The 50450-nt window shown below is 72.1% G+C and carries 36 protein-coding genes; 11 read left to right on the top strand and 25 right to left on the bottom strand.

Going from position 1 to position 50450, the window contains the following annotated elements; genetic code table 11:
• Positions 1-140: 140 nt before the first annotated feature.
• Both FNX44_RS01245 and FNX44_RS01240 read left to right on the top strand, forming a co-directional pair.
• A complete protein-coding gene (locus FNX44_RS01245; RefSeq protein ID WP_143646014.1) occupies positions 141-851 on the top strand; it encodes a hypothetical protein in 711 nt (236 codons plus the stop codon).
• A gap of 69 nt (positions 852-920) precedes the next feature.
• Positions 921-1733, top strand: coding sequence for a thioredoxin domain-containing protein (locus tag FNX44_RS01240; RefSeq protein ID WP_143646009.1), 813 nt, complete (start codon positions 921-923; stop codon positions 1731-1733).
• A gap of 99 nt (positions 1734-1832) precedes the next feature.
• Here FNX44_RS01240 and FNX44_RS01235 read toward each other — a convergent pair whose 3' ends face one another.
• From FNX44_RS01235 to FNX44_RS29410, 4 genes are all read right to left on the bottom strand, one after another.
• Positions 1833-2396 carry a Uma2 family endonuclease gene (locus tag FNX44_RS01235; RefSeq protein WP_143646008.1) on the bottom strand — a complete coding sequence of 188 codons (564 nt, stop codon included), beginning with the start codon at positions 2394-2396 and terminating at the stop codon, positions 1833-1835.
• 150 nt (positions 2397-2546) lie between these two features.
• On the bottom strand, positions 2547-3230 hold the full coding sequence (locus tag FNX44_RS01230) for a hypothetical protein (protein ID WP_143646007.1): 684 nt from the start codon (positions 3228-3230) through the stop codon (positions 2547-2549).
• A complete protein-coding gene (locus FNX44_RS01225) occupies positions 3220-3876 on the bottom strand; it encodes a hypothetical protein (RefSeq protein ID WP_143646006.1) in 657 nt (218 codons plus the stop codon). The genes FNX44_RS01230 and FNX44_RS01225 overlap by 11 nt, the downstream gene beginning before the upstream one ends.
• 83 nt (positions 3877-3959) lie before the next feature.
• Complete coding sequence (locus FNX44_RS29410; RefSeq protein ID WP_143646005.1) at positions 3960-11069, bottom strand: RHS repeat-associated core domain-containing protein; 7110 nt, start codon at positions 11067-11069, stop codon at positions 3960-3962.
• Positions 11070-11223: 154 nt separating this feature from the next.
• Between FNX44_RS29410 and FNX44_RS01215 the strand changes: the two genes are divergently transcribed.
• Both FNX44_RS01215 and FNX44_RS01210 read left to right on the top strand, forming a co-directional pair.
• Entirely contained in the window at positions 11224-14271 is a 3048-nt protein-coding gene (locus FNX44_RS01215) for a DNRLRE domain-containing protein (protein ID WP_143646004.1), read from the top strand.
• A gap of 199 nt (positions 14272-14470) precedes the next feature.
• Positions 14471-16156 (top strand): alkaline phosphatase D family protein, encoded by a 1686-nt coding sequence (locus FNX44_RS01210; RefSeq protein WP_143646003.1) that lies wholly within the window; start codon positions 14471-14473, stop codon positions 16154-16156.
• Positions 16157-16213: 57 nt separating this feature from the next.
• On the opposite strand, the gene FNX44_RS01205 is transcribed toward FNX44_RS01210, so the two are convergent.
• A complete protein-coding gene (locus FNX44_RS01205; RefSeq protein ID WP_143646002.1) occupies positions 16214-17275 on the bottom strand; it encodes a CopD family protein in 1062 nt (353 codons plus the stop codon).
• 115 nt (positions 17276-17390) lie between these two features.
• On the opposite strand from FNX44_RS01205, the gene FNX44_RS01200 reads away from it, so the two are divergent.
• Complete coding sequence (locus FNX44_RS01200; RefSeq protein WP_143646001.1) at positions 17391-19037, top strand: serine/threonine-protein kinase; 1647 nt, start codon at positions 17391-17393, stop codon at positions 19035-19037.
• A gap of 45 nt (positions 19038-19082) precedes the next feature.
• Here FNX44_RS01200 and FNX44_RS01195 read toward each other — a convergent pair whose 3' ends face one another.
• Entirely contained in the window at positions 19083-19658 is a 576-nt protein-coding gene (locus tag FNX44_RS01195) for a dienelactone hydrolase family protein (RefSeq protein WP_143646000.1), read from the bottom strand.
• A gap of 109 nt (positions 19659-19767) precedes the next feature.
• Between FNX44_RS01195 and FNX44_RS01190 the strand changes: the two genes are divergently transcribed.
• Positions 19768-20820 carry a mechanosensitive ion channel family protein gene (locus FNX44_RS01190; protein WP_143645999.1) on the top strand — a complete coding sequence of 351 codons (1053 nt, stop codon included), beginning with the start codon at positions 19768-19770 and terminating at the stop codon, positions 20818-20820.
• A 93-nt stretch (positions 20821-20913) separates the two neighbouring features.
• Here the strand turns inward: FNX44_RS01190 and FNX44_RS01185 are convergent, their stop codons facing one another.
• Genes FNX44_RS01185 through FNX44_RS01175 form a run of 3 tightly spaced genes read right to left on the bottom strand, consistent with a single transcriptional unit; the run spans position 20914 to position 23372 of the window.
• Positions 20914-21864 (bottom strand): RluA family pseudouridine synthase, encoded by a 951-nt coding sequence (locus FNX44_RS01185; RefSeq protein ID WP_143646013.1) that lies wholly within the window; start codon positions 21862-21864, stop codon positions 20914-20916.
• 55 nt (positions 21865-21919) lie between these two features.
• A complete protein-coding gene (gene lspA, locus FNX44_RS01180) occupies positions 21920-22507 on the bottom strand; it encodes a signal peptidase II (RefSeq protein ID WP_323368996.1) in 588 nt (195 codons plus the stop codon).
• A 34-nt stretch (positions 22508-22541) separates the two neighbouring features.
• Positions 22542-23372: a TraR/DksA family transcriptional regulator gene (locus tag FNX44_RS01175; protein ID WP_143645998.1), complete on the bottom strand. Its 831-nt coding sequence runs from the start codon at positions 23370-23372 to the stop codon at positions 22542-22544.
• A 484-nt stretch (positions 23373-23856) separates the two neighbouring features.
• Between FNX44_RS01175 and ileS the strand changes: the two genes are divergently transcribed.
• A complete protein-coding gene (ileS, locus tag FNX44_RS01170; protein ID WP_143645997.1) occupies positions 23857-27003 on the top strand; it encodes an isoleucine--tRNA ligase in 3147 nt (1048 codons plus the stop codon).
• Positions 27004-27212: 209 nt separating this feature from the next.
• Here the strand turns inward: ileS and FNX44_RS01165 are convergent, their stop codons facing one another.
• The 16 genes from FNX44_RS01165 to rsmH form a co-directional block, all read right to left on the bottom strand.
• Entirely contained in the window at positions 27213-28289 is a 1077-nt protein-coding gene (locus FNX44_RS01165) for a DivIVA domain-containing protein (protein ID WP_143645996.1), read from the bottom strand.
• A gap of 49 nt (positions 28290-28338) precedes the next feature.
• Positions 28339-28623, bottom strand: coding sequence for a YggT family protein (locus tag FNX44_RS01160; RefSeq protein WP_143645995.1), 285 nt, complete (start codon positions 28621-28623; stop codon positions 28339-28341).
• Between the two features lie 66 nt (positions 28624-28689).
• Positions 28690-29310: a cell division protein SepF gene (locus FNX44_RS01155; protein WP_143645994.1), complete on the bottom strand. Its 621-nt coding sequence runs from the start codon at positions 29308-29310 to the stop codon at positions 28690-28692.
• Between the two features lie 122 nt (positions 29311-29432).
• Positions 29433-30179: a YggS family pyridoxal phosphate-dependent enzyme gene (locus FNX44_RS01150; RefSeq protein WP_143645993.1), complete on the bottom strand. Its 747-nt coding sequence runs from the start codon at positions 30177-30179 to the stop codon at positions 29433-29435.
• Positions 30176-30850: a peptidoglycan editing factor PgeF gene (pgeF, locus tag FNX44_RS01145; protein ID WP_323368995.1), complete on the bottom strand. Its 675-nt coding sequence runs from the start codon at positions 30848-30850 to the stop codon at positions 30176-30178. The genes FNX44_RS01150 and pgeF overlap by 4 nt, the downstream gene beginning before the upstream one ends.
• A 76-nt stretch (positions 30851-30926) precedes the next feature.
• A complete protein-coding gene (gene ftsZ, locus FNX44_RS01140) occupies positions 30927-32177 on the bottom strand; it encodes a cell division protein FtsZ (protein WP_143645992.1) in 1251 nt (416 codons plus the stop codon).
• A gap of 271 nt (positions 32178-32448) precedes the next feature.
• The gene (locus FNX44_RS01135) at positions 32449-33165 is read right to left on the bottom strand and encodes a cell division protein FtsQ/DivIB (RefSeq protein WP_143645991.1); all 717 of its coding nucleotides are present in this window, start codon (positions 33163-33165) and stop codon (positions 32449-32451) included.
• A 240-nt stretch (positions 33166-33405) separates the two neighbouring features.
• Entirely contained in the window at positions 33406-34494 is a 1089-nt protein-coding gene (gene murG, locus FNX44_RS01130) for an undecaprenyldiphospho-muramoylpentapeptide beta-N-acetylglucosaminyltransferase (RefSeq protein ID WP_143645990.1), read from the bottom strand.
• Positions 34495-34500: 6 nt separating this feature from the next.
• Entirely contained in the window at positions 34501-36084 is a 1584-nt protein-coding gene (ftsW, locus tag FNX44_RS01125; RefSeq protein WP_143645989.1) for a putative lipid II flippase FtsW, read from the bottom strand.
• A 51-nt stretch (positions 36085-36135) separates the two neighbouring features.
• Positions 36136-37554: a UDP-N-acetylmuramoyl-L-alanine--D-glutamate ligase gene (gene murD / locus FNX44_RS01120; protein WP_407699164.1), complete on the bottom strand. Its 1419-nt coding sequence runs from the start codon at positions 37552-37554 to the stop codon at positions 36136-36138.
• Between the two features lie 77 nt (positions 37555-37631).
• Entirely contained in the window at positions 37632-38690 is a 1059-nt protein-coding gene (mraY, locus tag FNX44_RS01115; protein ID WP_143645987.1) for a phospho-N-acetylmuramoyl-pentapeptide-transferase, read from the bottom strand.
• The gene (locus FNX44_RS01110) at positions 38687-40117 is read right to left on the bottom strand and encodes a UDP-N-acetylmuramoyl-tripeptide--D-alanyl-D-alanine ligase (protein ID WP_143645986.1); all 1431 of its coding nucleotides are present in this window, start codon (positions 40115-40117) and stop codon (positions 38687-38689) included. Before FNX44_RS01110 ends, mraY begins: the two co-directional genes overlap by 4 nt.
• Positions 40114-41850, bottom strand: a complete 1737-nt coding sequence (locus FNX44_RS01105; RefSeq protein WP_181353966.1) for a UDP-N-acetylmuramoyl-L-alanyl-D-glutamate--2,6-diaminopimelate ligase — start codon at positions 41848-41850, stop codon at positions 40114-40116. Before FNX44_RS01105 ends, FNX44_RS01110 begins: the two co-directional genes overlap by 4 nt.
• Positions 41851-41880: 30 nt before the next feature.
• Positions 41881-43821 (bottom strand): peptidoglycan D,D-transpeptidase FtsI family protein, encoded by a 1941-nt coding sequence (locus FNX44_RS01100; RefSeq protein ID WP_143645985.1) that lies wholly within the window; start codon positions 43819-43821, stop codon positions 41881-41883.
• Positions 43822-43825: 4 nt separating this feature from the next.
• Entirely contained in the window at positions 43826-44203 is a 378-nt protein-coding gene (ftsL, locus tag FNX44_RS01095; RefSeq protein ID WP_143645984.1) for a cell division protein FtsL, read from the bottom strand.
• On the bottom strand, positions 44200-45135 hold the full coding sequence (gene rsmH / locus FNX44_RS01090) for a 16S rRNA (cytosine(1402)-N(4))-methyltransferase RsmH (RefSeq protein ID WP_407699163.1): 936 nt from the start codon (positions 45133-45135) through the stop codon (positions 44200-44202). The genes ftsL and rsmH overlap by 4 nt, the downstream gene beginning before the upstream one ends.
• Before the next feature lie 511 nt (positions 45136-45646).
• On the opposite strand from rsmH, the gene FNX44_RS01085 reads away from it, so the two are divergent.
• From FNX44_RS01085 to FNX44_RS01070, 4 genes are all read left to right on the top strand, one after another.
• On the top strand, positions 45647-46162 hold the full coding sequence (locus FNX44_RS01085) for a beta-class carbonic anhydrase (RefSeq protein ID WP_143645982.1): 516 nt from the start codon (positions 45647-45649) through the stop codon (positions 46160-46162).
• 216 nt (positions 46163-46378) lie between these two features.
• A complete protein-coding gene (locus FNX44_RS01080; RefSeq protein ID WP_143645981.1) occupies positions 46379-47404 on the top strand; it encodes an AAA family ATPase in 1026 nt (341 codons plus the stop codon).
• Entirely contained in the window at positions 47401-48729 is a 1329-nt protein-coding gene (locus FNX44_RS01075) for a DUF58 domain-containing protein (protein ID WP_323368999.1), read from the top strand. The genes FNX44_RS01080 and FNX44_RS01075 overlap by 4 nt, the downstream gene beginning before the upstream one ends.
• Positions 48729-50450, top strand: a 1722-nt coding sequence (locus tag FNX44_RS01070; RefSeq protein ID WP_143645979.1) for a transglutaminase TgpA family protein, incomplete at its 3' end; no start/stop codon positions are given. The genes FNX44_RS01075 and FNX44_RS01070, both read left to right, overlap by 1 nt.

Raw genomic sequence — 50450 nt, 5'->3', positions numbered from 1 at the left:
CCGCGATCTCTCCGCGACCCACCTGTGACCAGGCGGCCGTGGGCCGCCTGGTCACAGGTGGGTCGCGGAGAGATCGCGGAAGCGGCGCCCTCACCCTGTCCTTATCCACCCCCATGGCACACTCTTTTTCGATGGGCGACATGACAGGCGGGCCGGGCGGCGGCCCGCAGCCGGCGATACGAGCGGCGCGCGCGGCGGTCTTCACCGCGCTGTGCGTCACGCTCTCCGCCGGCACGCACGTCCTCCTCTCCGGTGCGCCCGTGCCGCTCACCCCGCTGCTGCTGGTCAGCGCGGTCGTCTTCGCCGCCGCCTACGCCCTCGGCGGGCGACTCCGCGGCTACTGGTCCATCGCGGCCCTGCTGCTGCCGCTGCAGCTCGCCGCCGACACCGTCTTCACCACCGGCCAGCAGGCCTGCTACGGCGCGAACGGCGGACCGGTGATCGGCCCGCTGCGCTCGATGGGCGTGAACCTGATCTGCACCGGCGGAGACTTCGGCACACCGCTGGCCCGCCTCGCCGGCGACGCCCCGACCGTGCCGCTCAGCCACCCGGCCGCGCCCTGGCTGCTGCTGGGCGCGCACGTGGCGGTGGGCCTGGGCGCGGCGGCCTGGCTGTGGCGCGGCGACGCCGCGCTCACGCGGCTGCTGCGCGCCGCCGTCATGGAGGCCGCCGAGCTGGCCCGCCCGCTGCTGCGCCGCCTGACCGCGCTCACCGCGCGTACCGCGACGACCGGCGCCCCGCGCCGCCGCGCGCCGCGCACGGCCTACCGCCGCCCCTCTCCCGCCCTGCCGCTGCTCGTACACACCGTTGTGCGCCGGGGTCCGCCACGCCAGGCTGCTGCCCGCGGCTGATCCCGCCGCGTGGCCGAACCCCGCACATACTGTCGAGTCAACACCCCTCACGACGGAGTACCCACAGCCATGAGCAAGCGCAACAGCCAGGAAGCCAAGAGAGTCGCCCGTGAGCGGCTGCGCGCCGAGCGGGAGAAGGAGGCGAAGAAGGCCAAGATGCGCCGCCAGCTCGGCGTCGCCGGCGCCGTCGTCGCCGCCCTCGCCGTGATGGGCGGCATCGGCTTCGCGGTGACGAAGATGCTGGAGGACGAGTACTGGGACGCGGCCGCGAAGAAGGACCTCGTCGCCCCGGCGAACACCTCCGGCAAGGACGGCCTGACCGTCCTGCTCGGCGACAAGGACGCGCCCAAGACGCTCGAGCTCTACGAGGACCCGCGGTGCCCGGGCTGCGCCGGCTTCGAGCAGAACGCGGGCGCCGAGCTGAAGAAGGGCATGACCGAGGGCAAGTACAACGTCGAGTTCTACGGCGCGAACTTCCTCGACAACCGCATCGGCGGCGACGGCTCGAAGAACGCGATGAGCGCGCTCGGCGCCGCCCTCAACGTCAGCCCCGACGCGTTCATGGCCTTCAAGGCGGCCATGTACTCGGACGAGTTCCACCCCGACGAGGGCGGCGACCCGTTCGGTGACGACGACTACCTGATCAAGATCGGCGACTCCGTCCCGGAGCTGAAGGGCAACAAGCAGTTCGCCAAGGACGTCCGCGACGGCACCTTCGACCGCTGGGGCCTGGAGCAGGCGAAGATCTTCAACGAGCGCAACATCGGCTCCACCCCCACCCTGCGCTACGACGGCAAGCCGATCATCGACGAGTCCACGCAGAGCATCCCGAGCAACCCGGAGGCCCTGAAGACCGCCATCGACAAGGCGATCAAGGACTGACCCGGCGCGCGTGCCCCGCGGCCCGCGCCCCGCACGACACTAGGCCGGGTGCCTTCCGAAGGCACCCGGCCTAGTTGGCCCGGAGCTACCAGCAAAGCTCTACTGCCGGGCGAGCCCAGCAGGGTCCATGGCGATCGGGAACGGAGCGTCCAAGTGGGTGGTCGCGCCTGCGAGTGCCGTGGCCCGCTCTGTGTAGCGGCCGCTCTCCAGCTCGTAGGCGACGATCATGGGGGCGGGCTCCAACTCAAGGCGCCAGAAGTGCGGGATGGCGGCTTCCGCGTACAGCAGCGGCTTGACCTTGCGGTCCATGGTGCTGTTGCCGGGCGAGACGAGTTCGACGACAAGCTGGACGGCGTCGATGTCGACGGCGACGGGGTCGTCGGCGGTCGCGCCGGCGTCGACCACGACCAGGTCGGGCACGACCAGCCCGGACGGCAGGACGACGTTGACGCCCTCCAGGATCTCCACCGGCGCGCCGACGGCTCGGGCGGCCGCGTCCAGGGCCACGTGGAGGCGGAACGAGGCCCGCTGATGGCGGACGCCGGGGGCGGGGGACATTACGAGAGACTCCCCCAGCAGTTCGTAACGCATGGTGCGGTCTTCAGGAAGGGCCAGGACGTCGGCAACGGTCCAGGGCCCGGTGTGGTCGGTGGCAACACTCATTCCCTTCACCTCCTCCATCCGATCGGCGGCCTCTGTCGGGCCCCACCGGACGGTACACGGCCAGCATACGAGCGCTCCCGCCCGCAGCCACGCGGCTCCGCCACGATGGGGCGATACATCGAACAAGCGCACCACCAAGCAGGCGGGACCTCACAATCGGGCGGCTCTCATCGCGCGCAGAGTGGCCCGAGCCTCCTCATCTCGCACCCATACCCGCCACAGCACGAGTTCCGGGCTGTCGAAGACATGCGAGAACGTCCGCCACAGGTGGGCACGCACTCCGTCGGCCTCCCACCAGCCCTCGGTCCAGCCGGACGCGTCGCCCAGTGGCCGCATACCTTGGAGAAGCGCCTCCAGCCCGGGCACGCCGTCGGGTCCGCCCCGCTCCACCTCCGTCCAGCGCGCGCACTCCGCGTGAACCGCGTCGGATGCGATCAGGTGCGAGACCGTCGGAAAGACCGCCACGTACTCACCGCCCGCCTCACTGCCGGCCATGAAGCGCACGACGCCCTCCTCGTCCAGCCAGACGCCGAACGGGTGCGCCGCCGAGTGCTCGATGAGCGAGACGGCCGGAAACCCGTCGTCCGGATCGATGTCGAGTTCCGGCCAGAAGGTGACCGTCTCCTCCAACGACCACGAGAGACTGTCGTACCGCAGCCCACCAAGCACCCGCACGTCTCGCAGCACGTCACGGCAACGACTCACCCGCTCCTCGCCGTACACCTCGGCCGCCTCCGCCCACTCACCCTCACCCGGCCAGGGACACTCGTCGTCGTACGACGACGTCCACCGCCCCACCGACCGGACGAACCTCCCGGCGCGATCAGCCAGCATCCGACCGAGGGGAGTCTCGACGCTGGATCGACTCGTCCTCCGAGCTGACCGTCCGTACCCAGCGTTCGGCCCAGTCACGTTGGGCGGCTTCGACGAACGGGAACGAGGTCAGGCGCTTAGCATGATCACGGAATGACAGCACTCGCCCCGGATCAGTGATCACCGCGAACCCGACGCCGATCTGCCAGTAGCCGGCTGCCAGGAGCACACGACCGTCCAACGAGGCCATCACAAAGGACGGGTTGTTTCTCCCAACCCCGAGAACGCCGTTCTCGCAACCGACACCGGCGATGTCGCAGTACTCGTGAGCTGAGACGCGAACCCAGCGGTGGCGTTCGAACTCCGGCTCGTCGGGCACGTCCACCGCCAGGTCCAGTCCGACAAGCAGTTCGCTGGCTCCGCGACGGCTCGTGGAGAGCAGGCCGGACTCCCTCGCCAACCGCCCCCATGTCTTGTTGAGTACGGAGGTCAGGTCTGGCTTGTCGTGACTGATGACAACGTCTCGCCTGCCCTCATCGGGAAGGAGCTGTGTCAGGTAACGCGCCACGAGCACCGGAACCAGATCACTGTTCATCGGCAGCGTCTCCAGGTACCGGTAGCCCGCCGCCGAGAGCCTCTCGACGAGCGACGGATGCGGTTCGCTCATTTTCTCCCTTCACTCCTGCAGCCGTATGAACAGCGGTGACGGCGCGCGGCCGCTCGGGGCGCGCCGTCACCACTTCCAACCCGCTATCGACCGCGTCGGCCGTACTTGTAGTACCTCGGGTTGTTGTAGTCGTGCTCCCCCGACTTCTTGAGCGGGAACCAGGCTATCTCTCCCGTCCTGTGGTGCACCATGACTCGGATCTGGTTGTGCTGGCCCAGTCCGGTCATGTCGAAGATGGGTGAGTTCTTCCAGTCGGACCAGCCTCGAGCGTTACCACTGTTCCTGAAGAAGTCCAATGCTCCACCCGAGATGCGCTGGGGGTAGGACGGGTTGGAGGCAACTTCACGAGCAAGTTGATCGTGCTTCTTGGTGAGACCAGCCTGGCGAGACCACTCCTCGCTCCGCGAGGCGATCGCCTCAGGTGAGTAGTTCTCGTCTGGTGTCCACGTACTGCCGTTGCAGTTGTGGACGAGAGCCGTGGTAGGGCCAGCGCCCACGTAGTACGTGTGGATGCCTTCGACCGTGAGGTTGTGGACGCGTTGCTTCGCGGTCCACTGCTCGACGGCGGTGATCTGGACCCAGGTGCCGGAGGAGGTCTGGAGCCACTGGCCGGGGGCGAGTTCGTCGGCCTTCAGCCACTCACCGAGCTGCGGCACCCAGAACGGGTGACCGTCGGTGGCGACCACCGAGGCGGTGCCCCGGTCTGACGGGTTCCGGTCGTCGGCCGCGACGGACAATGCGCGGCTCGTGCCGTCGCCACCGGTCACCGCGGCGCCGGCCGACACCGCGGCGGCGGCGAGCTCCGCGGTGCGGACGGTGACCTTGACCAGTTGCTTCCTGCCCTCGCCGAGGATGGTGGCGGTGACCGTCTTCGTCTCGGTCCTACCCGTCCTCGGGTCGGTGGCCAGAACCTTGTCGCCGACCTTGATCTTGTCGATCGGCTTCTTGGAGCCGTCGGCCATCAGGACGTAGGTACCGGGGGCAAAGCTGTTGCAGCCGGGGTTGCCACCGCCGTTGGTGGCGGTGTCGATGGCGTTGTCGCGGGCTTCCTCCTTCAGCTCCCGCTTGACGTTCTCCACCTTCCGCTGCGTGGGCTTCTTCTGCTGGGAGGGCTTGGGCTTCGGCTTGGGTTGGCTCCTGGGCTGCGGGCGCGGTTTGGGCTTGGCGCGGCGCTGGGCGGCGCGCTGGGCCTGGGCGCGGCGTTGCGCGGCGCGGGCCGCGCGTTGGCGGGCCTGGGCCGCGGCGCGGCGCTGGGCGGCGCGGCGGGCTGCCGCACGGGCCGCCGCGCGGCGGGCTGCCGCGCGGGCGGCGGCGCGCTGGGCGGCGCGGCGCGCTGCCGCACGGCGGGCCGCGGCGCGGGCGGCGGCGCGGCGGGCGGCGGCACGGGCCGCGGCGCGACGGGCTGCCGCCTGGGCGGCGCGACGGGCGGCGGCCTGCGCGGCACGGCGCGCGGCGTAGCGGGCGGCGGCGCGGATGGCGGCCTGGAGCGCGATCCGGGCGGCGATGCCGACCAGGATCGGGAAGAACAGGCCGTCGGGGTCGGAGAAGGTCGCCGGCGCGTTGTTGGCGTAGGCGTAGGGGTTGATGGTGGCCGGTTCGGTGTAGTCGACCATCGGGTCGACGGAGATGAAGCGGCCGGTCGCCGGGTCGTAGTCGCGGGCGCCGAGGCGGGTGAGGCCGGTGGCGCGGTCGATCGTGCCGCCGACGAAGCCGCGTTCGCCGGGCCAGGAGGTGGGCGCGGCGCCGCGCTCCTCGCCGAACGGCATGGTCTGCCGGCGGACGACGCCCATTGCCGGGTCGACGAGGTCGACCGTGGTGTTGGACGTGCCGTGGTGGTCGCTCAGCATGAGTTCGCGACCGCCGCCGGTGCTGCGCACGGTGGTGGAGCCGTCGGGGTGCTCGTAGAAGCGCTGGGCGGTCCGCTCGCCGTTGCGGTCGTCGACGGTGAGTTCTGCTTCGCCGAGGTAGAGGGTCTTCTTGCCGTCGGGGGCGGTGCGGATGAGGCGTTCGCCGTCGGGGCCGTAGAGGTAGGAGGTCTCGGAGGTGCCGCCCTCCTCCAACGGTTCGCTGACCTTGGTCAGTTGGCCCTCGATGTCCCAGGTGAGGGTCTGGGTGGTGCCACCGCGCTGGCGCTTGGTGGTGTTGCCGGCCTTGTCGTAGGCGAAGGTGTTGAGGCGGTCGCCGCCGGGGCCGGTGGACAGCACCTCGGCGAGCGCGTTGGGGCCGCCGACGCCGGCCTTGCCGTAGCGGTAGGTGCGGGTGACGTCCTTGCCGGCGTCGCCGTCGGTGTCGTGCTCGACGAGCTTGGTGCGGTTGCCGGCCTCGTCGAACTCGTAGCTGTGCCAGTAGGCGTCGGGGCCGCCGACGGTCGCCTTGCCGGGGGTGCCCGCGCAGTCGGTCTTGGCCGTCCAGGCGGAGGTCATGCGGCGCAGCTGGTCGTAGGCGAAGCACTGGGTGTCCGGCTTGGCGTCGGCGGCGACGGCCTGGCCGGGCGTGGAGGTGATGCTGGTGACGTTGCCGGCCTCGTCGTAGCGGTAGCGGACGTCGTCGATGCGGCCGGGGTTGACCGAGCGGTCGAAGGTGGCCTTGGTCAGGCGCTTGGTGAACTCGTCGAACTCGTACGAGCTCCAGACCTTCCGTCCGGTGGCTCCGGACTCGACGCGCAGTGTCTCGCCGAAGGCGGAGTACTGGACGTCGGTGACGTAGTTGGCCGTACCGCCGATGGAGATCGGGAGGCCGTCGGCGTTGTAGCGGAAGACGATCCGCTCGGTGGTGAGGCCGCCGACGCCGGGTACCTCGACCCAGGAGAGGTTGCCGGTGGAGGTGTAGGAGTAGCGGTAGTTGTGGGTGCCGCCGACGAGGCCTTCGGAGGCCGGGATGACGGTCCGGGTGCCGGTGGGGCGGTAGGCCTTGTCGTAGCCGGTGACCTCCTCCCGGTACTGCTCGCCGTTGTGGTGGCGGATGGCCGCGACGGGCAGGCCCTTGCCGAGGGTGTCGTAGGTCCACTCCAGGCGCTTGGGGCCGTTCGGTCCGTCCTCGTGCAGGGAGACGGGTCGGCCGCCGACGTCGTACTTCGTGTACAGGGTGTTGCCGCGCGGGTCGGTGGTGGTGACGACGCGGTCGGAGTTGTCGTAGGTGTAGCGGGTGGTGCCGCCGTCGGGGTCGGTGGAGCTGGTCTGCCGGCCCCGGCCGTCGTACGTGAAGGTGGTCTCCGCGCCGCCGGGCGCGGTGATCCTCACGAGCTGGTCGAGCGCGTCGTAGTGGTAGGTGGTGTCACGCCACTTGGTGCGGGCCGTGTTGCTGTACTCGCGCAGCTTGGCGACGCGGCCCTCGTCGTCGGTGAAGGTGGTGGTGACGATGTCGCCGCCGGGCGGGACGGTGGTGGTGGAGTTGCCGGTCCGCTCGATGACCGTGCGGTGCTTCTCCTCGCCCCGGAAGTAGGCGATCTCGGCGGTGGGTTCGCCGAGCCCGTTGTAGGTGACGCGGCTCTGCGCGGGGACCTGGTGGTCGCCGACGAGCAGCAGGGTGCGGGAGGGCGCGGACTCGTTGAAGTAGCCGTCGTTGGACTTGAAGTCGCGGCCGGCGCTGTCGTGGAAGGTGTCGCTGATCAGGCGTCCGCCGCCGACGGCCTGGTCCTGGACCTGGCGGGTGCGCAGGAGGCCGTCGAGGATCTCGTAGGAGACCGAGTAGCTGCCGTTGTCGCGTACCGCGCGGGTGGTGACGACGGTGGGGGCGGTCTTGGTGATCGAGTACTCGTACGTCGCGGACGGGGTCTGGGTTGCCTTGTCGCGGTCGATGTCCCAGACCTTCAGCAGCCGGCCCAGCGGGTCGTACTCGAGGTCGACGCGCTTGCCGTTGGCGTCGATCTCGGCGAGCGGCAGGCCGCGCAGCGGGTCGAACTCGACGGTTTCGGTGTGTCCGAGCGGGTCGGTGGTGACGGTCTTGGTGGGAATCGCTCCGGTGGCCGGGGTGTAGGCGACGGTGGTGCGGCCGCCCTCGGTGTCGAAGGTCGCGGTCTCGCGGCCGTGCACGTCGTACTCGGTGCGGTCGGTGGTGACGTAGCCGTCGCCTTCGGCGTTGCGCTCCTGGACCTGGGTGACCAGGCCGGTGGTGGGGGCCTTGCCGTAGGTCTGGCCGTCGTAGAGCGTGCGGGTGTCGTCGAGGACGGTCGCGCCGGTCTCGGCGCACGCTCCGGCGGTGGTGACCTCGCGGACCTCCGCGTCGAGGATGTGCTTGGCGGTGTTGCGGGCGTAGGTGGTCGTGGTGCAGCGCTTGGTGCCGCCGGTGGTGACCTCGTCGACCTTGGTCGGCATGCCGTAGCTGTCGTAGGTCGTGGTCTCGGTGGCGCGCAGCCAGGTGTCGCCGTCGCCGCGTTCCCGGCTGCGGTTGGTGGCCGGGCGGACCATGTAGGCGTCGAGCGGCGTGGTGCCGGCGCGCTTGCGGCTGGCGGTCTTCTGCGCCCAGCTGGTGAACGTCGTGGCGTTCTCGACCGGTCCGCCGTCTGAGGCGTAGGTGATCTCCTCGCGGAGCTGGCCCTGGAAGTGGCCGTGGTCGGTGACGGCGTTGCCCTCGGAGTCGCTGACCGAGGCGGTGCGGGTACCGCTCGGCAGTCTGTCCCCGTGCATGCCGCGGAAGTAGCGGTGCTCGCTGAGCTGCTTGACGTCGTCGCCGGCGCCGAGGCGGGTGCGGACCCGTTCGTAGCCGCGGTACTGGCTCCAGGTGCGGTGCTTGTCGTCGGCGAACTCGCTGTCGTCGAAGGCCCAGGCGGCGCCGCCGAGGTACTCGTAGCTGGTCACCTTGGGCGGCGCGTCGGTGACGTTGTCCTCTTCGCGTACCTGGGTGACGACGTACTTGTGGAACCAGTCCTGGACCGGCTCCCAGGCGCCTTCGGGCGTCCAGTACTGCGGGTAGCAGCGGTAGGTGTTGGTGTGCGGATCGGCCGGCATCCGCTTGGGCGCGAGTGCCCGGCAGTCGCGGTCGGAGTAGGTGACGGCGATGCTGCCGCCGGTCTCGGTGCGGATGGCGTTGACGCGCCACCGGGAGAAGGGCGGCAGGCCTTCAAGCCCGTCGACGCGGTTGTCGAGTTGGATGCCCTCGAAGGTGACCGGCGGCATGGAAGCGGTGGTGCCGTCGGCGGCGTGGCCGGTGCGGGTGAGGGACTTCAGCCAGAGGGCGGGCGAGGTGCCGTCGCCGGTGGCGGGGAAGGACTGGTCGAGCGTCCAGCTGTCGACGGTGCGCAGGGCGGTGCCGACGAGGACCGAGGTGCTGATCTTCGTGAGGCGTTTGGTGGTCCAGAAGGTCGGACTGTTCTTGCCCTTGCAGCTCGCGCCGGACTTGCACTCCTGGTCCAGCGGCACGTCGGGCCAGTGGGTGGCGTTCGCGGGGGTGCGGTTGGCCACCGCGCAGTCGAAGTTCGCGGTGGGCACGCAGCGTTCGGCGACGGTGAAGCCGACCCGGCCGGCGGGCTGGCCCGTGAAGAGCGACGTGGCGCGCTGGCCGTAGTCGATGCGGCGGAGGTAGGTGGCGCGGGTGTACGCGACGCCGGTGTCCTTTCCGGCGGCGCCGTACCGGTTGGTCTCCTTGGTCCACCACAGCGTCATCGCGTCGCCGTGGGTGTCCACGACGTAGTCCAGGTTCCAACGCCAGCCCTGGGTGCAGGAGGAGGCGGCGAAGGTGGAGGCGTGGCAGGGCTCGCCTGGGTGGTTGCCGTAGACGGGCGCGGTGGCGACGGAGTTGGTGACGGTGTCGTCGGGCGCGCCGGGCAGCTTGTTCAGGCCGAAGTGGTACCGGGTGCCGTCGGTGGTGGTGACGACCCAGTGTTCGCCGTCCTTGGTGCCGTTGGCGGCGCCGGTCCTGCGCTCGACGCGGGAGCCGTCGTCGTCGGCGGGGCGCCAGTCGCCGGTGGTGTCGTCCTTGACGAGTTCGGTGGAGCTGCCGCCGAGGGACATGATCACCTGGTCGGAGCCCCAGCACAGGTCGCCGGTCTTGGTGGTGTTGTTGGCGCCGTTGCCCTGGTCGTCGGCGCAGGAGCGGTAGCGGCGCTCGATGAAGCCGGGCTCGTAGTCCCAGCCCTCGGCGACCCAGGAGGACTGGCCGTTGGTGGAGGCGGTGCGGCCGTCGACGGACTGGGAGGAGTAGCCGAGCGCGATCTCGGGCTGGGGTCCGCCGGGGACCTCGGGGGTCTCCACGGGGTAGGTCCAGGAGAAGCCGCCGGAGGAGCTGCCGGCCATCCAGGAGCCGGACGGCGAGAGCGGGGTGGCGGAGTAGGAGCCGGAGGAGCCGGAGGAGCCGGCGGCGGCCGCGAAGACCACGGGCTGGGCGGCGAACGAACGGGCGCCGACGGCCGATGACTTGGCGGTGGTCGGGGCCAGGTCGACGTCGGCGGTGACGGTCTGCTCGGCTGGGTCGTTCTCGCTGGGAAGCGGGGTGGCGGTGCGGCAGGCGGCCTTGTCGGGGGTGGTCAGCGCGCAGGCGGGGAGCTGGACGATGCGCAGGCGGCTCGCCCAGTCGCCGCCGTAGAGCTCGTCGAAGCCGGAGTAGTCGACGCGGACGCCGACCTCGCCGCGGGCGGGGCTGTCGTCGCCGCTCGGGGTGAGGCCGCCGCCGGTGGTCGGCGCAAGAGTGAAAAGCAGGCCTTCGACGCCGGCCCGGCGGGCGGCGGCACGGTTCAGGACCTCGACGCGGGCGGTCTCGCCGGGGCGGGCGGCACGCCTCCGCTCGGAGCCACGCTTCCGCTTCGAAGCGTCCTTGGAGTCCGAGGCACCGGGAGTGGTGAGGGCGACGGGCAGGCCCGCCCCGGTCCCGCCCTTGCCGCCGTCGCGCAGCAGCGGAGTGGGCCGGTCACCCGGGCGGGGACGGGCTGTTGAGGCGGCGCGGCCGTCGACCTGGTCACGGGCGGACCCGTCGACGGCAAGGACGCGGCTGCCGGTCGGCCAGCCGTTCTTGCCCGGCCGCCACGCCGGCGCGCCCTTCCCGGCGGGGTTCTTGCGCGGCTTGTGGTCCTGCCCCGAGACGGAACGTTCGCGCTCGACTTCCGGAAGTTCCCGGCCGGCCGCCGCCGCGATGTCCGCCTGCGGCAGCAGCGTGACGAGCATGGCGAGGAAGGCGACCAGTGTCACCGAACGTCGCCAGTGCCAGAGGTACTTCAGATGCCAGAGAAGCTGCTGCACGGTCTCCCCGCCCCAAAAGATCATGTAACCGACCGCACACTAAGAGATGATGATCGGTAAAGCAACCGCATCGATCAGTCGATGATCGAGCAAAGCTGAGTAAAGATCACCTCTTCGCGAAACCTGTACTGTTCGCGCCGACTATTGGACATATGAAGGGACCAGGGGAACAACAGACATGTCCGACACACGATTCAGGCAGCTCACCAGAGGACGCTCACCGGGTGGCAGAGCACTGGCCGCCGTGCTCGCCCTCGCCACCGTGAGCGCGATAGCCCCGACCGCGGCCCAGGCGAAAGCCCAGGTCGGCGCAGCCAGTGACAGCGCACCGACCGCCGAGGAACGCGCCCTGGAAGCCGCAGCCGAGAGCGGCAAGGCCGTCGAGGTGCGCGAGTTGCGCAGCGAGACGTCGGAGGTGCACGCGACGCCGGACGGCACCTTCCGGCTCACCCAGCACGCCCAGCCGGTCCGGGTCCGCAAGAACGGCCGCTGGGCGCCGGTGGACACCACGCTCGCGCAGGTCGACGGCCGTGTGGCGGCCAGGGCGGCGGCCGGCGACGTGACCTTCTCGCCCGGCGGCACGGGCCCGCTGGTCACGTTCAAGGAGAACGGCCGAGAACTTTCGCTCAGTTGGCCGAAACCACTACCCCGCCCGGTGCTCGAGGGCAATGTGGCGCGCTACCCCGAGGTGCTGCCGGACGTCGATCTGGCGGTCGCCGCGGACGTGGACGGCTTCTCCCAGGTACTGGTCGTCAAGACCGCGGAGGCGGCGCGCCACCCGCAGCTGGCCAAGATCGACTTCGGGCTGCGCACCAAGGGCCTGTCCCTGTCGGCCGACCCGGACTCCGGCGCGCTCAGCGCGAAGGACCCCTCCGGCAAGGCCCTGTTCACCACCTCGACCGCCCGGATGTGGGACAGCTCCCGTCCCACCGACACCACGCCGAAGAGCCCGGCGGCGCGTACCAGTCCGGCCCTCACGGGCTCTCCGGCCGCCGCCGGTCGCCCGGAGGCCACTCCGGGCGACCTCGAGGCCGGTTCGCGCGGCGCCCCGGTGAAGGTGGAGGTGTCGCGGGACTCCCTGGCCCTCAGCCCGGACCGCGCGCTGCTCGGCGACAGGCGGACGACCTTCCCGGTCTTCATCGACCCCCGGTTCAGCGGCTCCCGCGAGGCCTGGACCACCGCCTACAAGCCGTACCCGAACAACTCGTACTGGAACGGCACGGGTTGGGGCAGCAGCGCCAAGGACGCCCGGGTCGGCTACGAGTCCGCCACTCGCGGCACCGCCCGCTCGTTCTTCCGGATGAACGCCAAGGGGCTGGCCGGAGTGCAGGTGTTGGACGCGCAGTTCAACATCAAGCTCACCCACTCCTGGTCGTGCAGTGCGCGGCCGGTCGAGTTGTGGCTGACCGGCGCCATCAGCTCCGCCACCACGTGGAACAAGCAGCCCTCCTGGTCCACCAAGCTGGACACCCTCAACGTGGCGGGCGGGAACGAGTCCGTCGGCTGCGCCGACCGGGGCGTGGACTTCAAGGCCACCGAGGCCGCCAGGCGCGCCGCCGCGAACAAGTGGAGCAACGTCACGTTCGGTCTGCGGGCGAGCAACGAGAGCGACACCTTCGGCTGGAAGCGCTTCGCGCCCAACCCCACGCTCATCGTGGAGTACAACCGGACGCCCAAGGACCCGTGGAACCTGGACACCGTGCCCAGCACCCACAACGGGACAGACTGCGGCTACAGCTCCCAGGTCTGGGTGGGCAACACGGACGTGAAGCTGAGCGCGTACGTCTCCGACCCGGACGGTGGCAACGTCCGCGTGCAGTTCCACCTGTGGGCCACCGGCAAGCGCTACGACCCGCCGGGCCTGCTGTTCGACAAGTCCGTGACGGTCTCCTCCAAGTCGACCGGCACCTACGCGCAGATCACGGTGCCCAAGACGCTCCTCCAGCAGCATCTGGCCGCCTCGGGAGGCAGGTACTCCTGGAAGGCCCGGGCGCACGACGCCCACTCGTCCTCCGACTGGACACCCACGCTTGGCGCGCCCGGCTGCCAGTTCGGCTTCGACCCGAACCGGCCCAGCAAGCCCCCGACGGTGACCTCGGTCCAGTACCCGGACGGGTCGGACGGCACGATGGGCGCCCCCGCCCGCACCCCCGGCACGTTCACGATCGGCAGCGGCGGCATCTCGGACGTCGTCGAGTACCGCTACGAACTCGACCGCTACCCGCCGACCCGCAAGGCGGTGCCGGGCAGCCCGGGCGGCTCGGTGCAGGTGTCGCTGACACCCGCCAGCGCCGGCCCGCACACCCTGTACGTGCAGTCGGTGGACCGGGCGGGCAACGTTTCCGACACCCAGCGGTACACGTTCCTGGCCGAGTCGATCGGTATCCGGGACAAGCCCGGTGACCTCAACGGCGACGGCACACCCGATTTCTACTCCGTCGACCCGGGCGGCGAACTGCGCCTGCACCGGGGGGAGTCGGCGGGCCGCATGGCACCGCCGGTGAACGTCGGGCCCGGCTGGTCGGGTGCGCTGATCACCCAGCGCGGCGACTGGACCGGCAGCGGCTACTCCGACCTTGTCGCGCGGCGCCCGGACGGCAAGCTGTGGCTCTATCCCAACGACGGCCTCGGCATGGTCAAGGAGGCCACCCGGCGTGAGGTGTCGCAGTTCGTCGACGAGGACGGCGACGCCTATTTCGACCCCGCGTCCATCCGGGACCTGGTCGCCGTCGGTGACCTGAGCGCGCGGACCGAGAGCGCGGTCGTGGACCTGCTCGCGGTGATCGGCGACCAGTTGTGGTTCCTGCCCGGCTACACCGACGGCTACGTCGACGAACCGGTGCTGATCGGGGACGGCGGTTGGCGCGACCGCACGCTGGTCTCCCCCGGCGACCTCGACGGTGACGGCGCCACCGATCTGCTGGTGCGCGAACCGGGCGGCGACCTGTGGCTGTACCGGGGGCAGGCCGACCCGGAGAACGCCGGCGCCACCCTGCCCGCGTCGCTGGCCGATCCGGCCAACCGCGTGCGGTACGCGACCGGTTGGACCCCGGCGGCCCGGCCGCTGATCACCGCGCCCGGTGACGGGACGGGTGACGGGATCACCGATCTGTGGGCGACCGACGGTGGCGGGCGTCTGCTGCACGTGCCCGGCACCGCCTCGGCGGCGGGCACCCCCGTGGAGGTGGAGACCTCCGGCTGGCAGGGCGTACGGGCCGTGTCGTAGCCGGGAAGGAACGACTGGTGGCCGCGCCGCCGAGCGGCGGTGCGGCCACCAGCGGTTTGATGCTCGACGACTTGATGAGACCCAGGGGTTGACGGGGCGGAGAGTGCTCACGAACGCGCATCGGCCCGGGGATGAAGTGTGGGGAAGCACGCATCGGGATGAGTTCCCGGGCGTCAGGACCGTCTTTATGCTGGCGCGCATGACGCCACCTCCCACGCATCAGGTCGACGCCACCCCACCCCTCAGACCCACTCCGCGCCGGCGGGCGGTGATAGCCGCCGCCGGCGGTGCCGCGCTGGTCCCGCTGGTCGCCTCCTCCGCCGTCGCGAGCCGCGCCGCCGGTACGACCACCACCTCGGCGCCCGCGTTCCTGCACGGCGTCGCCTCCGGCGATCCGCTGCCGGACGGCGTGCTGCTGTGGACCCGGATCACCCCCGAGCCGGGCGCGACGCCCGGCTCGGGACGCGGCGGCCGCGTCGAGGTCGGCTGGGAGGTCTCCCGGCACCGGGACTTCGGGACGCCGGCCGCCCGCGGCCAGGTCACCACGGACGCCGCGAGCGACCACACCGTCAAGGCGGACGTGCGCGGCCTGGCGCCCGCGACCGAGTACTACTACCGCTTCACCGTCGACGGCGTGACCTCACCGGTCGGCCGCACCCGCACCACTCCCGCCGACACCACCAGCCCCGACCGGCTGCGACTGGGCGTCGTCTCCTGCTCCAACTGGGAGGCCGGCCACTTCGCCGCCTACCGCCATCTGGCCGACCGCACCGACCTGGACGCCGTACTGCACCTCGGCGACTACCTCTACGAGTACGGCACCGGCGAGTACGGCACCCGGGGTCGGAGCGTGCGCCCGCACGAGCCGGCGCACGAGATGGTCACCCTCGCCGACTACCGCACCCGGCACGGCCAGTACAAGACCGACCCGCATCTCAAGGCGATGCACGCCGCGCATCCGGTCATCGCCGTCTGGGACGACCACGAGCTGGCCAACGACGCCTGGTCGGGCGGCGCGGAGAACCACCAGCCGGACACCGAGGGCCGCTGGGCGGACCGGGTCGCGGCCGCGAAGCAGGCGTACTTCGAGTGGATGCCGGTCCGCACCTCGCTCGCCGGCACCACCTACCGAGGTCTGCGGTTCGGTTCGCTGGCCGATCTGCACCTGCTCGACCTGCGTTCGTTCCGCGACCAGCAGGCCAAGCCCGGCAGCGGCGAGGTCGACTCCCCGAACCGGACGATGACCGGCCGCGCGCAGCTCGACTGGCTCAAGTCGGGTCTGGCCGCGCCCGGCGCGCACTGGCGGCTCGTCGGCACCTCGGTGATGATCTCGCCCATGGCGTTCGGCTCGCTCCCCGCCTATCTGCTGCGGCCGCTGGCCAAGCTGCTCGGCGTGCCGGCCGGCGGGCTCGCCGTCAACACCGACCAGTGGGACGGCTACGCCCACGACCGCGCCGAGTTGCTGGAGCACCTGCGCCGCAACGGGGTCTCCAACACCGTCTTCCTCGCCGGCGACCTGCACATGAACTGGGCGAACGAGGTGCCGAGCAACGCGGCCACCTACCCGCTCTCCAAGAGCGTCGCCACCGAGTTTGTCGTGACCTCGGTGACCTCGGACAACCTCGACGACTACCTGAGGGTCAGGGAGGGCACCATCACGCCTGTGGTGTCGCCGGCGCTGCGGGCCGCGAACCGGCACGCCAAGTGGGTCGACGTCGACCGGCACGGCTACGGCGTGCTGCACCTGGACCGGGGCAAGGCGCAGATGGACTTCTTCGCGGTCTCCGACAAGACGGACGCCGCCGCCTCCTCCCGTCATCTGCGGTCCTACCGCACGGCCAGCGGCAGCAACCGGCTGGAGCGGGTGAGCGAACCGCAGCGCTGACCACCGTGGCCGTCCCGGCCGCGCCGCCCCCGCGGCACGGCCGGGACGGCGCCGCGTTCAGAACCAGTCCCACCAGAAGGCCGGTTGGTAGAAGACCGGGATCGGCACGGCGGTCAGCAGCGCGGAGAGCGCGACGGCCAGGACGAGGACCAGCAGTTCGGCGCGGGCCGGCGCGAGGACGGCAGGGGTGTGCGGGCTGAGCCGCAGCCGCCGTCGGGCGGTGAAGGCCAGGGCCACGGCCGCGGCCACCAGCAGCAGTTTGGCGACCAGCACCCGCCCGTACGCGGTGCCCAGGACGTTCTCCGGCGGCAGCCGTCGTGCCGTGCTCACCAGGCCGGTCGCGGTGATCAGCACGAACAGCAGCAGGGCGAGGCGCGAGTACCGGCCGAGCAGCGCGGCGGCGGCCGTCGGCCGGTCGTGCCAGCGGCGCGCCGTGCGCAGCACGTGCAGCAGCCCGCCGGTCCACAGCGCGGCGCAGGTCAGGTGCACCAGCGTCAGCGCACTGCCGAAGAGCGGGCTGTGCACCTCCGGGTGGGCCCGCAGCGCCTCCGCGACGATCACCGCGCCGAGCGGCAGTGCGGCGAGCGCCCGGTGCCGGGTGAGCGCGAGGAGACCGGCCAGCAGGAAGGCGTTGACCTCGACGAGCGCGAGGGTGCCGTCACGGCTGCCGTACAGCCCGCCGAGGTCCATGTCCGCGAGGCGCGAGGGCAGCATGTTGCCGGTCGAGACGATCAGCGCGAGGCCGAACGCGGAGAGGAAGCCGACGGTTGCCGCCGCGGGCGACCAGCTGCTCGGCTCGGGCGGCTCGGGCACGTCCGCGCCTGCCGGTAGGCGGTGGGTGAGGGCGCGGGCGAACAGTTCGCCGACGTGGACGGCGAGTGCGAGGAAGAGCAGGGTGCGCAGCCAGGTCACCGGTCCGGCGCCGGGCCCGGTTCCCTCCCCGGTGCCGTCCAGCGCCAGTTCCGGTCCGAGCAGCGGTACCGCGAGCCCGGCGAGCAGCAGCACCGCCGCCACGACCACCCGTGCCAGCGCCCCCCGGTGCCCGGCGGACGGACGGGAGCCGGGAGGTACGGGGACGGACCCCTGGTCAGCGGGCGGTGTCGGCGGTATCGGACTCATCGCCGGAATCCTCACCTCCCGCGCCGCACTTCGGCAAGCCGGGCGCCGGACAGGCCCTGGGCGGGAGCACCCGGTGGTACGGGCTGCGGCGCGGAACCCCTTAGGCTGTGGGGCCATGGCCGGGGGTAGTGCGGGAGAACGGATCGACGGACGCTTCGAACTCGTCGAGCGTCTGGGCAGCGGCGGAATGGGCACCGTGTGGCGGGCCCACGACATGATGCTGAGGCGGGACGTCGCGCTCAAGGAGGTGCGACCCCCGGATCCGGCGATGACGCCCGAGGACTCGGCCGAGTCCCGTCGGCTGCGCGAGCGGGTGCTGCGGGAGGCACGGGCGCTCGCCCGGATCGACCATCCCGGCGTGGTGACGATCCATCATGTCGTGGACGCCGGGCCGCATCCGTGGCTGGTGATGGAACTGGTCCGGGGCGAGAACCTGCAGGACCGGCTGGCCCGGGGCCCGCTGCCGCCGACGGAGGCCGCGCGGATCGGCCGTGAGGTGCTGGCCGCGCTGCGCGCCGCGCACGCGGTCGGTATCCACCACCGGGACGTCAAACCGGCCAACGTGCTGCTGCGGACGGACGGTTCGGCGGTGCTGACGGACTTCGGCATCGCCGCGCACCAGGGCTCGACGTCGCTCACCGCCACCGGCGAGCTGGTCGGCTCGCCCGAGTACATCGCGCCCGAGCGGATCAGGGGCGTTGCCGACGGCCCGCCCGCCGACCTGTGGTCGCTGGGCATGACGCTCTACGTCGCCGTCGAGGGGCACAGCCCGCTGCGCCGGGGCACCTCGCTGGCCACGCTGGCCGCCGTGCTGGACGAGCCGGTGCCCCCGCCGACCCGTTCGGGGCCGCTGAAGCCGGTGCTCGACGCGCTGCTGGTGCGCGATCCGGACGCCCGGCCGGACGCGGCGGCGCTGGACGGCATGCTGGCCGCCGTCGTCGAGGGACGGCCACTGCCGGGCGGCGCGCCACCGCTCCCGCCGCCGCCCCCGCACTCCCCGCACGCGGCGGCGGTCGCCCACTCCCCCACCGAGTTGGCCGCGCCGAGGCCGGGCCCGGCGGGCGACGCGCCGACGCAGACCGCCGTGGCGCCGACAAGGCGGCGCGGCCGGGCGGCGGTGGTCGCCGCCGTGGTCGTCGGCGTACTGGCGCTCGCCGGCGGGGTGGGGGCCGGTGTGCTGCTCGCCCGTGGCGACACGAAGAACCAGGGCGGTTCCGTCTCCCCGACGCCCGACCGCTCGCCCACCGACCAGGAGTCGCCCACCGGCGATCCCACGCCGGACGACGGCGACGGCCCGGACCCCACCGGTGGGGGCACCCCCGGCGAGGAGACCGGCACCCACGACGACCGCCCGGGCGACAAGGGCGACGGCAACCAGACGGAGGACCCGCCGTCGCGGACGGACGATCCCGGCGGCGACTCGCCCGGCGGGCCGGGCCCCGGCTGGATCGCGCAGCTCTTCTCCGAGCCGGTGTCGACGGGCGCGGCCGCCCGGGACCGCCGGCTGGCGGCGGTGCGGGCGTCCGTGCCGGAGGCGCGGATGCTGCGCAGCGACGACTACGCGTCGCTGAACCCGGGCTACTGGGTGTTCTACGCCCCGGGTCCGTTCGCGGACGGCCGGGCGGCGGTCCGGTGGTGCGCCGACCGGGGCCGCACCACCGCCAACGAGTGCGTGGGGCGCTACCTGAGCGACCGCGCGGCCGACAAGGAGCTGGTCTGCCATCCGCAGGGCGGCGGCTCCGGACGCTGCACCCGCCCCTGAGCCCGCTTCGGCGGCAGGGGCCGCCCGGGGCCCCGCGAGGAGGCCTCAGTCCAGTTCGGCCAGGAACGCCTCGGCGGTGCGCCAGGTGGCCTCGGCGGCCTGGGCGTCCCAGTCCGGCAGCGAGCTGTCCGTGTAGAGGTGGCCGGCCCCCGCGTAGCGGTGGACCTCGACCTCGGCGCCGGCCCGGCGCATCCGCAGGTACCAGGCGTTCAGCCAGTCGTGCGGCTCGAACGGGTCGGGGTCGGCGACGTGCAGCTGCACGGGGAGCTCGTCCACCGAGGCCGCCTCGTGGATGTCCGAGGTGCCGTGCAGCAGGAGCAGTCCCCGCGCGTGCTCGTCGGCCAGCGCGAGGTTCTGCGCGATGGAGCCGCCGAGGGAGAACCCGGCGTAGACCAGGCCCTGTCGGGACCGGGAGGCGGTGGCGGTTACCGCCCGCTTGAGGAGTTCGTCGCGCCCGATCTCCTCCTTGACGGCGAGCCCGTCCTCGACGGTCTCGGTGGTCCGCCCGTCGTAGAGGTCCGGGGTCAGCACGTCGTGCCCGGCCGCCCGCAGCCGTTCGGCGGCCTCCAGCACGGCCGGCCGCAGGCCGTAGGCGGAATGGAACAGTACGACGTCGGCCACGGTGTCACTTCCTTCACAGCTTGGGCGATCGGCCGGCTCACGGCGCGTTCACCCCCATCCTGCCAGGTACGGTCTCTGGTGCCGGTTTCCCAGTGAGGAGTTCGATCAGATGGAATACGTGCTGCGGCCGACGCTGGTGTTCGGCGGCGCGCTTGTCCTCTCCTGGCTCATCGCCTGGGCCGTCGACCTGGTGCTGGTGCGGGTGAACGCCAGACATCCGGAGACCCCGATGTGGGGGCTGCTGCGCCGGGTGCGCGTGCCGCTCCAGGCGCTGCTCTTCGTCGCGCTGGTGCGTGGGTTCTTCGAGAGCACCAAGCTGGTGAAGGAGCATCAGGAGGTCGTCCGGCTCTGGCTTTCGCTGATCCTGATCGCCGCTTCCGCGTGGCTGGCGCTGCGGGTGCTCGCCGCGGTCGTGGAGACCGTCACCGTCCGGTACTCCGGGGTCGCGCAGGACCCCGCCCGGATACGGCGGGTGCGGACCCAGCTGACGCTCATCCAGCGGCTGGCGACGGCCGTCGTCACGGTGGTCGCGGCGGCGGCGATGATGCTGCAGTTCGACGCGATGAAGACGGTCGGCACCTCGATGCTCGCCTCGGCCGGTGTGCTGGGCATCGTGGCCGGTATCGCCGCCCAGTCCACGCTCGGCAACCTCTTCGCCGGGCTGTCGATCGCCTTCGGCGACATGGTCCGCATCGGGGACGTCGTCGTGGTGGACGGTGAGTGGGGCACGGTCGACGAGATCACCGTCTCCTACCTCGTGGTGCTCACCTGGGACGAGCGGCGCATCACCATGCCGGTGTCGTACTTCACCAGCAAGCCGTTCGAGAACTGGTCGCGCGGCGGTCCGCAGATGACCGGCACGGTCTTCCTCCACCTCGACCACACCACGCCGATCGCCGAGCTGCGCGCCAGGACCGAGGAGGTCATCCGGGCCAGCGACCACTGGGACGGGCGGAACTGGGGTCTGGTCGTCACCGACTCCACGCCCTCCACGATCGAGGTCCGGGCGTCGATGACGGCCCGCACCGCCGACGACATCTGGGCGCTGCGCTGCCAGGTGCGGGAGGCGCTGGTGACCTGGCTCCAGGAGAAGCACCCGCACGCCCTGCCGAGGGTCCGGGTGGCCCGGGAGGACGCGTCGCCGGAGGAGAAGCGGATCTGACGACGCCACCCCGGCAGGACGACGCCGGCCCCGCCTCGGCGGCGGGGCCGGCGTCGTGCTCGGCGGCCGGTCGTGCTCAGTGGCTGGTCGTGCTCAGTGGCTGTCGGCGCGGACCGTGTCCAGCGCGTGCTGGAGGTCGTCCGGGTAGGTGCTCTCGAACTCCACCCACTCGCCGTCCGCCGGGTGCTCGAAGCCCAGCCGCACGGCGTGCAGCCACTGGCGGGTGAGCCGCAGCCGCTTGGCGAGCGTGGGGTCGGCGCCGTAGGTGGTGTCGCCGACGCAGGGGTGGCGGTGGGCGGACATGTGCACCCGGATCTGGTGGGTGCGGCCGGTCTCCAGCTTGATGTCGAGCAGGCTGGCCGCGCGGAACGCCTCGATCAGGTCGTAGTGCGTCACCGAGGGCTTGCCGTGCGCGGTGACCGCCCACTTGTAGTCGTGGTTGGGGTGGCGGCCGATGGGGGCGTCGATGGTGCCGCTCATCGGGTCGGGGTGCCCCTGGACCAGCGCGTGGTAGCGCTTGTCGACGGTGCGTTCGCGGAACTGCTGCTTGAGCCTGCTGTAGGCGCGCTCGGACTTGGCGACGACCATCAGGCCCGAGGTGCCGACGTCCAGTCGGTGCACGATGCCCTGACGCTCGGCGGCGCCGGAGGTGGTGATGGTGTAGCCGGCGGCGGCGAGACCGCCGATCACGGTGGTGCCCGTCCAGCCCGGGCTGGGATGGGCGGCAACCCCGACGGGCTTGGAGATGACCACGATGTCGTCGTCGTCGTGGACGATCTCCATGCCCTCGACGGGCTCGGCGACGATGCTGACCGGCACCGGCGCGCCCGGCATCTCGACCTCGATCCAGGCCCCGGCGGACACCCGGTCGGACTTCCCCGCCTCGGCTCCGTCCAGTCGGACCTTGCCCTCCGCGGCCAGTTCGGCGGCCTTCGTGCGGGAGAACCCGAACATCCGGGCCAGGGCGGCGTCGACGCGCTCGCCCTCCAGGCCGTCGGGTACGGGCAGTGTTCTCACTTCGGGGGGCGACGCAGGCGCGGGGATACTCACCTGCTCGAGTATGCCGGACCGCCGCCGCCCCTCGGACGGCGGCGGGCTGTCACTTGCCGTGCACGGTGCCGTCCGGGTCCAGGCCCCGGAAGGAGAGGATCACGATCAGGATGCCGCCGCAGACGATGGCGGAGTCCGCGAGATTGAACACCGCGAAGTGCGCCGGGGCGATGAAGTCCACGACCTCGCCCCGGAACACGCCCGGGGAGCGGAAGATCCGGTCGGTGAGGTTGCCCAGCGCGCCGCCGAGCAGCAGACCGAGCGCGATCGCCCACGGCCTGCTGTACAGCTTCCGGGCGATGCGCAGGATCACCACGATGACAATCGCGGCGATCGCGGTGAACACGATCGTCAGCGCCTCGCCCATGCCGAACGCCGCGCCCGGGTTGCGCACGGCGTGGAAGCGCAGGAGCGTGCCGATCACCTCGATCGCCGGCTCGTGCTCCAGCTTCGCCACCACGATCAGCTTGGTGACGAGGTCCAGCGCGTAGGCCAGCGCCGCCACGCCCAGCAGTATGGCGATCCGGCGCGGCCCGCGGGCGGTGCCGCCGCCCGCCTCCTCGGCGCTGTCGTCGGCGCCGTCCTTGGGCGTCCTGTCCGGGACTTCGTCGATGGCCTGCTCCGCCTCTGATGTCACGGGACGAGCGTACGACACGCCAGGGGCGCGGCGATCAGCGGCGTTCCTGCTTCTGCTTGCAGTCCACGCACAGCGTCGCCCTGGGGAACGCCTGCATCCGGGCCTTGCCGATCGGGTTGCCGCAGCTCTCGCAGAGCCCGTAGGTGCCGGCCTCCAGCCTCTCCAGCGCCCGCTCGGTCTGGTACAGGATCTCCCGGGCGTTGCCGGCCAGCGCCAGCTCGTGCTCCCTGGTGATGTTCTTGCTTCCGGTGTCGGCCTGGTCGTCGCCGGCTCCGTCGCCGGAGTCCCGCATCAGCCCGCTGAGCGCCTCCTCAAGGGCGGCGATCTCGCTGCGCCGGCGGCCGGCCTCCTCCTCGAGCTCCGTCCTGGCGTCGGCGACCTCCTGGTCGGTCCACGGCTCCTCGCCGCTGCGCACCGCCAGCTCGCCCGGCGCGACCGCCGTCGCGCTGCGCGCCGGCGGCACCGCGGACGTCTGGTCGGTCGTGCTCTTCTTCGCAGCCACCTGCTCGGCTCCCGTCTGCTCCTCGGCCCTCGCGGCCGTCTTCTTCGCGGTGGTCTTCTTCGCGGTGGTCTTCTTCGCCGCTGTCTTCTCGGCGGCCGTCTTCCCAGCGGCCGTCTTCGCCGCCGTCTTCCTGGCGGTGGTCTTCTTCGCTGCCGTCTTCTTGGCCGCCGTCTTCTTCGCCGCCGTCTTCTTCGCCGCCGTCTTCCCGGGGGTCGCCTTCTTCGGGGTCGCCTTCGCCGCCTTCTTCGCCGTCGCCTTCCTGGCGGCCGTCCTCTCCGTGGCCTTCTTCGCCGCCCCGGCGGCGGGCTGGTCCGGCTCTTCGTCGGGCGCCGGATTCCCCTCGGCGGACCTGCTCGCAACCATGGCCGCGATCCCTTCACATATTGTGATCTTGCTCGCGAATCGTGCCGGAACGATAAATCCACCAGAACCGTGCGGCAATGGGGCACGCCGGACAGATCGGCTTCTGTCCTCGGCCGGCTCGAAAGCTCGCGAGGGCGTTGTGCCCTGTCCCGCCGGAGGGAAACCGTTCGGCGGCGGGCCGTGAGGGCCCTTACACTGGGCGACAGCGAAAGGCGATGAAGGGGACGAGTAGCGTCCGAACGCGGCCAGCAGCGAACCGGGGACGGTGTGAGCCCGGGGCCGGCGCGGACGTGAAGATCACCCCGGAGCCGCCGGAAGAAAGCTCCCGCCCCGCGCGTGGGCGAGTAGAACCGGCACGCTGTCCTCAATGAGAGGGCGGTGGGAGGCGTCCCGCCGCCAAGGAGGGTGGTACCGCGGGAGCACCGCCGTTCGGCGGATCTCGTCCCTCTGACGGAAGTGGTCATGTCCGCCGGAGGAACGTCAGATGAGTCCGACTCCGCTGTACCGCCAGGTGCCCGCGCAGGTCGATCTGCCAGAGCTAGAGCACGCCGTGCTGGACTTCTGGCGGGAACAGAAGATCTTCAACCGCTCACTGGAGCAGTCCGAGGGACGCCCGGAGTGGGTGTTCTACGAGGGCCCGCCGACCGCCAACGGCATGCCCGGCGCGCACCACATCGAGGCGCGGGTCTTCAAGGACGTCTTCCCCCGCTTCCGCACCATGCAGGGCTACCACGTGGCCCGCAAGGCCGGCTGGGACTGCCACGGCCTGCCGGTGGAGCTGGCCGTCGAGAAGGAACTGGGCTTCAACGGCAAGAAGGACATCGAGGCCTTCGGCATCGCCGAGTTCAACGACAAGTGCCGCGAGTCCGTCACCCGGCACACCGACGCGTTCGCCGAGCTCACCGAGCGGATGGGCTACTGGGTCGACCTCGACGACGCCTACCGGACGATGGACCCGCAGTACATCGAGTCGGTCTGGTGGTCGCTCCAGCAGATCTTCGACAAGGGCCTGCTCGTGCAGGACCACCGGGTCGCCCCCTGGTGCCCGCGCTGCGGCACCGGGCTGTCCGACCACGAGCTGGCACAGGGCTACGAGACGGTCATCGACCCCTCGGTTTACGTGCGCTTCCCGCTGACCTCCGGGCCGCTGGCCGGCGAGGCCGCGCTGCTGGTGTGGACGACCACGCCGTGGACGCTGGTCTCCAACACGGCCGTCGCCGCCCACCCCGAGGTGAGCTACGTCGTCGCGACGGACGGCAGCCAGAAGCTGGTGGTGGCCGAGCCGCTGCTGGCCAAGGCGCTGGGCGAGGGCTGGGAGGCCACCGGCGAGCGGTTCACCGGTGCCGAGATGGAGCGCTGGAGCTACCAGCGGCCGTTCGAGCTGGTGGCGGTCGAGGGCGCGCACTTCGTGGTCAACGCCGAGTACGTGACCACCGAGGACGGTACGGGCCTGGTCCACCAGGCCCCGGCCTTCGGTGAGGACGACCTCAGGGTCTGCCGCTCCTACGGCCTGCCGGTCGTCAACCCGGTCCGGCCCGACGGCACGTTCGAGCCCGAGCTGGCGCTGGTGGGCGGCCAGTTCTTCAAGAAGGCCGACGAGGCGCTGGTCGCCGACCTGGAGGCCCGCGGGCTGCTCTTCCGGCACCTGGCCTACGAGCACAGCTACCCGCACTGCTGGCGCTGCCACACCGCGCTGCTCTACTACGCGCAGCCGTCCTGGTACATCCGCACCACCCAGGTCAAGGACGCGCTGCTGCGGGAGAACGAGCGCACCAACTGGTTCCCCGAGTCGGTCAAGTACGGCCGCTTCGGCGACTGGCTGAGCAACAACATCGACTGGGCGCTGTCCCGCAACCGCTACTGGGGCACGCCGCTGCCGATCTGGCGCTGCGGCGAGGACCACCTGACCTGCGTCGGCTCGCTCGCGCAGCTCTCCGAGCTGACCGGCCGCGACCAGAGCGGCCTCGACCCGCACCGGCCGTACATCGACGAGGTCACCTTCCCCTGCACCGCCGAGGGCTGCTCGCTGACGGCCGAGCGGGTGCCCGAGGTGATCGACGCCTGGTACGACTCCGGCTCGATGCCGTTCGCGCAGTGGGGCTACCCGTACCGCAACAAGGAGCTGTTCGAGCAGCGCTACCCGGCGCAGTTCATCTCCGAGGCGATCGACCAGACCCGCGGCTGGTTCTACACGCTGATGGCCGTGGGCACCCTGGTGTTCGACCGGTCGTCGTACGAGAACGTCGTCTGCCTCGGCCACATCCTGGCCGAGGACGGCCGCAAGATGTCCAAGCACCTGGGCAACATCCTGCAGCCGATCCCGCTCATGGAGCGGCACGGCGCCGACGCGGTCCGCTGGTTCATGGCGGCCGGCGGCTCGCCGTGGGCGGCGCGGCGGGTCGGCCACGGCACGATCCAGGAGGTCGTCCGCAAGACGCTGCTGACCTACTGGAACACCGTCGCCTTCCAGGCGCTGTACGCGCGCACGTCCGAGTGGGCGCCGGGCGAGGGCGACCCGGTCGTCGGCGACCGGCCGCTGCTGGACCGCTGGCTGCTGAGCGAGCTGCACGCGCTGGTGGACCAGGTCACCCGGGCGATGGAGTCCTACGACACCCAGCGCGCCGGCAAGCTGCTGTCCACCTTCGTGGACGACCTGTCCAACTGGTACGTGCGCCGCTCCCGTCGCCGCTTCTGGCAGGGCGACCCGGCGGCGCTGCGCACCCTGCACGACGTGCTGGAGACCGTGACGCGGCTGATGGCGCCGCTGGTGCCGTTCATCAGCGAGCGGGTCTGGCAGGACCTCGTCGTCCCGGTGACGCCGGGCAGCCCGGAGTCCGTGCACCTGGCCGGCTGGCCGACGGCCGACCTCTCGGCGGTGGACCCGCAGCTGTCGGCCGACATGCTGCTCGTCCGGCGGCTGGTCGAGCTGGGCCGTGCGACGCGCGCGGAGTCCGGCGTCAAGACCCGCCAGCCGCTGTCCCGGGCGCTGGTCGCCGCGCAGGGCTTCGAACTGCTCGACGACGACCTGCGGGCGCAGATCGCCGAGGAGCTGAACGTCAGCCGGCTCGCCTCGCTGTCCGAGGTGGGCGGTTCGCTGGTGGACACCACCGCCAAGGCGAACTTCCGGGCGCTCGGCCGGCGGTTCGGCAAGGGCACCCAGCCGGTGGCCCGGGCGATCGCCGAGGCGGACGCGGCGGCGCTGTCCACGGCGCTGCGCGCCGGCACCGCCACGGTGGAGGTGGAAGGCGAGACGATCGCGCTCTCGCCGGAGGAGGTCATCATCACCGAGACCCCGCGCGAGGGTTGGTCGGTCGCCTCGGACACCGGCGCCACCGTGGCGCTGGACCTGGAGATCACTCCGGAGCTGCGGCGGGCCGGTCTGGCGCGGGACGCGATCAGGCTGATCCAGGAGGCCCGGAAGAACTCCGGTCTGGACGTCGCCGACCGGATCGAGCTGCGCTGGCGTGCCGGTTCGGACGGTGAGATCGCGGCGGCGATGACCGAGCACGCCTCGCTGATCGCAAACGAGGTGCTGGCCACCCGACTCACGGAGGGCGAACCGGACGAGTCGTTCGGCCAGGCATTCGAGGACGAGCAGCTCGGCCTCACGTTCTGGCTCCGCCGGGCCTGAGCGCCGGCCCGGGGCCCGGTGCCACCAGGTACCGGGCCCCGGACCTGTCGGGCGACCGCGGCGCGACCCGGGCCGCGTCGGTCGTGCGCCGTCGGCCGCCCGCCGCGGCGCCGGTTGGCCGGAAACGGCCGAGGGCCGGACCCCCGGTGGGGGTCCGGCCCTTCGGATATATGCCGACGTCCTACTCGGACGCGCTCAACCGCGCCTGCTCAGCTGTCGTCCTCGTCGATGAGGAAGCCCCGCATCGGCGAGGGCGCCTGGCCCATCGGCTGCGGGCCCTGCGGACGCACCGGCGCCATGGGCTGGGTCATGGCCGGGGACATCTGCTGCTGACCGCCGTAGGTCTGGCCGCCGCCCTGGGTGTGGTGGCCGCCGTGCCCGGCGCCGCCGCCCATCGACGGGTTGCCGCCCATGGTCTGGTGACCGCCCATCGTGCCGCCACCGCCACCGGTGGAGGCGCCGGCCGAGGCCATCGACGGCGAAGCCGGCAGTGAGGGGGCCTGCGGACTGCGCGGCGGGGCCAGCGAGTCGTCGGCCTGGCTCTCCAGCTGACGCAGCTGGCTCTCCAGGTAGGACTTCAGGCGCGTGCGGTACTCCCGCTCGAAGCCGCGCAGGTCCTCGACCTTGCGCTCCAGCGTGGCGCGGGCGGACTCCAGGGAGCCCATCGCGACGCGGTGCTTCTCCTGGGCGTCCCGCTCCAGGGCGTCGGCCTTGGCGCGGGCGTCGCGCTCCAGACCCTCGGCGCGGCTGCGGGCCTCGCCGACGATCTTGTTGGCCTCCGAGCGGGCCTCGGCGATCGCCTGGTCGGCGGTCTGCTGGGCGAGGCTGAGCACCCGGGCGGCGCTGTCGTTGTTCTGCTGGGGCATCTGCGGGGCGCCCATGGGGCCGCCCGGCCCACCGGGACCCATCGGGCCGGGACCGTGCGGTCCGCCCTGCGGGCCACCGGGTCCTGCGGGCAGCTGCGGCGCGCCGGGCAGCTGGGGCGGTCCGCCCATCTGCTGCTGCCCCGGCGGCACCGGCTGCGGACCGGATATGGCCGGCGGCACGGGGCCGCCCTGCTGGGGGCGCTCCTGCGGCTCGGGCTTGCGCATGTTCTGCTGGTTCTGCGCGGCGGCGCGGGTGGCCGCGGCCAGCTTGGCGCGCAGGTCCTCGTTCTCGCGGAGCAGGCGGGTCAGTTCGGCTTCGACCTCGTCCAGGAAGGCGTCGACCTCGTCCTCGTCGTAGCCTTCTCGCAGACGGACGGTCGTGAACTGTTTGTTCCGCACGTCCTCGGGGGTCAGCGGCATCTCTTCACCTCAACGTAGGTCATCGGCATATCGGCAAGACCGTACTCGTTCACAGACTGGCCACGATGCTGATCAGGATGTAAACGATGATCATCAGTACGAAGAAGGACAGGTCGAGCGCCACACCCCCGAAGCGCAGCGGCGGGATGAACCGCCGCAGGAGCTTGAGTGGCGGATCAGTGACAGTGTAGGCGGCCTCGAGAACGACCACCATCGCCTTGCCGGGCTGCCATGAGCGGGCGAACATGAACACGTAGTCCATCACCAGCCGGAAGATCAGGACCACAAGAAAGCATTGCAGCGCAACGAGACTCACTTGCTGCACTGTCCCCATCGTGTGCTTCCCTCTCCCCTTGGCTGGTGTGCCCGGCCCGCTGACCGGGGCTTGTCTGGTGTTGTATCAGCTCTGGTTGAAGAACCCGCCCTCTGCGATGCGGGCCTTGTCCTCCGCCGTGACATCGACGTTAGCAGGAGACAGCAGGAAGACCTTCTGGGTCACCCGCTCGATGCTGCCGTGCAGACCGAACACCAGACCGGCCGCGAAGTCGACGAGACGCTTGGCGTCGGTGTCGTCCATCTCGGTCAGGTTCATGATCACCGGCGTGCCCTCGCGGAAGTGTTCCCCGATGGTACGGGCCTCGTTGTACGTCCTGGGGTGGAGTGTGGTGATGCGGTAGGGCTCCCGCTCGGAGACGACCTTGGGCATGATCACTGGTGCGTTCTTCTCCAGGTTGGGACGTTCAGGTGTGATGGACGACACGGGTGCGATCCTGCTGACCCGGCCCGCGTCGGGCACCAGAGCGGGAGATTGATCACGTTCGCGCTGGGCCGGCGGGTGGACCACCCGGACCGACTCCTCGGGCTCGGGATCGTGGACCTGCTGGTGGTTCTGCCGTCGGCGGTCCCGGTCCGGATCGGGTTCGGGCTCGAACTCGTCGTCGGGGTCGTACCCCCGGCCGTCATACCCATCGTCCTCCACGAGGCCGAGGTAGACCGCCATCTTGCGCATCGCGCCGGCCATGCTCCGCTTCCTCCGCTCTGTGGTGGATCGGCTCCGTCATCGGCGACCAGGATCCACGTGACCTGCCCGTTACAGTCGGAAATGACCATATTTTCTACGGTGGTCCGACTTGCTTGGCGACGTTACCGGAGCCGGGGTCGGACTCCGAGTACCGCACTGCCGACACGTACATGTGTCGCACCGGCCGCGACGGCGTCCTCGAGGTCCGAACTCATGCCCGCCGACACCATGTTCGCAGTCGGCTCAAGACTACGCAGGCTCCGGGAGATTTCCATCAGCCGCTCGAACGCCTCCCGGGGCCGGCCGGCGTAGGGCCCGGCGAGCGGGGCGACGGTCATCAGACCGGCAAGTCGCAGCCTCGGTGCCGCCCTGACCTGCTCGGCGAGTTCGAGTACCGCGTCCGGCGCGACGCCGCCGCGCCCGGCGCCCTCGTCCGCCTCCTTGTCCAGGGCCACCTGGAGCAGGCAGTCCAGCTCCCGGCCCTGCCGCTGGGCGGCGCTGGAGAGCGCGGTGACCAGTCGGCCGCGGTCCACCGAGTGCACGACGTCCGCGTAGTCGGTGACCGAGCGCACCTTGTTCGTCTGGAGCTGGCCGACGAAGTGCCAGACCAGGGGGAGGTCGGAGCACTCGGCCGCCTTGGCCGCCGCCTCCTGGTCGCGGTTCTCCGCGACGTTGCGAACGCCAAGATCGGCGAGCAGTCGCACATCGCTCGCGGGGTAGGTCTTGGTGACGACGATGAGGGTCACCTCCGACCGGTCGCGGCCCGCCGCCGCGCAGGCGTCGGCGATGCGGCGCTCCACGGCTTCGAGGTTGGCGGCGAGTTCGTCCCGGCGGTCCTTCTCGGTGACGGGCTCCAGCGGTTCGGTCATCGGTTCGACTCCAGCCACACGTAACTGCCCAGCCTGCCGGTGACACGCTCCCGGCGGTAGGAGAAGTGGTCCTTCGACTCCAGGGTGCACACCGGTGGCGCGTCGACCGCGCGCACCCCGAGCGCGTCGAGCTGCGCGCACACCCCGGCCGCCACGTCGACCGCCGGCGTACCCCAACTCGTGGTGGCGTACGCCTGCGGAACCACGGCGGCGACCTCGTCGCGCATCCGCTCCGGCACCTCGTAGCAGGCGCCGCAGACCGAGGGGCCGAGCCCGGCCTCGATGCGGTCGGGCCGGGCGCCGAGTTCCACCATGGCCTCGACGGTCGCCGGGACGACTCCGGCCACCAGACCGGGACGGCCGGCGTGGGCGGCGCCGATGACGGCTGCGACCGGGTCGGCGAGCAGTACGGGTGTGCAGTCGGCGGTGAGCACCGCCAGCGCGAGCTCGGCCCCGGCGTGCACCACTCCGTCGACGGGTGGCGTGTCGCCCGGGGGCCAGGGGCGGTCGACGACCGCGACGTCCCGGCCGTGCACCTGGTTCATCCAGACCACGCGTGCCGGGTCGAGGCCGAGTTCGGTGGCGGCCCGGGTCCGGTTGGCGGCGACGGCGGTCGGCTCGTCGCCGACGGCCCCGCCGAGGTTGAGGCTGTCACGGGGAGCGGCGCTCACCCCGCCCCACCTGTCGGTGAAGGCGAAGTGCGCGCCGCCTGGTGTCCGGTTGACTATCACTGTGGTGCGGGCCGGACTACTTGAGGAAGTCCGGTACGTCCAGTTCCTCGGCCGGGCTCTCCTGGTAGGGCCGGGCGGAGGGGACCTGGGGGCTGCTCGCGCTGGGCGCGGGCACGTCGCCGACGGGGCTGACCGGACTGGCCGGGCTGATCGGGGACGCCGGCTCGCTCTCCTCCTCGCGGGCGGGCACCGCGCCGAGGCCGCCGAAGGCGGAACGCTCCGGCTCCGGCTCGGTGCGGCCGGCCGTGGCGGAAGCGGTGGACTCCTCCTTGCCGCCGCCGTAGGAGCCGAGCACCTTCTCGCGGTTCTTCGCCGGCGGCTGGCCGCCGTCGAAGCCGGCGGCGATGACGGTGACCCGCACCTCGTCGCCCAGCGCGTCGTCGATGACCGCGCCGAAGATGATGTTCGCCTCGGGGTGGGCGGCCTCGCTGACCAGCTGCGCGGCCTCGTTGATCTCGAAGAGACCGAGGTCGGAGCCGCCGGAGATGGAGAGCAGGACCCCCCGGGCGCCGTCGATGGACGCCTCCAGCAGCGGGGAGGAGATGGCCATCTCGGCCGCCGCCACCGCTCGGTCGTCCCCGCGCGCGGAGCCGATGCCCATGAGAGCCGAACCGGCCTCGGACATCACGGACTTCACGTCGGCGAAGTCGAGGTTGATCAGGCCGGGGGTGGTGATCAGGTCGGTGATGCCCTGCACACCGGAGAGCAGGACCTGGTCCGCCGACTTGAAGGCGTCCAGCACGCTCACCTGGCGGTCGGAGATCGACAGCAGCCGGTCGTTCGGGATGACGATCAGCGTGTCGACCTCGTCGCGCAGCGCGGCGATGCCGTCCTCGGCCTGGTTGGCGCGCCGGCGGCCCTCGAAGGTGAAGGGCCGGGTGACCACGCCGATGGTCAGCGCGCCGAGCGAGCGGGCGATGTTGGCCACGACGGGCGCGCCGCCGGTGCCGGTGCCACCGCCCTCGCCGGCCGTGACGAAGACCATGTCGGCGCCCTTGAGCACCTCCTCGATCTCCTCGCGGTGGTCCTCGGCGGCCTTGCGGCCGACGTCCGGGTTGGCGCCGGCGCCCAGGCCCCGGGTCAGCTCCCGACCGACGTCGAGCTTGACGTCGGCGTCGCTCATCAACAGGGCTTGCGCATCGGTGTTGATCGCGATGAACTCGACGCCCTTGAGACCGACCTCGATCATCCGGTTGATGGCGTTCACGCCACCGCCGCCGATCCCGACGACCTTGATGACTGCGAGGTAGTTCTGCGGTGCTGCCACGTCGAAGGCCTCTCGCCTCGAGTTACGTGTCGACGCCCGAGGGTCGCGGGGCGTCGACCTATGCCGATGGGCCGGTCCGGATGCCGACCCGAACCCTAACGGTCAAGTTTAGGGTTACCAGTGTCCGTACTTCTGTGAGTCTTCGGAACGGACACTAAGTCGACAAGCACTGCGCGTTCAACGAACACGCCGAACCTCCCGTTTTTCTTTTCACCCTATGTGATCAGCCGTTGCGGTAGCCAACCAGGGTGCTGGCCTGCACACATGTGCGTCAACTCCCCGACACCGCCGGGGCACTGGGGACGCTCACGTCGAAGTACCCGACGCCCGCGCGTTTTTTGTCCGCCGCCAGCAGGGCACGCAGCGCACGCGCCTTCGCGGCACCGTACTCGCTGCTGCCCCACATCACCACGCGGTTGCCGCTCAGCTCCAGCCGGATCGAGTCGAAGGACCGCACCCGGATCACCTCCGTGCGCCGGCGCACCTCCGGCGGCAGGTCGCCGGCGACGACCACCGCCTCCGCACGCAGCCGGTGCCGGTCGAACCGACCGCCGCCGACGCCCCTGTCCGGTTCCACCACCAGTCGCGGCACACCGCGCGGCCGCTTGTCGGTGGTGGCGTACCGCAGCCCGGTGCGGTCCACCTCGGTCCAGCCGCCGCCCGGACGTTCCATCACCACGCGGGGGGTGCGCTCGACGACGTCGATCCGGACGCCCTTCGGCCAGTCGCGCACGACCTCGACCGACTCCACCCGGCGCAGTTCCTCGCGCACCCGGGCGGCGACCGCCGCCCGGTCCACACCGGCCAGCGGCTCCCCCGTCGGCACGGCCGCCGCGTCCAGCACCTCGTCCTCGGTCAGCTTGTCGAGGCCGCGCGCCGAGACCTGCTCGACCCGGAACCAGGACGAGCCGTACAGCGCCCACGCGCCGAAGCCGAGCACGGCCGCGATCAGCACGGCGACCGCCACCAGCGTGCGGGTGGAGGGCATCGGCGCCGGGCGCCGGGGCTTCGCCGATCGCGGCGGCGAAGCGGGGCCGGAACGTGGGGAGTTGTCCCGGCCACGTGCCGTGGTGGTCCCGCCGGCCGCTCCGCCCACGCCTCCGCCTTCCGTCCGGGCACGGCCCGGTGTTCACACTCGTCCACCGCACCGACCCGCCGCCGGCACTCCGGCCGCGCACCCGGCGCACACCCCACGCTCCCCGATCACGGGCGGGAAGACCGCGCAGCGTCAGCGGCGTGTCGCGATCGCGTCGTAGACCATGCCGACCAGCAGCTCGTCGGCGTCCCGCCGGCCGAACTCGGCGGCGGACCGTGCCATGTCGTGCAGCCGGTGCGGATCGGTCAGCACCGGCAGCACGTGTCGCTGCACCCACTCCGGCGTCAGGTCGGCGTCGTCGACGAGCAGTCCGCCGCCGGCCTTCACCACGGGCTGGGCGTTGAGCCGCTGTTCGCCGTTGCCGATCGGCAGCGGCACGTACGCGGCCGGCAGCCCGACGGCGGAGAGCTCGGCGACCGTCATCGCGCCCGCGCGGCAGAGCATCATGTCCGCCGCCGCGTAGGCGAGGTCCATCCGGTCCAGATAGGGCACCGGGAGGTAGGGCGGCATGCCCGGCATGTTGTCGGTCTGCGGCAGCTCGTTCTTCGGGCCGACCGCGTGCAGCACCTGGATGCCCGAGCGCTGCAGCACCGGGGCGATGTGCTCGACGACCTCGTTCAGCCGCCGGGCGCCCTGGCTGCCGCCGGACACCAGCAGCGTCGGCAGGTTCGCGTCGAGGCCGAACGCCGCACGGGCCTCGGCGCGTACCGCCTGCCGGTCCAGCGTCGCGATGGAACGGCGCAGCGGGATGCCGATGTAGCGGGCGTGCCGCAGCTTGCTGTCCGGGGTGGCGACCGCGACGTGCCGGGTGTACCGGGAGCCGATCTTGTTGGCCAGGCCGGGACGGGCGTTCGCCTCGTGCACCACGATCGGCACGCCCAGCCGCTTGGCGGCCAGGTAGCCCGGCAGCGCCACATAGCCGCCGAAGCCGACGACGCAGTCGGCCTTGGTGCGTTCCAGCACCTGCTCGGCCGCCTTGATGGTGCCCCGCAGCCGTCCGGGGACGGTGATCAGCTCGGGGGTGGGTTTGCGGGGCAGCGGTACGGCGGGGATCAGCGCGAGTTCGTAGCCGCGTTCGGGTACCAGACGGGTCTCCAGACCCCGCTCCGTGCCGAGGGCCGTGATACCCACGGTCGGGTCCTGCCTCCGCAGGGCGTCCGCGAGGGCGAGCGCCGGCTCGATGTGGCCGGCGGTCCCCCCACCGGCGAGTACGACATGCACCGAAATTCACCGCTCTCCGGACGGCGGCCGTTTGACACGCCGTCTCATCGACTTACCTCTCACCCCAGCCAGCGTCTTTTGTACACCAGGCTGCCGCATGGCCAGAGCCGCGCGCGCAGCGGGGTCGCTGCGCGCGAAGGCGATCAGCAGCCCGACGGCGAACATCGTCGGAAGCAGGGCGGAGCCACCGTAGGAGAACAGCGGCAGGGGCACCCCGGCGATGGGCAGCAGACCCAGCACAGCGCCGAGGTTGATGACAACCTGGGCCATGAGCCAGCATGTCACCCCTCCCGCGGCATACCTCACGAACGGATCCTCCGTGCGTCCGGCCACGCGGATACCCGCATAGCCTAGAGCCGCGAAGAGGGTGAGCACCGACAGCGTCCCCGCCAGGCCCAGTTCCTCTCCGGTGATGGCGAAGATGAAGTCCGTGTGCGGCTCGGGCAGTTCGCCCCATTTCTCCACGCTGGCCCCCAGCCCGGAGCCGAACCAGCCGCCCGAGGCGAGGGCGTAGATGCCGTGCAGCGCCTGCCAGCAGGCGTCCCCCGGGCCCGGCTCGGTCGCGCCCAGGCAGGCCACCCGCTGCATCCGGTGCGGCGCGCTCATGATGAGTGCGGCGCCGACGACGGCCGAGACCGACAACACCGTGATGAACATCCGGGTGGGCGCCCCCGCGATCCACAGCAGCCCGAAGAGGATCGCGACGAGGATCATCACCGTGCCCATGTCACCGCCGAGCAGCACCAGCGCGCACACCAGCAGCGCCCCCGGTACCAGTGGCACCAGCAGGTGCTTCCAGTGCCGGAGCAGTTGCCGGTCGCCCTTGCGGGCCAGCAGGTCGGCTCCCCACAGCACCAGTGCCAGCTTCGCGAACTCGCTCGGCTGGAGCTGGAAGGAGCCGCCGAGCTGGATCCAGTTCGTGCTGCCGTTGACCTTCACACCGATGCCCGGCACCTGGACGAGGCCCAGCAGCACGATCGAGACCGCGAGTACCGGGTACGCCAGTGCGCGCAGCAGCTTCACCGGCATCCGCGAGGCGATCAGCAGCAGCACCGTGCCGATCGCGGCGGCCAGGAGCTGCTTGCGGAAGTAGTACGTGGCCGGGAGGTTGTCGCGCAACGCCTCGATCTGCGAGGACGAGAAGACCATCACCAGACCGAGCAGGGTGATCAGCAGGCTTCCGCCGAGCACGAGGTAGTAGGCGGTGAGCGGCCGGTCCCAGGCCCGCCTGGCCCGGTTCCGCAGTCGCCGGATGCCGTCCAGCGGGCGGGCGAGCACGGCGGGCGGGGTGGCGCCGGCGGTGTTCGCGGCGGGCTTGGCGGTGGACACGCGCGGCTTCGCCGTGGACTTCGCGCGCGGCTTCGCCGTCGGCTTCGCGGGGGACTTCGCCGTCGACTTCGCGGCGGGCTTCGCCGTCGACTTCGCGGCGGGCCCGGCGGCGCCGGTCGACCTGGCGCCGGCCTTCGCCGTCGACTGGGCGGTGGCCCTGGAGCCGCCGGCCGGGCGGGGCGCCTGGCCGGCCCGGCCCGACGCCGAGGAGCGGACGCCGGCGCCGGCGGACCCGCCGCCCCTGCGCTTGTCGGCCGTCATGTCTCTTCCGTCCCCTCCTGGTGACCGTCGCCGACCCCCGGGAGGGGACGGCTAGCCCTCTTCTGTGTCCCGGCCGTCGGCCAACTCCCGTACCGCGGTGGCGAAGGCGTCGCCGCGCTGGCCGTAGTTGGTGAACATGTCCATCGAGGCACAGGCCGGTGCCAGCAGCACCGTATCCCCGGGCCGGGCCAGTCGGCTCGCCTCGTGCACCACCGCCGACATCGCCTCAGTGTCGGTCCGGGCGAGGTCGGTGACCGGTACATCGGGGGCGTGTCGGGCCAGCGCCTCACGGATGAGGTGGCGGTCGGCACCCATCAGGACCACACCGCGCAGCCGACCGGCCGCGCCCTTGACGAGTTCGTCGAAGGTGGCGCCCTTGGCGAGTCCGCCGGCGACCCACACGACCGACTCGTACGCCGCGAGGGAGGCCTGCGCGGCGTGGGTGTTGGTCGCCTTGGAGTCGTTGACGTACGCCACGCCGTCCACGTCGGCGACGTGCGCGATGCGGTGCTCGTCGGGGCGGAAGGCGCGCAGCCCCTCGCGTACCGCCTCCGCGGGTACGCCGTAGGCGCGGGCGAGCGCGGCGGCGGCGAGCGCGTTGGCGACGACGTGCGGGGCGACGTGGCCCGAGGAGGGCGCGAGGTCGCCGACCTCGGCGAGTTCCTGGGCCTGGCGCTGCCGGTCCTCGACGAAGGCCCGGTCGACGAGCAGTCCGTCGACCACGCCGAACTCCGACGGGCGGGGGCTGGCCAGGGTGAAGCCGATCGCCCGGCAGCCCTCGGCGACGTCGGCGGCCCGGACCAGGTGCTCGGTGGCCGGGTCGGCGGCGTTGTAGACGCAGGCGACCTGGTTGCCCTCGTAGATCCGGCCCTTGTCGGCGGCGTAGGCGGCCATCGAGCCGTGCCAGTCGAGGTGGTCGGGGGCGATGTTGAGGACGGCCGCCGAGTGCGGCCGCACCGAGGGCGCCCAGTGCAGCTGGTAGCTGGACAGCTCGACGGCGAGCACGTCGTACGGCTCGTCGGAGAGCACGACGTCCAGGATGGGCGTGCCGATGTTGCCGACGGCCGCGGTGCGCAGCCCGGCAGCGGACAGGATCTCCGCGAGCATCCGCACGGTGGTGGTCTTGCCGTTGGTGCCGGTGACGGCGAGCCAGGGCGCCGGCTCGGCGGACCGCAGCCCGCGCAGCCGCCAGGCCAGTTCGACGTCGCCCCAGACCTCCACGCCGGCCTCGGCGGCGGCCTCGAACAGCGGGGAGGACGGCGGCCAGCCGGGTGAGGTGACGACAAGCTCCGTGCCCTCCGGCAGGCTCTCGCCGTCGCCGAGGCGGACGGCGACGCCCTCCTCGGCGAGCGCCGCCGCGCGTTCCCGCTGGGCCTCGCCGTGGCCGCCGTCCACGACGGTGACCCGGGCGCCCAGCGAGGCCAGCACGCGGGCGGCGCTGACGCCGCTCACGCCGAGCCCCGCCACCACGACCGTCCGGCCGTCGAACTCCTCGACGAGGTCCGCCGACGGCTTCGCGTCCGCCGGGCGTCCGGCCGCGTGCCCGGTCACTTCTGCGCCGCCCAGGCCGCGTAGAAGATGCCGACGCCGACGATGGCGCACATGCCCTGGATGATCCAGAAGCGGACCACCACCAGGACCTCGCTCCAGCCCTTGAGTTCGAAGTGGTGCTGGAGTGGCGCCATCTTGAAGACCCGCTTGCCGGTGAGCCGGAAGGAGCCGACCTGGATGACCACCGAGAGGGTGATGAGCACGAAGAGGCCGCCGAGGATGGCCAGCAGCAGCTCGGTGCGGGAGAGGATGGCCAGACCGGCGAGCGCGCCGCCGAGGGCGAGCGAGCCGGTGTCGCCCATGAAGATCTTGGCGGGTGAGGTGTTCCACCACAGGAAGCCGAAGCAGGCGCCCATGAGCGCGGCGGCCACGACGGCGAGGTCCAGTGGATCGCGGACCTCGAAGCAGCTGGGGCTGCCGGTGATGGCGCAGGAGTCCTGGTACTGCCAGACGCCGATGAAGGTGTAGGCGCCGAAGACCATCACCGAGGCGCCGGTGGCCAGGCCGTCCAGACCGTCGGTGAGGTTCACGCCGTTGGACATCGCCAGGATCATGAACAGCGCCCAGATGACAAAGAGCACCGGGCCCAGGTGCCAGCCGAAGTCCTGGGTGAAGGACAGCCGGTCCGAGGCGGGCGCGTTGCCGCGCAGGTCCTCGAAGTTCAGGGCGAGCACCGCGAAGGCGATGCCGACGATGAGCTGTCCGAGCATCTTGGCCTTGGCCCGCAGGCCCAGGCTGCGCTGCTTGACGATCTTGATGTAGTCGTCGAGGAAGCCGACCAGGCCCATACCGGCCATCAGGAACAGCACGAGCAGACCGGAGATGGTCGGCTGGCTGCCGGTGATGACCTTCGTCAGCGCGTAGGCGACCAGGGTCGCCAGGATGAAGGCGATACCGCCCATCGTCGGCGTGCCGCGCTTGCTGTGGTGGTCGCGCGGCCCGTCGTCCCTGATGTACTGCCCGTAGCCCTTGCGGGCGAGCAGCTTGATCAGCAGCGGGGTGCCGACCAGGGTCAGGAAGAGCCCGATGACTCCGGAGAAGAGGATCTGCCTCATCGACCGGCGACCTCGCCCTCCGCGTCGGCGAGCAGGGCCTGCGCGACCTGCTCGAGGCCTACCGAACGGGAAGCTTTCACCAGTACGACGTCACCCGGTCGCAGTTCACTGCGCAACAGGTCGATCGCCGCCCGAGCGTCGGACACGTGCACCGACTCCTCACCCCACGAACCCTCGTTCTTGGCGCCCATGTCGAGCCATGCGGCCTCCCGGCCACCGACCGCCACGAGCTTGCTGACGTTGAGCCGGACGGCGAGCCGTCCGACCGCGTCGTGCTCCGTGAGCGCGGCCTCACCGAGTTCCGCCATCTCACCGAGCACCGCCCACGTACGACGTCCGCCGCCCCTCGCGCCCCCTCCCGCGATGGCCACCAGCGCACGGAGGGCGGCCTTCATGGAGTCGGGGTTCGCGTTGTACGCGTCGTTGACGACGGTGACGCCGTCGGCGCGCTCGGTGACCTCCATGCGCCACCGGGAGAGCGTGCCCGCGCTGGTGAGCGCCTGCGCGATCTGCGAGGCGGGCATGCCCAGTTCATGGGCAACGGCCGCCGCGGCAAGCGCGTTCGACACGTGGTGCTCACCGTACAGGCGCATGGTCACATCGCTGCACCCGGAGGGTGTGTGAAGGGTAAAGGAGGGTCTGCCGTCGTCGCCGAGCCGGACGTCCTCGGCCCTGATGTCGGCGTCGGCGGACTCGCCGAACAGCACCACACGGGCCTTGGTGCGCGCAGCCATCGCCCGCACCAGGGGGTCGTCGGCGTTGAGCACGGCGACGCCGCCCTCGGCGGCGCTCGGCAGGCTCTCCACGAGTTCGCCCTTGGCCTCGGCGATCTGCTGCCGGCCGCCGAACTCGCCGAGGTGCGCGGTGCCGACGTTCAGCACGGCGCCGATGCGCGGCGGGGTGAGTTCGGCCAGGTAGCGGATGTGGCCCTTGCCGCGGGCGCCCATCTCCAGCACGAGGTGGCGGGTGTCGGCGCCGGCGCGCAGGGCGGTCAGCGGCAGCCCGATCTCGTTGTTGAGGGAGCCGGGCGGCCAGACCGTGGGGCCGAGTTCGCCGAGGAGCTGGGCGATGAGGTCCTTGGTGCTGGTCTTGCCGGCCGAGCCGGTCAGCGCGACGACGGCGGTGCCGAGCGCGGAGACACTGTGCCGGGCGAGCGCGCCGAGCGCGCGGGTGACGTCGTCCACGAGGATCGCCGGGGCGTCCACGGGGCGGGTGGCCAGCACGGCGACGGCGCCGTCCGCGACCGCCGCGGCGGCGTAGTCGTGGCCGTCGACGCGTTCGCCGGCGTAGGCGGCGAAGAGTCCGCCCGGTTCGACCTTGCGGGAGTCGATGACGACCGGGCCGGTCACCTTGAGCTGGTCGTCCGGTATGCCGTGGGGCCGTCCCGAGACGATCTCGGCGATGTCGGCGAGGCTGAGGGGGATCATCGGGCGTCGCGCTCCTCGTCTTGGCTGCGGGGCGTGGCGTGGCCCGCGGCCACGATCGCCTCGCGCAGCACCTCGCGGTCGTCGAACGGGCGGATCACTCCGGCGATGTCCTGCCCCTGCTCGTGGCCCTTGCCGGCGACGACGACGGTGTCGCCGGGCTCGGCGCGGGCGACCGCGGCGGCGACGGCCGCGGCCCGGTCCTCCTCCAGCAGCACCGTGCCGCGTTCGTGGCTGGGCACCTCGGCGGCGCCGGCGAGCATCGCGGCCAGGATCATCAGCGGGTCCTCCGAGCGCGGGTTGTCGGAGGTGAGGACGGCGGTGTCGGCGAGGCGGGCCAGTGCCGCGCCCATCGCGGTCCGCTTGTGCGGGTCGCGGTCGCCGCCGCAGCCGAGCACGGCGTGCACCCGCCCTGGGGTGACCTTGCGGACGGCGCGCAGCACGGACTCCACGGCGTCCGGCTTGTGCGCGTAGTCCACGACGGCCAGGTAGGGCTGGCCGGCGTCGACCCGCTCGAGCCGACCGGGCACGCCGGGCACGGCGGCGATGCCGTCGGCGGCGGTCTGCGCGTCGACTCCGGCGACCACCAGCGCGACGAGGGCGGCCAGGGTGTTGGAGACGTTGAAGGGGCCGGGCAGCGGGGCGGCGGCGCGCACCCGGGTGCCGTTCGGGCCGACGGCGGTGAACGTCGAGCCGAGCGGGCCGATCTCGACGTCCTCGGCGCGCCAGTGGGCGTCCGGGTGGCCCTCGGCGGAGAACGTGACGACCGGCACCCCGGCCTCGCCGGCCAGGCGCTGGCCCCACTCGTCGTCGACGTTCACCACGCCGACGCGGGAGCGCTCGGGGGTGAACAGCGCCGCCTTCGCCCGGAAGTAGTCGTCCATGTCCGGGTGGAAGTCGAGGTGTTCCGGGCTGAGGTTGTTGAAGACCGCCACGTCGAAGACGCAGCCGTCGACCCGGCCGAGCACCAGGGCGTGGCTGGAGACCTCCATGGCCACGGAGGTGACGCCGTTCTCCCGCATCACCGCGAAGAGGGCCTGGAGGTCGGTCGCCTCGGGGGTGGTGCGTTCGGACTTCACCCGGCGGTCGCCGACGCGGGACTCGACCGTGCCGATGAGGCCGGTGAGCTCGCCCTCCTTGGCGGCGGCGCGCAGTCCGCCCTCGACGAGGTAGGCGGTGGTGGTCTTGCCGGAGGTGCCGGTGATGCCGATCTGGAGCAGGTCGCGGCCGGGTTCGCCGTAGATCTCGGCGGCCAGGCGTCCCATGCGGCCGCGCGGGTCGTCCACGGTGAGGACGGGCAGCCCGGTGGCCAGCGCGCGTTCGGTGCCGGCCGGGTCGGTCAGCACGGCGACGGCGCCGAGCGAGGCGGCCTGGGTGGCGAAGTCCACGCCGTGGAAGCGGGCGCCCGGCAGGGCCGCGTACACGTCGCCCGGGCGGACCGCGCGGGAGTCGTGGGTGATCCCCGTGACGGGGACGTCCTCGGCGGCTGCGCTGTCGGCCGCGTGGGCGGGGCGGACGTCCAGGGTCCGGGCGAGTTCGGCCAGCGGTACGGGGCGCAGCCCGGTGGGGCGGAGCGCGAGGGCCTCCGGTTTACCGGCCGGCTCGGTCTCGGATGGGGTCAGATCAGCTTGTGGCACGGCGGTGAGGTTACCGGGCCCGGTGTCCGTCGGGCCAAGTGAGGGGCGCGGCGGCCGGGAGCCACCGCCGGGGTCCACTGCGTCGGTGATCGTGTGCACGTGCGGTTCTCTCTCACTCGCGGGTGGCGCTCATTCGCCCGGTTCGAAGGTGGTGGGCAGCCCGGCCGGCTTGCCGCCGGTGGGTGCGGCGCGCAGTGACTTCAGCGCGAAGGTCATGACCTTGTGGAAGACCGGGCCGCACACCGAGCTGCCGTAGTAGCTGCCGCGCTTGGGGTTCTGCACCGCGCAGTACACGGTGACCCGGGGGTTGTCGGCGGGTGCGAAGCCGGCGAAGGAGGCGGTGTAGCCGCGGTAGCGGCCGGTCTGCGGGTCGACGCGGTTGGAGGTGCCGGTCTTGCCCGCGACGCGGTAGCCGGGGATGGCGGCGACCTTCCCGGTGCCCTGCTCGTCGTGGACGACCGCCTCCAGCATCCGGGAGAGCGTGGTGGCGGTCTCCTCGGAGACGACGCGGTTGCGCTTCGGCTCGGGCGCGGGGGTGTAGCGCCCGTCGGGTCCGGTGGTGCCCTTCACCAGGGTGGGGGCGATCCGGACGCCGCCGCCGGCGATCGTGGAGTACACGGACGTGGCCTGGAGCGCGTTCACGGAGACGCCCTGTCCGAAGGGGATGGTGTACTGCTGGGAGGCGTTCCAGTCGTCCGGCTTGGCGAGGATGCCGGAGGTCTCGCCGGGGAAGCCGAGGCCGGTCTTCTTGCCGACGCCGAAGGCCCGCAGGTAGCGGTGGAGTACCCGGTTGGCCTCCCGCTGCCGGTCGCCGAGGCGTTCGGCGGCCAGGATCGTGCCGATGTTGCTGGACTTGGCGAGCACCCCGGTGAGGGTGAGGTGGTAGGTGGGGTGGTCGTGGTCGTCGGCGAAGGCGCGGCCGGCGCGGCCGAGCCGGTTGGGCACGATGACCTTGGTCTCCGGGACCGCCTTGCCCTCTTCCAGGACGGCCGCCATGGTCATCAGCTTGGCGGTGGAGCCGGGTTCGAAGGCGTCCTGGAGGGCGGCGTTGCCGAGTGAGGTGCTGCTGGCCCTGGTGAGGTCGCCGGGGTCGTAGCCCGGGGCGTTGGCCATGGCCAGCACCTCGCCGGTCGCCACGTCCTGCACGATGACATAGCCCCGGTCGGCCTTGGACTTGCGGACCTGTTCGGACACCGCCTGCTGGGCGGCCCACTGGATGTCCCGGTCGATGGTCAGCTCGACGGAGGTGCCCGGGGTGGCGGGCTGCTCCTCGGCGCCGGCGGTGGGCACCCGCCGGCCGGCGGACTGGGCGTAGGTGATCTTGCCGTCCTTGCCGGCGAGCTCCTTGTCGAGCTGGGCCTCAAGACCGCCGCCGCCCCGACCGTCGGAGGTGACGAAGCCGAGCACGCCGGCGGCCAGCTCCCTGTTCGGGTAGACCCGTTTGGCGCGCGGTTCGGCGTAGACCCCGGCGAGCACGTTGGCGCCCTCGCCGTCCTTCGCCTTCTGCGCCAGGGCCCGCCTGAGGTCCTGGATCTGCCGCCACACCTGCGGGGTCTGCTGCCTGGCCAGGACGACGTAGCGGGGCGCCGGCGGGTCGGTGAGCGACCTGGTCAGCGCCTCGGGGTCGGCGCCGAGGATCGGCGCGAGCAGCGCGGCGGCCTGCGCGGGCGCGTCGGACACCTCGGACTGCTCCTCGGTGAAGAGGAACGGGTCGGCGGTGATGTCGTAGGCGTCCACGGTGGTGGCGAGTTCGCGTCCGGCGCGGTCGGTGACGGTGCCGCGCTCGGCGGCGATCGGCACGGTGACGTAGCGGTTGACGTTGGCCTGCTGGGCGTAGTGCCCGGCGTCCACCGCCTGCACCTGGAGCAGCCGGATCACGAAGACCAGCAGGACGAGGGTGAGGCCGACGCTCAGGAAGCGCAGTCTGGCCCGGTGCCGTCCGAGACGCAGCCGGGCCGGACGGCGCGCCGCCGGTCGGCGGGGCGGTCCGCCGGACCGGCCTTCGGCGGGGCGGCCTCGTCGTGGGCCTGCCGGGCGCGGCACCCGGCGGCGCGGTTCCTCGGGACGCACCGCGTCACCTCCCGGAGTCGGGGGCGGCTGTTTCCGGCTCTCCGACGACCTTGCCGTCGGGCCGCAGGAACACCGGCGCGCCGCCGGGCACCATGCCCAGTTCCCGGGCCCGCTTGTCCAGCGCGTCCGGCGCGGAGTAGTTGTCGACCTCCTGCTGGAGCTGCTGCTGTTCGTCGGTGAGCTCCCTGGTCTGCTTCTTGAGCTTGCTCAGCTCGAACGAGCCCTGGTTGAGGGAGGCGTTGAGCAGCAGCAGGGTGAGCAGCCCGGAACCGAGCAGGACGACGACAAGCAGCACGAACGGGGTGCGGGCGGCGCCCGCGCCCTGGCCGGGGACCAGCCTGGAGAGCCGGGCCAACCGTGGCGACCGCTCCTTGCCCGTCATTCCTTCACTACCTCCCGGACGCGTTCGGCGCCGCGCAGCCGGGCGGGGGCGGCGCGGCGGTTGCGGGCCACCTCCTCCTCCGAGGGCAGTTCGGCGCCGCGGGTGAGCAACCGCAGCCGGGGCAGGTAGCGTTCGGGCACCACCGGCAGCCCGGGCGGCGCGGTGGACGCGGCGCCCGCCGCGAACACCTGCTTGACCAGCCGGTCCTCCAGCGAGTGGTAGGAGAGCACGGCGATCCGGCCGCCGACGGCGAGCGCGTCCACGGCGGCGGGCACCGCCCGCTCCAGCACCGCGAGTTCGCCGTTGACCTCGATGCGCAGCGCCTGGAAGGTGCGCTTGGCGGGATTGCCGCCGGTGCGCTTGGCGGCCTGCGGCAGCGCCTCGCGGATGACCTCCACCAGCCGGGCGCTGTTGCGGAACGGCTCCTTCTGGCGTTCCCGCACCACGGCCTCGACGATGCGTCTGGCCTGCTTCTCCTCCCCGTAGGAGCGCAGGACGCGGACGAGTTCGCCGGGCGGGTAGGTGTTCAGGACCTCGGCGGCGGAGACCCCGGTGCTCTGGTCCATGCGCATGTCCAGCGGGGCGTCCTGGGCGTAGGCGAAGCCGCGGTCGGCCTCGTCGAGCTGCATCGAGGAGACGCCGAGGTCGAAGAGGACGCCCTGGACCCGCGGCCGGCCCAGTCGGTCGAGCACGTCGGGGAGTTCGTCGTAGACGGCGTGCACCAGGGTGGCCCGGTCGCCGTAGTCGGCGAGGCGTTCACCGGCGAGCTTCAGCGCCTGCGGGTCTCGGTCCAGCGCGATCAGCGAGACCTCGGGGAACGCGTCGAGCATCGCCTGGCTGTGTCCGCCGAGCCCCAGCGTGCAGTCGACGACCACGGCGCCGGGCTCCTGGAGCGCGGGGGCGAGCAGGTCCAGACACCGCTGGAGCATCACAGGTACGTGTCGCTCTTCGCTGCTGGTCATGCGCCCTCGTTCACGGTCCGGCGCGGGCTGCTGCACATCCAGCTCGGTCCCCGCCCGCTCTGAAGGGGAAGCCGCCTCCTGGCGCCGGGGAAGTGACGTCAGAGGGCCGGAGCGGGAGGAGGCCGAGCCCCATGTGCACCGCCGCGCGCACGATCGGGCGTCGGATCGGGTTCCCGTACCGGTCGGACGCGCTCTCACGCCTCCCACTCGGCGTCACTCTAGTCCACTGACCGGCCCGGTCAACCAACCGGTCTGGCGCGTTGCCGCCCGGTTCGTCCCCGTCACCCCCGGGCGCCTCCGGGCGTCGGGCGACACGCCGTGTCCGCTCCGCGAGACACCGGCGACCGCGCCCGCGTCCCCGCCCCGAAGCACCGGCCGTCCGCTGTGGATTACCTCACAGGCGGCAACGGGCGCGACCGAATGCGGGACTACGCCCGATCTCACAGTGAATTCCCGCATCCGGTCCCGTTAATGTGCGGGCATGTCGACATCCTCCCAGCAGCGGACGGTCACCGACCGTCTCGTCGAAGCGAACACCACCTACGCCGCCGACTTCACCGACCCGGGCATGGACGCCCGGCCGGTGCTGAAGGTGGCCGTCGTGGCGTGCATGGACGCCCGTCTGGACCTGCACGCCGCCCTGGGTCTGAACCTCGGTGACTGCCACACCATCCGCAACGCCGGAGGTGTGGTCACCGACGACGTGATCCGCTCCCTGACGATCAGCCAACGCGCCTTGGAGACCCGTTCCGTGGTGCTGATCCAGCACACCGGCTGCGGTCTGCTCAAGCTCACCGAGGAGTTCCGCTACGACCTGGAGACGGAGGTCGGCCAGCGGCCGAGCTGGGCCGTGGAGGCCTTCCGCGACCTGGACCAGAACGTCCGCCAGTCGATGGAACGCATCCGCACCTCCCCGTTCCTGCCGCACACCGACGACGTCCGCGGCTTCGTGTTCGACGTCCACACCGGCGCGCTCCGCGAGGTCGACCCCGCGTGAGCCGGAGCTGACCTCCCGGCCCTGTCCGTGCCCCGGTTTGTCCCGGTGGGTCCACTCCCGGGTCCCGGAAGAGTGACGGAAGGGCCGTCGGCCGTGAACAATGGCCCTCCGACGGTCGGCCCGCACCGGGTCCGACCGGGAAGTTTCACGGTGCGCCGACCACGGGGATCAACGGAGATCCACGTGGCTCGGCCGGTGAGGGCCGAGGAGGGCCGGGTGACGACCTATGACGAGCGGGCGAGCCTCAGCGACCTGACGGACACCGCCGACCGGGTACGCCGTTCGGTGGAGCGGGTCATCGAGGGCAAGCCGGAGGCCGTGCGCCTGTCGCTCACCGTGCTGCTCGCCGAGGGCCACCTGCTGATCGAGGACGTGCCCGGGGTGGGCAAGACGATGCTCGCCAAGGCGCTGGCCCGGTCCATCGACTGCACGGTCCGCCGCATCCAGTTCACCCCCGACCTGCTGCCCTCCGACGTCACCGGCGTCAGCATCTACGACCAGCAGCGCAAGGACTTCGAGTTCAAGCCGGGCGCGATCTTCGCGCAGATCGTCATCGGCGACGAGATCAACCGCGCCTCCCCCAAGACCCAGTCGGCGCTGCTGGAGTCCATGGAGGAACGCCAGGTCACCATCGACGGCCACACCTACCGGCTGCCCGACCCGTTCATGGTCGTGGCCACCCAGAACCCGGTAGAGATGGAGGGCACCTACCCGCTGCCCGAGGCCCAGCGCGACCGCTTCATGGCCCGGATCTCCATCGGCTACCCGAGCCCGGAGGCCGAACTGGAGATGCTGGACGTGCACGGCGGTAGCTCCCCGGTCTCCCCACTGGACGACCTGCAACCGGTCGCGCACGCCGACGACGTCGCCAAGCTGATCGAGGCCGTGCGGAGCGTGCACGTCGCCGACACCGTCCGCCGGTACGCCGTCGACCTGGTCACCGCCACCCGCAACCACCCCGAACTGCGACTGGGCGCCTCACCGCGCGCCACCCTGCAACTGCTGCGGGCCGCCAAGGCCACCGCCGCGCTGGCCGGCCGTGAGTACGCCCTGCCCGACGACGTGCAGTCGCTCGCCGTCCCGGTCCTCGCCCACCGGCTGCTGCCCACCGCCCAGGCCCAGCTCAACCGGCGTACTGCCGAACAGATCGTGCTGGAGATACTCCGGCACACGCCCGTCCCCGAGGCCGCCGCGCAGGCGTGGCGGGAACCGTACGGGCGGTCCTCCGACCGGGGCCTGTGATGGCCGACGGCAGCGGCGCTCCCGACGGTGGCCCCGACGGCGGTGCTCCCGGCGCCCGCGCCGGGCTGCGGACCTCGCTCGCCGGGCTCACGACGCGGGGGCGGTCCTTCCTCGCCGCCGGCATGGCCGCCGCGGCCTGCGCCTACGTGCTCGGCCAACCCGACCTGCTGCGGGTGGGCATGCTGCTGGCCGCGCTGCCGCTGGTGTGCGTCCTGGTGCTGCACCGCACCCGCCACCGGGTGGTCGGCTCCCGGCTGCTCTCCCCGTCCCGGGTGCCGACCCGCACCGAGGCCAGGGTGCGGCTGCGGATGGACAACGTCTCCCGGATGCCCACCGGGCTGCTGATGCTCCAGGACCGGGTGCCCTACGTACTCGGCCCCCGGCCCAGGTTCGTCCTGGACCGGGTGGAGGCCGGCGGGCGCCGCGAGGTCTCCTACCGGGTGCGCTCCGACCTGCGCGGCCGCTACCCCCTCGGCCCGCTCGAACTGCGGCTGAGCGACCCGTTCGGCATGGTCGAGCTGACCCGCTCCTTCAGCGCCCACGACACCCTCACCGTGATACCGCCCACCGAGCCGCTGCCGCCCATCCGGCTGCCCGGCGAGGCCGGCGGCTACGGCGACAGCCACCGCCGCTCGCTCGCCCTGGCCGGGGACGACGACGTCATCCCCCGCGAGTACCGGCACGGCGACGACCTGCGCCGGGTGCACTGGCGCTCCACCGCCCGCTACGGCGAACTGATGGTCCGCCGCGAGGAGCAGCCCAGGCAGGCCCGCTGCACGGTCCTGCTCGACACCCGGCGCACCGGCTGGCGCGGCTCGGGCCCCGACTCGCCCTTCGAGTGGGCGGTGACCGGCGCCGCCTCCGTCGCCGTGCACCTGCTCGAACGCGGCTACGCCGTACGACTGCTCACCGACACCGGGGCGATGGCCCCGGGACCCGACGGCGGCGACCTGAGCGGCGACTCCTCGGACACCGCCGGGCTGCTGATGGACGTGCTCGCCGTCGTCGAACACTCCGAGGACCCCGGCCTCTCCCGGGCCCTGGACGCGCTGCACGGCGGCGAGGGGCTGCTCGTCGCGTTCCTCGGCGCGCTCGACGAACAGCAGACCGCGCTCGCCGCCCGCATCCGGCAACGCGCCGGCGCCGCCGTGGCGTTCGTGGCCGGCGGCCAGCAACCGCCCGACGTCGAGGAGGCGCGCCTGCGGGAACTCCGGGAGGGCGGCTGGACCGTGCTGCCCTGCCTGCCCGGCGCCCGGCTCGCCGACCTGTGGCGGCAGGCGGACGGCAGAGTAGGCGGCAACCGCACGACGGGGGGCGTTCACTGATGAGCGGCGGAACACGGCTGACCGCGGCCGCCTGGCTGGCCACGGTCGCGGCGGCGGGCGCGCTGACCCCGCTGGTCGACGAACCGGTGGGCTGGCTGGCGCAGGCCGCCCTGGTGCTGGCGGTCCTGGGCGCGGTGGGCGTCATGGCCCGGCGGACACCACTGGCCAGACCGCTCACCCTCCTCGCGCAGCTGGTGACCGCGCTGGTGCTGGTCACCGTCCTCTTTGTGCCCGGCACCGCGCTCGGCGGCATGATCCCGCTACCGGCGTCCTTCGAGCAGCTGTGGCTGCTGCTCGGGCAGGGCGCCGACGACGTCACCCGGTTCGCGACCCCGGCTCCGGTCACCGACGGCATCCGGCTGCTGCTGGTCGCCGGCGTGGTGCTGATCGGGCTGCTCGTCGACCTGCTCGCGGTGACGTTCCGCGCCGCGGCCCCGGCCGGACTGCCGCTGCTCGCCCTGTACTCGGTCGCGGCCGGGCTGGGCCAGGGCGACATCACCTGGCTGTGGTTCCTCGCCGCCGCCGCCGGCTACCTGCTGCTCCTCCTCGCCGAGGGGCGGGACCGCGTCACGCGCTGGGGCCGCGTCTTCGGCGGGCCCTCCCTCGGCGGACCCGCGCGTGGCGGGCCCGCAGCGGGCGGAGCTTCCGCGGGCGGAGCTTCGGCGAGCCGAGCCGAGACGTCGAACCGGCTGTCCTCCCCGGTGCGCACCGGACGCCGCATCGGCGCGGCCGCGCTGGGCCTGGCCCTGCTGGTGCCCGCGCTGCTGCCCTCCCTCGGCGGCGGCCTGCTGGACCCGGCGAACAACACCGGAGGCAACCCCGTCGGCGGCACCGTCACCGCCGTCAACCCGCTGGTCGCCCTCCAGGACAGCCTCAACCAGCCCGAGAACCGCACGGTCCTCACCTACAGCACCAACGCCCGCGACAACCAGGACATGTACCTGCGCATAGTCGCCCTCGACCAGTTCGACGGCACCGCGTGGAAGCCCGCCGAGCGGCGCATCCAGGCCGTGCCCGACCCGCTGCCGGCGGTGCCCGGCCTCTCCCCCGACGTGGCCCGCCGCCTCAACGTCACCTCCATCGAGGCCGCCGACTGGTACAAGCAGAACTGGCTGCCGATGCCGTACCCGGCGCAGCGGGTCGAGATCGACGGGCGGTGGCGCTTCGAACCCGAGGGCCGCACGCTGGTCGGCGACCACCGGCAGACCACCGCCGGCGCCGCCTACACGGTGGCCAGCCTCAGCGTCCGGCCGACCGCCGAACAGCTCAAGAACGCGCCCGAGCCCCGCCCGAGCCTCGTAGGGGAGTACACCAGCGTCCCCGAGTCGCTGCCCGAGGTCGTCGCCGAGACCGCGCGGGAGGTCACCGCCGGCGCGGGCAGCGACTACGAGCGGGCGCTCGCCCTCCAGGAGTGGTTCGCCCGCGAAGGCGGCTTCCGCTACGACACCCAGGTGCGCGCCGGCAGCGGCAGCGCGGCCATCGCCCGATTCCTCGAACAACGCGAGGGCTTCTGCGTGCACTTCGCGTTCTCGATGGCCGCCATGTCCCGCACGCTGGGCATACCGGCCAGGGTCGCCGTCGGCTTCACCCCCGGCACCCGCACCGGCACCGGCGTCTACGAGGTCGGCATCCAGGACGCCCACGCCTGGCCCGAGGTCTACTTCGAAGGCGTCGGCTGGACCCGTTTCGAACCCACCCCCTCACGCGGCAACGTGCCCGAC

This window comes from Streptomyces alkaliterrae, from assembly GCF_007097205.2.
Classification (GTDB): Bacteria; Actinomycetota; Actinomycetes; order Streptomycetales; family Streptomycetaceae; genus Streptomyces; species Streptomyces alkaliterrae.
Note: the sequence above shows the minus strand (reverse complement) of the source record. Positions and strands in the feature narration are given on the sequence as shown.

Excerpts from the sequence above, each read along its gene's own strand:
- FNX44_RS01210 (WP_143646003.1), top strand. The coding sequence starts at position 14,471 with ATGACGCCACCTCCCACGCATCAGGTCGACGCCACCCCACCCCTCAGA.
- FNX44_RS01110 (WP_143645986.1), bottom strand. The coding sequence starts at position 40,117 with ATGATCCCCCTCAGCCTCGCCGACATCGCCGAGATCGTCTCGGGACGG.
- FNX44_RS01190 (WP_143645999.1), top strand. The coding sequence starts at position 19,768 with ATGGAATACGTGCTGCGGCCGACGCTGGTGTTCGGCGGCGCGCTTGTC.
- FNX44_RS01155 (WP_143645994.1), bottom strand. The coding sequence starts at position 29,310 with ATGGCCGGCGCGATGCGCAAGATGGCGGTCTACCTCGGCCTCGTGGAG.
- FNX44_RS01240 (WP_143646009.1), top strand. The coding sequence starts at position 921 with ATGAGCAAGCGCAACAGCCAGGAAGCCAAGAGAGTCGCCCGTGAGCGG.
- FNX44_RS01165 (WP_143645996.1), bottom strand. The coding sequence starts at position 28,289 with ATGCCGCTGACCCCCGAGGACGTGCGGAACAAACAGTTCACGACCGTC.
- ftsL (WP_143645984.1), bottom strand. The coding sequence starts at position 44,203 with ATGACGGGCAAGGAGCGGTCGCCACGGTTGGCCCGGCTCTCCAGGCTG.
- FNX44_RS01225 (WP_143646006.1), bottom strand. The coding sequence starts at position 3,876 with ATGAGCGAACCGCATCCGTCGCTCGTCGAGAGGCTCTCGGCGGCGGGC.
- FNX44_RS01200 (WP_143646001.1), top strand. The coding sequence starts at position 17,391 with ATGGCCGGGGGTAGTGCGGGAGAACGGATCGACGGACGCTTCGAACTC.
- FNX44_RS01230 (WP_143646007.1), bottom strand. The coding sequence starts at position 3,230 with ATGCTGGCTGATCGCGCCGGGAGGTTCGTCCGGTCGGTGGGGCGGTGG.
- FNX44_RS01175 (WP_143645998.1), bottom strand. The coding sequence starts at position 23,372 with ATGGTTGCGAGCAGGTCCGCCGAGGGGAATCCGGCGCCCGACGAAGAG.
- FNX44_RS01245 (WP_143646014.1), top strand. The coding sequence starts at position 141 with ATGACAGGCGGGCCGGGCGGCGGCCCGCAGCCGGCGATACGAGCGGCG.
- FNX44_RS01205 (WP_143646002.1), bottom strand. The coding sequence starts at position 17,275 with ATGAGTCCGATACCGCCGACACCGCCCGCTGACCAGGGGTCCGTCCCC.
- ileS (WP_143645997.1), top strand. The coding sequence starts at position 23,857 with ATGAGTCCGACTCCGCTGTACCGCCAGGTGCCCGCGCAGGTCGATCTG.
- FNX44_RS01215 (WP_143646004.1), top strand. The coding sequence starts at position 11,224 with ATGTCCGACACACGATTCAGGCAGCTCACCAGAGGACGCTCACCGGGT.
- FNX44_RS29410 (WP_143646005.1), bottom strand. The coding sequence starts at position 11,069 with ATGATCTTTTGGGGCGGGGAGACCGTGCAGCAGCTTCTCTGGCATCTG.
- FNX44_RS01085 (WP_143645982.1), top strand. The coding sequence starts at position 45,647 with ATGTCGACATCCTCCCAGCAGCGGACGGTCACCGACCGTCTCGTCGAA.
- FNX44_RS01160 (WP_143645995.1), bottom strand. The coding sequence starts at position 28,623 with ATGGGGACAGTGCAGCAAGTGAGTCTCGTTGCGCTGCAATGCTTTCTT.
- ftsW (WP_143645989.1), bottom strand. The coding sequence starts at position 36,084 with ATGACGGCCGACAAGCGCAGGGGCGGCGGGTCCGCCGGCGCCGGCGTC.
- FNX44_RS01135 (WP_143645991.1), bottom strand. The coding sequence starts at position 33,165 with ATGCCCTCCACCCGCACGCTGGTGGCGGTCGCCGTGCTGATCGCGGCC.
- FNX44_RS01235 (WP_143646008.1), bottom strand. The coding sequence starts at position 2,396 with ATGAGTGTTGCCACCGACCACACCGGGCCCTGGACCGTTGCCGACGTC.
- FNX44_RS01150 (WP_143645993.1), bottom strand. The coding sequence starts at position 30,179 with ATGACCGAACCGCTGGAGCCCGTCACCGAGAAGGACCGCCGGGACGAA.
- mraY (WP_143645987.1), bottom strand. The coding sequence starts at position 38,690 with ATGAGGCAGATCCTCTTCTCCGGAGTCATCGGGCTCTTCCTGACCCTG.